The sequence below is a fragment of the Stenotrophomonas sp. HITSZ_GD genome (genome assembly GCF_029543105.1).
Classification (GTDB): Bacteria; Pseudomonadota; Gammaproteobacteria; order Xanthomonadales; family Xanthomonadaceae; genus Stenotrophomonas_A.
In genome coordinates this window covers 56710-110662 of record NZ_JARQXB010000007.1, presented here as the reverse complement: position 1 = coordinate 110662, position 53953 = coordinate 56710, and the positions used below count along the sequence as shown (strand labels likewise).

The 53953-nt window shown below is 69.7% G+C and carries 62 protein-coding genes (2 of these 62 running past the window's edge); 44 read left to right on the top strand and 18 right to left on the bottom strand.

What is annotated here, in order from left to right; genetic code table 11:
- From sufD to P6166_RS09180, 11 genes are all read left to right on the top strand, one after another.
- On the top strand, positions 1 to 224 hold the final stretch of the coding sequence (gene sufD / locus P6166_RS09230; RefSeq protein WP_277764169.1) for a Fe-S cluster assembly protein SufD. It extends 1039 nt beyond the left edge of the window; 224 of the gene's 1263 nt are visible here — the last part of the coding sequence; its start codon lies beyond the left edge, outside the window; it ends in the stop codon at positions 222 to 224.
- Positions 221 to 1468, top strand: coding sequence for a cysteine desulfurase (locus tag P6166_RS09225; RefSeq protein ID WP_277764168.1), 1248 nt, complete (start codon positions 221 to 223; stop codon positions 1466 to 1468). The genes sufD and P6166_RS09225 overlap by 4 nt, the downstream gene beginning before the upstream one ends.
- A gap of 69 nt (positions 1469 to 1537) precedes the next feature.
- Positions 1538 to 2074, top strand: coding sequence for a GNAT family N-acetyltransferase (locus P6166_RS09220; RefSeq protein ID WP_277764167.1), 537 nt, complete (start codon positions 1538 to 1540; stop codon positions 2072 to 2074).
- The gene (locus P6166_RS09215) at positions 2071 to 2403 is read left to right on the top strand and encodes a non-heme iron oxygenase ferredoxin subunit (RefSeq protein WP_277764166.1); all 333 of its coding nucleotides are present in this window, start codon (positions 2071 to 2073) and stop codon (positions 2401 to 2403) included. Before P6166_RS09220 ends, P6166_RS09215 begins: the two co-directional genes overlap by 4 nt.
- Positions 2404 to 2648: 245 nt before the next feature.
- Positions 2649 to 4940, top strand: a complete 2292-nt coding sequence (locus P6166_RS09210) for a catecholate siderophore receptor Fiu (protein WP_277764165.1) — start codon at positions 2649 to 2651, stop codon at positions 4938 to 4940.
- A gap of 70 nt (positions 4941 to 5010) precedes the next feature.
- A complete protein-coding gene (locus P6166_RS09205) occupies positions 5011 to 5703 on the top strand; it encodes a Fe2+-dependent dioxygenase (protein WP_277764164.1) in 693 nt (230 codons plus the stop codon).
- Between the two features lie 71 nt (positions 5704 to 5774).
- Complete coding sequence (locus P6166_RS09200) at positions 5775 to 6413, top strand: PepSY-associated TM helix domain-containing protein (protein WP_277764163.1); 639 nt, start codon at positions 5775 to 5777, stop codon at positions 6411 to 6413.
- A 20-nt stretch (positions 6414 to 6433) separates the two neighbouring features.
- Positions 6434 to 6946: a DUF2271 domain-containing protein gene (locus tag P6166_RS09195; RefSeq protein ID WP_277764162.1), complete on the top strand. Its 513-nt coding sequence runs from the start codon at positions 6434 to 6436 to the stop codon at positions 6944 to 6946.
- A gap of 31 nt (positions 6947 to 6977) precedes the next feature.
- The gene (locus P6166_RS09190; protein WP_277764161.1) at positions 6978 to 7796 is read left to right on the top strand and encodes a DUF4198 domain-containing protein; all 819 of its coding nucleotides are present in this window, start codon (positions 6978 to 6980) and stop codon (positions 7794 to 7796) included.
- 49 nt (positions 7797 to 7845) lie between these two features.
- Positions 7846 to 8829, top strand: a complete 984-nt coding sequence (locus tag P6166_RS09185; protein WP_277764160.1) for an FAD:protein FMN transferase — start codon at positions 7846 to 7848, stop codon at positions 8827 to 8829.
- Positions 8826 to 10421, top strand: coding sequence for a flavodoxin domain-containing protein (locus tag P6166_RS09180; RefSeq protein WP_277764159.1), 1596 nt, complete (start codon positions 8826 to 8828; stop codon positions 10419 to 10421). Before P6166_RS09185 ends, P6166_RS09180 begins: the two co-directional genes overlap by 4 nt.
- Here P6166_RS09180 and P6166_RS09175 read toward each other — a convergent pair.
- Positions 10418 to 11029, bottom strand: a complete 612-nt coding sequence (locus P6166_RS09175; RefSeq protein ID WP_277764158.1) for a HutD family protein — start codon at positions 11027 to 11029, stop codon at positions 10418 to 10420. The two genes, P6166_RS09180 and P6166_RS09175, sit on opposite strands and share 4 nt — an antisense overlap.
- Positions 11030 to 11212: 183 nt before the next feature.
- Entirely contained in the window at positions 11213 to 11563 is a 351-nt protein-coding gene (locus P6166_RS09170; protein ID WP_277764157.1) for a ComEA family DNA-binding protein, read from the bottom strand.
- A 196-nt stretch (positions 11564 to 11759) separates the two neighbouring features.
- Between P6166_RS09170 and P6166_RS09165 the strand changes: the two genes are divergently transcribed.
- The 4 genes from P6166_RS09165 (at position 11760) to murU (ending at position 15380) form a co-directional block, all read left to right on the top strand.
- Positions 11760 to 13253 carry a M20 family metallopeptidase gene (locus P6166_RS09165; protein ID WP_277764156.1) on the top strand — a complete coding sequence of 498 codons (1494 nt, stop codon included), beginning with the start codon at positions 11760 to 11762 and terminating at the stop codon, positions 13251 to 13253.
- A gap of 63 nt (positions 13254 to 13316) precedes the next feature.
- Positions 13317 to 13586 carry a GlsB/YeaQ/YmgE family stress response membrane protein gene (locus tag P6166_RS09160; RefSeq protein ID WP_277764155.1) on the top strand — a complete coding sequence of 90 codons (270 nt, stop codon included), beginning with the start codon at positions 13317 to 13319 and terminating at the stop codon, positions 13584 to 13586.
- A gap of 58 nt (positions 13587 to 13644) precedes the next feature.
- Entirely contained in the window at positions 13645 to 14670 is a 1026-nt protein-coding gene (locus tag P6166_RS09155) for a phosphotransferase (RefSeq protein WP_277764154.1), read from the top strand.
- A complete protein-coding gene (gene murU, locus P6166_RS09150) occupies positions 14667 to 15380 on the top strand; it encodes an N-acetylmuramate alpha-1-phosphate uridylyltransferase MurU (RefSeq protein ID WP_277764153.1) in 714 nt (237 codons plus the stop codon). The genes P6166_RS09155 and murU overlap by 4 nt, the downstream gene beginning before the upstream one ends.
- 70 nt (positions 15381 to 15450) lie before the next feature.
- On the opposite strand, the gene hda is transcribed toward murU, so the two are convergent.
- Genes hda through P6166_RS09135 form a run of 3 tightly spaced genes read right to left on the bottom strand, consistent with a single transcriptional unit; the run spans position 15451 to position 18418 of the window.
- Entirely contained in the window at positions 15451 to 16137 is a 687-nt protein-coding gene (gene hda / locus P6166_RS09145) for a DnaA regulatory inactivator Hda (protein ID WP_277764152.1), read from the bottom strand.
- Positions 16134 to 17303: an AI-2E family transporter gene (locus P6166_RS09140; protein WP_277764242.1), complete on the bottom strand. Its 1170-nt coding sequence runs from the start codon at positions 17301 to 17303 to the stop codon at positions 16134 to 16136. Before P6166_RS09140 ends, hda begins: the two co-directional genes overlap by 4 nt.
- Positions 17303 to 18418: a DUF2066 domain-containing protein gene (locus P6166_RS09135; protein ID WP_277764151.1), complete on the bottom strand. Its 1116-nt coding sequence runs from the start codon at positions 18416 to 18418 to the stop codon at positions 17303 to 17305. Before P6166_RS09135 ends, P6166_RS09140 begins: the two co-directional genes overlap by 1 nt.
- A 140-nt stretch (positions 18419 to 18558) precedes the next feature.
- Between P6166_RS09135 and purM the strand changes: the two genes are divergently transcribed.
- Genes purM through P6166_RS09110 form a run of 5 tightly spaced genes read left to right on the top strand, consistent with a single transcriptional unit; the run spans position 18559 to position 22231 of the window.
- Complete coding sequence (purM, locus tag P6166_RS09130) at positions 18559 to 19587, top strand: phosphoribosylformylglycinamidine cyclo-ligase (protein ID WP_345781869.1); 1029 nt, start codon at positions 18559 to 18561, stop codon at positions 19585 to 19587.
- A gap of 9 nt (positions 19588 to 19596) precedes the next feature.
- Positions 19597 to 20037, top strand: coding sequence for a hypothetical protein (locus P6166_RS09125; RefSeq protein ID WP_277764149.1), 441 nt, complete (start codon positions 19597 to 19599; stop codon positions 20035 to 20037).
- Positions 20034 to 20705 carry a phosphoribosylglycinamide formyltransferase gene (gene purN, locus P6166_RS09120; protein WP_277764148.1) on the top strand — a complete coding sequence of 224 codons (672 nt, stop codon included), beginning with the start codon at positions 20034 to 20036 and terminating at the stop codon, positions 20703 to 20705. Before P6166_RS09125 ends, purN begins: the two co-directional genes overlap by 4 nt.
- A gap of 45 nt (positions 20706 to 20750) precedes the next feature.
- The gene (locus tag P6166_RS09115) at positions 20751 to 21545 is read left to right on the top strand and encodes a DUF3108 domain-containing protein (RefSeq protein ID WP_277764147.1); all 795 of its coding nucleotides are present in this window, start codon (positions 20751 to 20753) and stop codon (positions 21543 to 21545) included.
- Between the two features lie 2 nt (positions 21546 to 21547).
- Positions 21548 to 22231: a DUF3108 domain-containing protein gene (locus tag P6166_RS09110; RefSeq protein WP_277764146.1), complete on the top strand. Its 684-nt coding sequence runs from the start codon at positions 21548 to 21550 to the stop codon at positions 22229 to 22231.
- Between the two features lie 129 nt (positions 22232 to 22360).
- On the opposite strand, the gene P6166_RS09105 is transcribed toward P6166_RS09110, so the two are convergent.
- From P6166_RS09105 to P6166_RS09095, 3 genes are all read right to left on the bottom strand, one after another.
- Positions 22361 to 22684, bottom strand: a complete 324-nt coding sequence (locus P6166_RS09105) for an EF-hand domain-containing protein (protein WP_277764145.1) — start codon at positions 22682 to 22684, stop codon at positions 22361 to 22363.
- On the bottom strand, positions 22681 to 23952 hold the full coding sequence (gene murA, locus P6166_RS09100; RefSeq protein ID WP_277764144.1) for a UDP-N-acetylglucosamine 1-carboxyvinyltransferase: 1272 nt from the start codon (positions 23950 to 23952) through the stop codon (positions 22681 to 22683). Before murA ends, P6166_RS09105 begins: the two co-directional genes overlap by 4 nt.
- A 64-nt stretch (positions 23953 to 24016) precedes the next feature.
- Positions 24017 to 24247 (bottom strand): BolA family protein, encoded by a 231-nt coding sequence (locus P6166_RS09095; RefSeq protein WP_057643700.1) that lies wholly within the window; start codon positions 24245 to 24247, stop codon positions 24017 to 24019.
- A 53-nt stretch (positions 24248 to 24300) separates the two neighbouring features.
- Between P6166_RS09095 and P6166_RS09090 the strand changes: the two genes are divergently transcribed.
- The 5 genes from P6166_RS09090 to lptB are packed head-to-tail and all read left to right on the top strand — an operon-like array spanning position 24301 to position 27702.
- Positions 24301 to 25302 (top strand): KpsF/GutQ family sugar-phosphate isomerase, encoded by a 1002-nt coding sequence (locus P6166_RS09090; protein WP_277764143.1) that lies wholly within the window; start codon positions 24301 to 24303, stop codon positions 25300 to 25302.
- A gap of 49 nt (positions 25303 to 25351) precedes the next feature.
- On the top strand, positions 25352 to 25900 hold the full coding sequence (locus P6166_RS09085) for an HAD-IIIA family hydrolase (RefSeq protein ID WP_277764142.1): 549 nt from the start codon (positions 25352 to 25354) through the stop codon (positions 25898 to 25900).
- Positions 25897 to 26466, top strand: a complete 570-nt coding sequence (gene lptC, locus P6166_RS09080) for an LPS export ABC transporter periplasmic protein LptC (protein ID WP_277764141.1) — start codon at positions 25897 to 25899, stop codon at positions 26464 to 26466. Before P6166_RS09085 ends, lptC begins: the two co-directional genes overlap by 4 nt.
- Entirely contained in the window at positions 26444 to 26983 is a 540-nt protein-coding gene (lptA, locus tag P6166_RS09075; protein WP_277764140.1) for a lipopolysaccharide transport periplasmic protein LptA, read from the top strand. Before lptC ends, lptA begins: the two co-directional genes overlap by 23 nt.
- A complete protein-coding gene (gene lptB, locus P6166_RS09070) occupies positions 26983 to 27702 on the top strand; it encodes an LPS export ABC transporter ATP-binding protein (RefSeq protein ID WP_277764139.1) in 720 nt (239 codons plus the stop codon). The genes lptA and lptB overlap by 1 nt, the downstream gene beginning before the upstream one ends.
- Before the next feature lie 18 nt (positions 27703 to 27720).
- On the opposite strand, the gene P6166_RS09065 is transcribed toward lptB, so the two are convergent.
- Entirely contained in the window at positions 27721 to 28374 is a 654-nt protein-coding gene (locus P6166_RS09065; RefSeq protein ID WP_277764138.1) for a hypothetical protein, read from the bottom strand.
- A gap of 357 nt (positions 28375 to 28731) precedes the next feature.
- Here P6166_RS09065 and P6166_RS09060 point away from each other — a divergent pair, with 357 nt between their 5' ends.
- From P6166_RS09060 to P6166_RS09005, 12 genes are all read left to right on the top strand, one after another.
- The gene (locus P6166_RS09060) at positions 28732 to 30150 is read left to right on the top strand and encodes an RNA polymerase factor sigma-54 (RefSeq protein ID WP_277764137.1); all 1419 of its coding nucleotides are present in this window, start codon (positions 28732 to 28734) and stop codon (positions 30148 to 30150) included.
- Positions 30151 to 30204: 54 nt separating this feature from the next.
- Positions 30205 to 30522 (top strand): ribosome-associated translation inhibitor RaiA, encoded by a 318-nt coding sequence (raiA, locus tag P6166_RS09055; protein WP_130318889.1) that lies wholly within the window; start codon positions 30205 to 30207, stop codon positions 30520 to 30522.
- A gap of 21 nt (positions 30523 to 30543) precedes the next feature.
- Positions 30544 to 30996 carry a PTS sugar transporter subunit IIA gene (locus tag P6166_RS09050; RefSeq protein WP_277764136.1) on the top strand — a complete coding sequence of 151 codons (453 nt, stop codon included), beginning with the start codon at positions 30544 to 30546 and terminating at the stop codon, positions 30994 to 30996.
- The gene (gene hprK, locus P6166_RS09045; protein ID WP_277764135.1) at positions 30993 to 31940 is read left to right on the top strand and encodes an HPr(Ser) kinase/phosphatase; all 948 of its coding nucleotides are present in this window, start codon (positions 30993 to 30995) and stop codon (positions 31938 to 31940) included. Before P6166_RS09050 ends, hprK begins: the two co-directional genes overlap by 4 nt.
- Positions 31937 to 32809 (top strand): RNase adapter RapZ, encoded by an 873-nt coding sequence (rapZ, locus tag P6166_RS09040; RefSeq protein ID WP_277764134.1) that lies wholly within the window; start codon positions 31937 to 31939, stop codon positions 32807 to 32809. Before hprK ends, rapZ begins: the two co-directional genes overlap by 4 nt.
- Positions 32810 to 32960: 151 nt before the next feature.
- Complete coding sequence (locus P6166_RS09035) at positions 32961 to 33353, top strand: PTS fructose IIA subunit family protein (protein ID WP_277764133.1); 393 nt, start codon at positions 32961 to 32963, stop codon at positions 33351 to 33353.
- Positions 33346 to 33615, top strand: coding sequence for an HPr family phosphocarrier protein (locus tag P6166_RS09030; RefSeq protein ID WP_277764132.1), 270 nt, complete (start codon positions 33346 to 33348; stop codon positions 33613 to 33615). Before P6166_RS09035 ends, P6166_RS09030 begins: the two co-directional genes overlap by 8 nt.
- Positions 33616 to 33686: 71 nt before the next feature.
- Positions 33687 to 35402 carry a phosphoenolpyruvate--protein phosphotransferase gene (gene ptsP / locus P6166_RS09025; protein ID WP_277764241.1) on the top strand — a complete coding sequence of 572 codons (1716 nt, stop codon included), beginning with the start codon at positions 33687 to 33689 and terminating at the stop codon, positions 35400 to 35402.
- Between the two features lie 109 nt (positions 35403 to 35511).
- Positions 35512 to 36873, top strand: coding sequence for a magnesium transporter (gene mgtE, locus P6166_RS09020; protein ID WP_277764131.1), 1362 nt, complete (start codon positions 35512 to 35514; stop codon positions 36871 to 36873).
- Complete coding sequence (locus P6166_RS09015) at positions 36870 to 37298, top strand: DUF1294 domain-containing protein (protein ID WP_277764130.1); 429 nt, start codon at positions 36870 to 36872, stop codon at positions 37296 to 37298. The genes mgtE and P6166_RS09015 overlap by 4 nt, the downstream gene beginning before the upstream one ends.
- A 146-nt stretch (positions 37299 to 37444) precedes the next feature.
- Complete coding sequence (locus P6166_RS09010) at positions 37445 to 38215, top strand: prolyl oligopeptidase family serine peptidase (protein ID WP_277764240.1); 771 nt, start codon at positions 37445 to 37447, stop codon at positions 38213 to 38215.
- Positions 38216 to 38286: 71 nt separating this feature from the next.
- The gene (locus tag P6166_RS09005; protein ID WP_277764129.1) at positions 38287 to 39006 is read left to right on the top strand and encodes a tetratricopeptide repeat protein; all 720 of its coding nucleotides are present in this window, start codon (positions 38287 to 38289) and stop codon (positions 39004 to 39006) included.
- 103 nt (positions 39007 to 39109) lie between these two features.
- Here the strand turns inward: P6166_RS09005 and P6166_RS09000 are convergent, their stop codons facing one another.
- Together P6166_RS09000 and P6166_RS08995 are read right to left on the bottom strand one after the other, a co-directional pair.
- Positions 39110 to 40474 (bottom strand): amino acid permease, encoded by a 1365-nt coding sequence (locus tag P6166_RS09000; RefSeq protein ID WP_277764128.1) that lies wholly within the window; start codon positions 40472 to 40474, stop codon positions 39110 to 39112.
- A gap of 91 nt (positions 40475 to 40565) precedes the next feature.
- Positions 40566 to 41480: a LytTR family DNA-binding domain-containing protein gene (locus tag P6166_RS08995; RefSeq protein WP_277764127.1), complete on the bottom strand. Its 915-nt coding sequence runs from the start codon at positions 41478 to 41480 to the stop codon at positions 40566 to 40568.
- A gap of 151 nt (positions 41481 to 41631) precedes the next feature.
- Between P6166_RS08995 and P6166_RS08990 the strand changes: the two genes are divergently transcribed.
- A complete protein-coding gene (locus tag P6166_RS08990) occupies positions 41632 to 42846 on the top strand; it encodes an acyltransferase family protein (RefSeq protein WP_277764126.1) in 1215 nt (404 codons plus the stop codon).
- A gap of 12 nt (positions 42847 to 42858) precedes the next feature.
- Here P6166_RS08990 and P6166_RS08985 read toward each other — a convergent pair whose 3' ends face one another.
- The 4 genes from P6166_RS08985 to P6166_RS08970 all read right to left on the bottom strand — a co-directional run bounded on the left by P6166_RS08985 (position 42859) and on the right by P6166_RS08970 (position 46917).
- Positions 42859 to 44829 carry a M1 family metallopeptidase gene (locus P6166_RS08985; RefSeq protein WP_277764125.1) on the bottom strand — a complete coding sequence of 657 codons (1971 nt, stop codon included), beginning with the start codon at positions 44827 to 44829 and terminating at the stop codon, positions 42859 to 42861.
- A 103-nt stretch (positions 44830 to 44932) separates the two neighbouring features.
- Entirely contained in the window at positions 44933 to 45877 is a 945-nt protein-coding gene (locus P6166_RS08980) for an aspartate carbamoyltransferase catalytic subunit (protein WP_277764124.1), read from the bottom strand.
- A 16-nt stretch (positions 45878 to 45893) separates the two neighbouring features.
- A complete protein-coding gene (ruvX, locus tag P6166_RS08975) occupies positions 45894 to 46361 on the bottom strand; it encodes a Holliday junction resolvase RuvX (RefSeq protein ID WP_277764123.1) in 468 nt (155 codons plus the stop codon).
- Positions 46354 to 46917: a YqgE/AlgH family protein gene (locus tag P6166_RS08970; RefSeq protein ID WP_277764122.1), complete on the bottom strand. Its 564-nt coding sequence runs from the start codon at positions 46915 to 46917 to the stop codon at positions 46354 to 46356. The genes ruvX and P6166_RS08970 overlap by 8 nt, the downstream gene beginning before the upstream one ends.
- Positions 46918 to 47016: 99 nt before the next feature.
- Between P6166_RS08970 and P6166_RS08965 the strand changes: the two genes are divergently transcribed.
- Both P6166_RS08965 and P6166_RS08960 read left to right on the top strand, forming a co-directional pair.
- The gene (locus P6166_RS08965) at positions 47017 to 47553 is read left to right on the top strand and encodes a DNA-3-methyladenine glycosylase I (RefSeq protein ID WP_277764121.1); all 537 of its coding nucleotides are present in this window, start codon (positions 47017 to 47019) and stop codon (positions 47551 to 47553) included.
- Between the two features lie 63 nt (positions 47554 to 47616).
- Complete coding sequence (locus tag P6166_RS08960) at positions 47617 to 48519, top strand: DUF72 domain-containing protein (RefSeq protein WP_277764120.1); 903 nt, start codon at positions 47617 to 47619, stop codon at positions 48517 to 48519.
- 9 nt (positions 48520 to 48528) lie between these two features.
- Here the strand turns inward: P6166_RS08960 and P6166_RS08955 are convergent, their stop codons facing one another.
- The 3 genes from P6166_RS08955 to P6166_RS08945 form a co-directional block, all read right to left on the bottom strand.
- A complete protein-coding gene (locus tag P6166_RS08955) occupies positions 48529 to 49245 on the bottom strand; it encodes a YitT family protein (protein WP_277764119.1) in 717 nt (238 codons plus the stop codon).
- 139 nt (positions 49246 to 49384) lie between these two features.
- The gene (locus P6166_RS08950) at positions 49385 to 50515 is read right to left on the bottom strand and encodes a PilT/PilU family type 4a pilus ATPase (RefSeq protein ID WP_277764118.1); all 1131 of its coding nucleotides are present in this window, start codon (positions 50513 to 50515) and stop codon (positions 49385 to 49387) included.
- 101 nt (positions 50516 to 50616) lie between these two features.
- The gene (locus tag P6166_RS08945; RefSeq protein WP_057644690.1) at positions 50617 to 51654 is read right to left on the bottom strand and encodes a type IV pilus twitching motility protein PilT; all 1038 of its coding nucleotides are present in this window, start codon (positions 51652 to 51654) and stop codon (positions 50617 to 50619) included.
- Positions 51655 to 51755: 101 nt separating this feature from the next.
- Here P6166_RS08945 and P6166_RS08940 point away from each other — a divergent pair, with 101 nt between their 5' ends.
- The 4 genes from P6166_RS08940 to proC form a co-directional block, all read left to right on the top strand.
- Complete coding sequence (locus P6166_RS08940) at positions 51756 to 52424, top strand: YggS family pyridoxal phosphate-dependent enzyme (protein ID WP_277764117.1); 669 nt, start codon at positions 51756 to 51758, stop codon at positions 52422 to 52424.
- Positions 52425 to 52506: 82 nt separating this feature from the next.
- The gene (locus tag P6166_RS08935; RefSeq protein WP_277764116.1) at positions 52507 to 52788 is read left to right on the top strand and encodes a type II toxin-antitoxin system RelE/ParE family toxin; all 282 of its coding nucleotides are present in this window, start codon (positions 52507 to 52509) and stop codon (positions 52786 to 52788) included.
- Between the two features lie 11 nt (positions 52789 to 52799).
- Entirely contained in the window at positions 52800 to 53108 is a 309-nt protein-coding gene (locus tag P6166_RS08930; protein ID WP_277764115.1) for a HigA family addiction module antitoxin, read from the top strand.
- A 32-nt stretch (positions 53109 to 53140) separates the two neighbouring features.
- On the top strand, positions 53141 to 53953 hold the 5' portion of the coding sequence (proC, locus tag P6166_RS08925; RefSeq protein ID WP_277764114.1) for a pyrroline-5-carboxylate reductase. The gene runs 21 nt beyond the window's last position; only the first 813 of its 834 coding nucleotides appear in the window; its start codon is at positions 53141 to 53143; its stop codon lies beyond the right edge, outside the window.

Below are 53953 nucleotides of genomic sequence, written 5' to 3'. Positions count from 1 at the left end.
TGATCGATGCCGACGAGGTCCAGGCCGCGCACGGCGCCACCGTGGGCCAGCTCGACGCCAACGCCCTGTTCTACCTGCGCTCCCGCGGGCTGCCGCAGGCACAGGCACAGGCGTTGCTGAGCGCCGCGTTCTGCCACGAGCCGCTATCCGGGCTGCCGGAAGGCCTGGCGGGTTTGCTCGCCGCGCGGCTGGATGCCGCACTGTCGTCGGCGGGGGTGGCATGAACGCGCCACTCGTCGCGCCGGTGACCGCCACGCCCGACTGGGCGCGCGTGCGCAGCGATTTCCCGCTGCTGATGCGCCAGGTCCATGGCAAGCCGCTGATCTATTTCGACAACGCGAACACCGGGCAAAAGCCGTTGCCGGTGATCGCCGCGACCGACGAGTTCTACCGCCGCCAGAACGCCAACGTCAGCCGCGCCGTCCACGCGCTCGGCACCGAGGCGACGGAGGCCTACGAAGGCGCGCGCGAAAAGCTGGCGCGCTTGCTCAACGTGCGCGGCGACGAACTGGTGCTGTGCAGCGGCACCACGTTCGCGATCAATTTGGTCGCCTATTCGTGGGCGCTGCCGCGCCTGAAGGCCGGCGACGTGATCCTGGTCTCGCGCATGGAGCACCACGCCAACATCGTGCCGTGGCAGCTGGTGGCCGAGCGCACCGGCGCCAGGATCCGCGTGGCCGAGATCCATCAGGACGGCACGCTGGACCTGGAAGCGCTGCGCGCGGCGATGACGCCCGAGGTCAAGCTGCTGGCGCTGGCGCACGTGTCCAACGTGCTCGGCACGGTGAACCCCGTGCGCGAGATCTGCCGCGAGGCGCGCAAGCGTGGCATCGTCACCGTCATTGACGGTTCGCAGGCGGTGCCGCATCGCCGCGTGGACGTGGCGGCCATCGGCTGCGACTTCTACGCGCTCACCGGCCACAAGATGTGCGGCCCCACCGGCACCGGCGCACTGTGGGCGCGTCGCGAGCACCTCCAGGCCATGCCGCCGTTCCTCGGCGGCGGCGAGATGATCAAGGAGGTCAGCTTCGAAGGTACGGTGTTCAACGAACCGCCGCACAAGTTCGAGGCCGGCACGCCGAACATCGCCGGCTTCGTCGGCCTGGGGGCGGCGGTGGATTACCTCGAATCGGTGGGGCTGGAGCACATCGAGGCGCGCGAAGCCGAGCTGCTGGCGCACTTCACCGAAGAACTGCAACGCATCGACGGCCTGCGCATCATCGGCACCGCGCCGGACAAAGCGGCCGTGGTGTCGTTCCTGCTCGAGGGCGCGCATGCCCACGACCTCGCCACCTTGCTCGACCTGGAGGGCGTGGCCGTGCGTTCGGGCCAGCACTGCGCCCACCCGCTGCTGCAGTTCTACGGCGTGGCGGCAACCTGCCGGGCTTCGCTGGCGTTCTACAACACGCACGAGGAGATCGAGCGTTTCATCGTCGCCTTGCGCAAGGTGCGGCAGCTGCTGGGCTGAGCGACGGCCGGGATGGGCGGCTGCCGGCGCGGCCTGCCCGCGCCGGCAGCGCGCGGCTACAATCGCGCCATGCACACCCTGACTTTCCGTACCGCCACCGTCGCCGATATCGACGCCCTCGTGGCGCTGGTGACCTCCGCCTATCGCGGCGACGCCAGCCGCGTCGGCTGGACCACCGAGGCCGACCTGCTGGACGGCACCCGCATCGACCCGGACATCCTGCGCCAGGACATCCTGCGTGATCGCAGCCTGGTACTGCTGGCCGAACGCGATGGCGAGCTGATCGCCTGCGCGCACATCTCCGACGAGGGCGACGCCGGCTATTTCGGCATGTTCTCGGTCAGCCCCACGCTGCAAGGCAGCGGTGTCGGCAAGCAGCTGATGCGGGAGGCCGAGCGCATCGTGCGGGAGCAATGGGGCCATGCGCTGATGCGCATGACGGTGATCGACGTGCGCGCCGAGCTGATCGCCTTCTACGAGCGTCGCGGCTATCGCCGCACCGGCGTGATCAAGCCCTTCCCGTACGGCGACGCGCGCTTCGGCATTCCCCTGCGCGACGACCTGCGCTTCGAGGTGCTGGAAAAGACGCTGGACGCCGCACCATGAGCGCGAACTGGACCTTCGTCTGCGCCACCGCCGAACTGCTGCCCGGCGAGTCGAAGAACGTCTGGGACGAGGTGACCGACACGCCGATCGTGGTGTTCAACCTCGACGGGGCGTACTACGCCTTGGAGGATCGTTGCAGCCATGAGGACTACGAACTCTCTCCGGGCACCTTCGACCCGGCCGAGGGCAGCATCGAGTGCCTGCTGCACGGCGCGCGCTTCGATATCCGCGATGGCCGGCCGCTGTGCCCGCCCGCGTACTCGCCGGTGGCCAAGTTCCCGGTGAAGGTCGAGGACGGCGGGGTCTGGACCCGAGACGACCGGGAGTAACGACAGGGGCCCGCCGGCCCCCTTTTCGTTTGCAGGGTTAATGGCTTCCAAGGGGGCACGCCCGTCGGCTGCCCAGGCCAATTTCGCCCGATCAGTGCGAATGCCATTGCAAACGATTCGCATTTGCCCAAGAATGGCGCGCCGCGTCGCCAGCCTTGCCAGCCACGGCACGCCTTTTCATTGCCCGACACCCTGCCCGCCCCGCGCGGCCGTTGTGTCGCCTCGTCGACAGGATTCGCAGACCCATGAGCATCAAGAGCCGCAAGCACGTTCTTCCCCGTTCCGCGGGCGCCACGACCCTCACCGCGGCCGCGCTGCTGCTGGCCGCGCCGCTGGCCCACGCCGATGCCGCGGACAATGCCAAGACGCTGGACAAGATCGACGTGCAGGCAGACCGCGCGAAGCGCTACCTCGTGGAAGCGCCTTCCTCGCCGAAGTTCACCCAGCCGCTGCAGGACACCCCGCAGACGGTCAACATCATCAGCAAGGACCTGTTCAACGAGCAGGGCGCCACCACGCTGACCGAGGCACTGCGCAACAGCCCCGGCGTGGGCACCTTCTACGTCGGCGAGAACGGCAACAGCAGCACGGGCGATACCGTCTACATGCGCGGCTTTGACAGCTCCTCGAGCATCTTCGTGGACGGCATCCGCGATCTCGGCTCGATCTCGCGCGACGTGTTCAACATCGAGCAGATCGAAGTCACCAAGGGGCCGGCCGGCACCGACAACGGCCGCAGCGCGCCGACCGGCGCGATCAACCTGGTGACCAAGCAGCCGTTCGGCGCCAATGCCACCACCGCCTCGCTCACGGGTGGCGTGGACGGGCAGCGTCGCCTCACCGCCGACTGGAACCACACGCTCGGCAACCCGGGCGCGGCATTCCGCCTCAACGTGATGGGCCAGGACAGCGATGCGGTCGGCCGCGACCACGTCGAGAACAAGCGCTGGGGCGTGGCACCCTCGCTCGCGTTCGGCCTGGATGGCGACACGCGCTACTACATCGACCTGGTGTACGTGAAGCAGGACAACATCCCCGACGGCAGCGTGCCCACCATCGGCCTGCCGGGGTATTCGTCGCCCGATCCGCTGCGCCCGTGGCTGGCGACCGCGCCCAAGGTCGACCCGGAGAATTTCTACGGCACCCGCCACGACCATGACGACGTGGAATCGAAGATGGCGACGTTCCGCTTCGAGCACGACTTCTCCGATGCGTTGAAGCTCACCAATACCGCGCGTTGGGGCCGCAATGAGCAGGATTACATGCTCACCGCGTTCATGGTGACCGCAGCCAACCTGCTGACGCCGAACCGGAATGATCCGTCCACCTGGACCCTCGCGCGCAGCACGCCGACCTTCAAGGACCAGCAGTACACGATCCTCACCGACCAGTTGAACCTGCGCTGGGACTTCACCACCGGCGCGGTCGTGCACAACCTGAGCACCGGCGTGGAAGCCACGCGCGAGGAGTTGGAGAGCTGGGGCGTGGCAACGCGCAGCGGCGCGTGGCCGGCGGCGCACCTCTACGCGCCGGACTGGAACGTCGACGGCCTGGTGTGGGGCCGCAACGGTGCACATTCCAAGGGCCGCACCACCACCTACTCGGCGTATGCGTTCGACACGCTCAAGTTCGGCGAAAGCTTCCTGGTGACCGGCGGCGTGCGCCTGGACCGCTACGACACCGACTTCGACAGCCTGGTGGCCTGCGGCGGTCGCGGCGGCCCGGCCTGCGGTACGCAGCCGACCGGCACCATCGTGCCGGGCGTGACTGCCAGCGCCAAGGACACGCTGTTCAACTGGAAGCTCGGCGCGGTGTACAAGGCCAGCGAAGACGTGAGCCTGTATGCCAACTACGCCGTCTCGCAGCAGCCGCCGGGCGGCAGCGCGCTGGAGCTGAGCACCGCGGCCAACAACCTCAACAACCCCAACCTGGACCCGCAGAAGGCCAAGACCGCCGAGATCGGCACCAAGTGGAGCTTCTTCGACGAAGGCCTGCTGCTGTCGATGGCGTTGTTCCGCACCGACGTGACCAACGAGATCGCGCCGGACCCGACCAACCCGAACATCTACTACCAGACCGGCGAGAAGCGGGTGGAGGGCGTGGAGCTGTCGGCGGTGGGCCGGATCAGCGAGCACTGGTCGGTGTCGGCTGGCTATACCAAGATGGATGCGCAAGTCGAGGAAGGCGCGAAGGTGTCGCAGGACGGCACCACCGACCTGAGTTACACCCCGGACAGCGCCTTCACCGCATGGACGACCTACACCCTGCCCTTCAACCTCACCATCGGCGGCGGCGTGCGCTACAGCGGCGAGATGAAGCGCGGCACCGACGGCGCGATCGGCACGCCGGCGTTCGTGAAGTCGTACACGGTGTGGGACGCGGTGGTGACCTATCCGTTCAACGATCACTTCGACCTGCGCTTGAATGCCTACAATCTGTTCGACAAGGAATACGTGGCCGGCATCAACAAGAGCGGTTACCGCTACAGCCCGGGGGCGCCGCGCACCTTCACGCTGACGGCCAACCTGCGCTTCTGATCGGGCGCGTCAGGGTGAAGTGATCCAGGACGCCCTCGTCGCGAGGGCGTCCGCAGGCGGGGAGAACACGATGCTGCTGCACATACCGGGAATCCTGAGCGCCGAGGAAGTGGCGCGCTTCCGTCGCGCGCTGGAGGCGGCGGAGTGGACCGACGGCCGCGAGACGGTCGGCGTGCAAGGCGCGCAGGTCAAGCGCAACCTGCAACTACCCGACGCTTCGCCAGTGAAGCAGCAGCTCGGGCAGGCGGTGCTCAACGCGCTGGCGCGCAGCCCGGTGTATTTCGCCGCCGCACTGCCCCTGCGTACGGTGCCGCCGCGCTTCAATCGCTATGAAGGCGGGGGTCACTACGGCTTCCATGTCGATGGTTCGGTGATGACCATCGGCGGCGGGGACGGCCAGCCGCCGCTCAGCGTGCGCAGTGACTTGTCGTGCACGCTGTTCCTGAGCGAGCCAGAGGAATACGAGGGCGGCGAGTTGATCGTCCACGATACGTACGGCGAGCACGAAGTGAAGCTGCCTGCCGGCGATCTGATCCTCTACCCCTCCAGCAGCCTGCACCGCGTGGCGCCGGTGACGCAGGGCGCGCGCCTGGCATCGTTCTTCTGGGTGCAGAGCCTGGTGCGCGATGGCCAGCAGCGGCAGATGCTGTTCGAGCTGGATGGCGCGATCCAGTCGCTCACGCAATCGGGCGCCGATCGCGACGCCCTGCTGCGGCTCACCAACGTCTATCACAACCTGCTGCGCGGCTGGTCGGAGACCTGAGCCAGAGCCCTCCAATTGCGATCCATTCTCAATTGAATAGAATGACGCCCTCCCTCCCCGGTGACGCTGGCTTGTCCGATTCCTCCTCCGATCTCGCCACGCAGCAGCAGCGCCGCGGTTTCTGGTTGCGTACGTTGCACCAGTGGCACTGGATCAGCTCGGCGATGTGCCTGGTCGGCATGCTGCTGTTCGCGGCCACCGGACTGACGCTCAACCACGCGGCGCTGATCGAGGCCAAGCCCCGCGTGAGCAACTACCAACTCACCTTGCCGGCGCCGATCCTGCAGCGCCTGCGTGGGCCGGAAGAAGGCCAGGCGCCGCTGCCGGCGCCGGTGGCGGGCTGGCTGTCGGGCGAACTGTCGCTGCGGCTGGCCGGGCGGCAGGCGGAGTGGTCCGCCGAAGAGGTGTACGTGTCGATGCCGGCGCCGGGCGAGGACGCCTGGTTGAGCATCGCGCGCGACACCGGCGCGGTGGAATACGAGCGCACCGAGCGCGGCTGGATCTCCTACTTCAACGACCTGCACAAGGGTCGCAACGCGGGCCCGGCGTGGGGCTGGTTCATCGACCTGTTCGCCCTGGCCTGCCTGGTATTCGCCATCACCGGCCTGTTCCTGCTGCACATGCACGCGCGGCAGCGGCGCATGACCTGGCCGCTGGTCGGCCTGGGCCTGCTGCTGCCGCTGCTCATCGCCCTGATCCTCATCCACTAGCCCCCCACGGAGCCACGTCCATGCGCACCCCGCTCACCCTCGCGATCACCAGCTTCGGCCTGGTCGCCACCCCGGCTTACGCCGCCACGCTCGAGGTCAACGTCGAGATTCCCAAGCTGGATGTCGCCGAGTACCACCGGCCGTACGTGGCGGTGTGGATCGAGGGCGCCGACGCGCAGGTCGCACGCAATCTGGCGGTCTGGTACCAGCTGCGCGGCACCGCCGAGGGCCACGGCACCAAGTGGCTGCCGGACCTGCGCCAGTGGTGGCGCAAGAGCGGGCGCAGCGTGCAGTTGCCGATCGACGGCGTGAGCGGCCCGACGCGTCCGGCCGGCACCCACGCGCTGTCCTTCGGCGAGGCGCAGCTGCAGGGCCTGCCGGCCGGGCAGTACACCGTGGTGGTGGAAGCCGCGCGCGAGGTCGGTGGCCGCGAGCTGCTGAAGGTGCCCTTCCAGTGGGGCGGCGGCGCGCAGCAAGGCAAGGCCCAGGGCAGCACCGAGCTGGGCGCGGTCAGTGTCGCGGTTCGTCCGTAATCCGTCTTCCGTCATTCGCAAAGGAGTTCCGATGAAGCGTTCCGTCCTGACCGCCGCCTTCGCCGCGGCCACGCTGCTCGCGCTGGCGCCCGCCGCCTTCGCCCACAAGGCCTGGCTGCTGCCCTCGCAGACCGTCATCGCCGGCGAAAGCCCGTGGATCAGCGTCGACGCGGCGGTGTCCAACGACCTGTTCTATCTCAACCACGTGCCGCTGCGCCTGGACGGCCTGGTGATCACCGCCCCGGACGGCAGCCAGGTGCAGCCGCAGAACGCGGCCACCGGCAAGTTCCGCAGCGTGTTCGACGTGGAGCTGGCGCAGCCGGGTACGTATCGCCTGAGCGTGATCAACCGCGGGCTGATGGCGAGCTGGAAGCAGGCCGATGGCAAGCCCAAGCGCTGGCGCGGCGACGAGGCCGCCTTCGCCGCGGAAGTGCCGCAGGATGCGCAGGACCTGCAGGTGTCCCAGCAGTACGGCCGGGTGGAAACCTTCGTCACCAACGGCGCGCCCAGCCAGACCGCGCTCAAGCCGAACGGCCAGGGCCTGGAGCTGGTGCCGGTGACCCACCCGAACGACCTGTTCGCCGGCGAGGCGGCGACGTTCCAGCTGCAGATCGACGGCAAGCCGGCGGCCGGGCTGGCGGTGGAAATCGTCCGCGGCGCCACGCGCTATCGCAATACGCAAGGCGAGATCAAGGTCACCACCGATGCGCAGGGCCGCTTCAGCGTCACCTGGCCGGAGGCGGGCATGTACTGGCTGGAGGCCGATACGCAGGACAACAAGACCACCGTGAAGCAGGCCAAGCAGCGCCGCCTGAGCTACGTGGCTACGCTCGAGGTGCTGCCGCAGTAAGGCGATTGCGCGGCGGCCCCGCGCCGCCGCGCTTGCCGCGCCTGTCTCCATGTCGTCCGCCACTCTTCTCGATCGCGAAGTCGCCGCCCTCGGCGGCGCCACCATGGGCACGCGCTGGCACGTGCGCCTGGCCGTGCGTCGCGGCCGCGACCTGCACGGCCTGCATGCGGGCATCCAGGGCGTGCTCGACGACGTCGTCGCGCAGATGAGCCAGTGGGAAGCCGGCTCGGCGATCAGCCGCTACAACGGCGCCGCCCGGGGAACCCGGCACCGCCTGCCCGCCGGCTTCGCGCACGTGATGTCGGTGGCGCTGGAAGTGGCGCAAGCCAGCGGCGGGGCGTTCGACCCCACGCTCGGTCCGCTGGTGGCGCTATGGGGCTTCGGCGCTTCGCGCGGCCCGCTGCGCGTTCCGTCGGACGCCGAGCGCGAGGCGACCGCACAGCGTATCGGCTGGTCGCGGCTGGTTTGGGATGCGAACAGCGCCGAGCTGCTGCAACCGGGCGGGTTGGCGCTGGACCTGTCAGCGATCGCCAAGGGCTACGGCGTGGATGCGGTGGCCGCCTACCTGCAGCATGCCGGCGTGGACGCGGCGCTGGTGGAAGTCGGCGGCGAGCTCTTCGGCTATGGCGACAAGCCCGATGCCCAGCCCTGGCGCGTGCTGGTCGAATCGGCGCCTGAAGAAGACGCCGCGTCCGCGCTCCCCCCGCGCGTGGTGGCGTTGCGGGGACGCGCCATCGCGACGTCCGGTGATCGCTGGCACCACTTCGACGCCGGCGACGAACGCTACTCGCACACCTTCGATCCCCGCCTGCGCCGCCCCGTGCCGCGCGCGCCGGCGGCGGTGAGCGTGGTCGCGGCCGATGCGACGCACGCCGATGCGTGGGCGACCGCGATGACGGTGCTGGGCCCGGAAGAAGGCCTGGCGCTCGCGGAACGCCTCCATCTGGCCGTGCGCTTTCTCTCCCGCGACGGCACGGGCTTGCGCGAACGGCTGAGTCCCGCCTTCGAGGCGCTGCTGGAGGCGACCCCGTGAACCCGCCGTGGGCGTGGCGCGCCTGGCTGGGCAACGCGGCGGTGCTGGCACTGCTCGCCGTGGCCGGGTACTGCCTGCAGCGCCTGCATGCGGGCGCTGCCTGGTGGCCGGGAACGGCGCTGCGCTGGCAGTGGCAGGCGGCGGCCGGCAGCGTGCTGGCCTACGCCGCGCTGTGCGGCGCGGTCGCCTGGCGCGCGCGACCATCTCGGCCGGCGCCCGGCGGCGGCGCGCCGCTGATCGTGGCGTGGGCCAGCCAGACCGGCTTTGCTGCCGAACTGGCCGAACGCAGCGCCCAGGCCCTGCGCGCCAGCAGCGTACCGGCGCAGGCGATGCCATTGCAGGCGCTGGATGCGGAAACACTGCGCACCGCCGAGCGCGTGCTGTTCGTGGTGAGCACGACCGGCGAGGGCGATCCGCCCGACCATGCCCTGGCCTTCCTGCGCCGGACCGCGCCGCGTATCCAGGCCCTGCCGAAACTGCGCTACGGCATGCTCGCCCTTGGCGACCGCAGCTACGACGACTTCTGTGCCTTCGGCCGCCAGCTCGACGAGTGGCTGTCCCGCCACGGCGCGCACACGTTGTTCGACCGCGTCGAGGTTGACAACGCCGACCCCGGCACCTTGCGTCATTGGCAGTACCTGCTCGGGCAACTCGGCGACGGCACCGCCCAGGCCGACTGGGAACGCCCGCAGTACCAGCCCTGGCGACTCGACGCGCGCGAGCGCACCAACCCCGGCTGCGACGCGGGCGCGGTCTTCCGCCTGTCGCTACAGCCGGCGCAGGGCGAGCGGCCCACGTGGCAGGCCGGCGACATCGCCGAGATCGGTCCGCGGCACGCCAGCGTGGCGGTCAGCCGCTTCCTGGCAGCCCACCACCTTGACGGCGACCGCCTCGTGCACGGCGAACCCCTGCGCGACTGGATCGCCCGCTCGCAGTGGCAGGACATCACCGACGGCCCGCTCGAGCGCTGGGTCGACGCATTGCAGCCGCTACCGCATCGCGAATATTCCATTGCCAGCATCCCCGCCGAACATCGCCTGGACCTGCTGGTGCGCCGGCAGCTCGGCCCGGATGGCCGGCCGGGCCTGGGCAGCGGCTGGCTCTGCGAGCATGCCGCGGTCGGCGGCACCATCGCCTTGCGCCTGCGTACCAACCCCGGCTTTCATCCGCCGGCCGACGCGCGCCCGCTGATCCTCATCGGCAACGGTACGGGCATCGCGGGCCTGCGCGCCCACCTGGCTGCGCGTATCGAGGCCGGGGCCACGCGCAACTGGCTGTTGTTCGGCGAGCGCCACGCGGCGCACGACAATCACTTCGCCCACGACCTCCAGCGTTGGCAGGAGACGGGCGGAATCGAGCGGCTGGACACGGTGTATTCGCGCGACGGCGGCCGCCATCGCTACGTGCAGGACGCGCTCGCCGATGCGGCGGAAGCCCTGCGTGCATGGATCGGCGCCGGCGCGTCGCTGTACGTCTGCGGTAGCCTGCGCGGCATGGCCCCGGCGGTGGATGCGGTGCTGGAGCAGGTGCTCGGCGCCGACGTTCGCGAAGCGCTTTTGCTGGCGGGCCGCTATCGCCGCGACGTGTACTAGGCGGCAGCGTCCGCCGCAGCCGGTTCGATGCGGATCGCGAGCAGCTCACCCGCGCCATGCAACGCGTAACGCGTGCGCGGGCCCGCCCCCAGCCACGCGGTGTCCCCGCTGGCCAGCGGTGGCAGCGCAATCGCCGATTCGAAGCGCGCCTGCCCGCCTAGCAGGTGGATCGCCCAGGCCACGCCCGGCTCGCTGAAGAACAGCATCGGCCCGACCAGTGGCCGATGCAGCAGCGTCGTGCGCAGCAGGTCGCGACGCCACATCAGGTTGAAATCGTGGGTGGGGCCATCGACCAGCTCGCCGCGCAGCGCGGCCTCGCCCGGGAACCGCAGCCGCTGATGCGGCGGCAGCAGCGTGACCGCCTCGCCGCTGTCGAAGCACAGGCGCACGCCGTTACCGTGCAGCAGCACGAGTTCGCGTTCGACGCCGGGGAACGCGGAAAAGTCCGAATCCTGTTCGATCTCGGCGATGGACAGGCGCAGCGCCCAATCCTCGCCCGGCGGCCCGTGCCGCAGGATCTCGCGCGTCCAGCCCTGCTGGTTGCGCCAGCGCTCGCGGCGATACTCGTGGGCGGGAATGACGCAGCTGGGCGTGTTCAGGAAATCCATGCGGGCATTCTGCCGCATGGCCCGCCACTGCGGGACGCCCCAAAAAGAATCGCCCGGCGGCACGTCCTGTGCGACACCGGGCGGTCACGTCCTTGTCGGCATCCAGCCTTCCCCTAGACTTCCTGCCTAGATGGCGCTCGGCCACGCATCCTGCGTCGAGCCGTATCCCTGCGATCCCTGTTCCTACTGTCTCGTGACCGGCTCCGCCGGTGCGCTTGTCGCCGTCTCCTGCGCCTTCACTGGCGCTTTCCCGGGCGCGCTTCCCGCGCCGACCTCGATGAGGTCCCGATTCCGTTCGACGGTACTCAGTCCGATCCCTTTGACCTGCGCCAGGTCCTCGGCGCTCTTGAAGGGCCCGTGGGCTTCACGGTGCTCGACGATGGCCTTGGCCTTGGAAGGCCCGACATTCACCAGCACCTGATCCAGCTCCTCGGCGCTGGCACTGTTGATGTCGACCTTTGCGCCTGCCATGGCGGGGATCGACAGCAGCAGCCCGAACGCCAGGGCCCTTACGGCTACGGCAAAAGACTTCATTGCGACACTCCTTGTGACTTGGTTGGATAAGCCGTCGTTCCTTCCGGCCCAGCCAGTGTCCCGCGCCACATGAACCCAGCCTATCGCTCGGCGCGAGTGTGCACAGCAGGTAAAGAGCGTGACTCCGTGTAGGAAAATCCCTACCCCCGGTCGCGGGCGTAGAATGGGCGCTTTCGCATTCACCGGAGTTTTCCCCATGGACAGCGCCAAGATCGGCCAATACCTCAGCGACAAATGGGACCAGGACATCGTGCCCCAGCTGGTCGAGTACATCCGTATCCCGAACAAGTCGCCGATGTTCGACGCCGACTGGGTCCAGCACGGGTACATGGACCAGGCCGTGACGCTGATGGAGACCTGGGCGCGCGCGCAGCATATCGAGGGGTTGAAGGTCGAAGTGGTGCGCCTGGAAGGCCGCACGCCGCTGATCTTCCTGGAAATCCCGGCCACCGGCGCGGAGACGGGCGAGGACACCGTGCTGCTCTACGGCCACCTGGACAAGCAGCCGGAAATGACCGGCTGGGACCCGGACCTGGGCCCGTGGACGCCGGTGCTGCGCGGGGACAAGCTCTACGGCCGCGGTGGCGCGGACGATGGCTACGCGATCTTCGGCTCGCTGGCCGCCGTGCAGGCGCTGCGCGAGCAGAACCTGCCGCACGCGCGCTGCGTGATCCTGATCGAAGCGTGCGAGGAATCGGGCAGCTACGACCTGCCGGCCTACGTCGACCACCTGGCCGACCGCATCGGCAAGCCGTCGCTGGTGGTGTGCCTGGACTCGGGCTGCGGCAACTACGACCAGCTGTGGTGCACCACCTCGCTGCGCGGCCTGACCGGCGGCAACCTCACCGTGAAGGTGCTGGAGGAAGGCGTGCATTCGGGCGACGCCTCCGGCGTGGTGCCCTCCAGCTTCCGCCTGCTGCGCCAGCTGCTCTCGCGCATCGAGGACGAGAAGACCGGCCGCATCCTGCTCGAAGGCCTGCATGTGGAAGTGCCCGAAGAGCGCTTGGGCCAGGCGCGCAACGCCGCGCAGGTCCTGGACACGGCGATCTTCGACAAGTTCCCGCTGGTCAAGGGCCTGCAGCCGATGAGCGAGGACCTCACCGAGCTGGTGCTCAACCGCACCTGGCGCCCGGCGCTGTCGGTCACCGGCGTGGGCGGCATGCCGCCGCTGGAGTCGGCCGGCAACGTGCTGCGCCCGCAGACCGCGGTGAAGCTCTCGCTGCGCCTGCCGCCCACCGCCGATGGCAAGAAGTGCGGCGAGCTGCTGAAGGAAGCGCTGCTGCGCGACCCGCCGAACGGCGCGCACGTCACGCTCGACCTGGAGAAGGCTTCCACCGGCTGGAACGCCCCGGCGATGGCGCCGTGGCTGACCCAGGCCATCGACGACGCCAGCCAGGCGTTCTTCGGCAAGCCGGCGATGTACATGGGCGAAGGCGGCTCGATCCCGTTCATGGGCATGCTGGGCGAGAAGTTCCCCGGCGCGCAGTTCATGATCACCGGCGTGCTGGGCCCGCATTCCAACGCGCATGGCCCCAACGAGTTCCTGCACATCCCGATGGGCAAGCGCGTGACCGCGTGCGTGGCCAAGGTGATCTCCGAACACCACGCCGCCTGCCTGCGCGGTGAGACCAGCGGCTCGCCGGTCGCCGCCGACAGCGGCACGCGCCACGGCGGCCACGGCTGCTGCTGAGGACGATGACGGACGCAGCCCGGCCTTGCTAGGCTGCGTCCTTCCCTTCGACGGATCGCGCACATGGGTGGCCTGTTCGGCAGCGACAGCTGGCTCTACATCATCCTGGTCGGCTTCGTGGTCGGCTTGCTCGCGCGCTTCGTCTCGCCCGGCCCGCAGCGGCTGGGCTGCCTGCTGACCATCGTGCTGGGCATCGCCGGCGCGGTGCTCGCGGGCTGGTTTGGCCAGCACATGGGCTGGTACCGCGCCGGCGAGCCGGCCGGGTTCCTCGGCGCGCTGCTCGGCGCCGTCGCCATCCTGGCGTTGCTGCGGCTCTTCAGCGGCCGCCGCTGACCCTGTCCCCTTCTACCCGCCGGCGCCCGCGCCGCGCCTGCCCGTGCCCGAGCCGACGATGTCCCACGTTCCCGAACACGACCCGCGCGCCACGCCGCGGCTGCAATGGACCCGCCAGGTGCTGGGCGATGCGTCCGCCACGCTGGCGCGCGCTTCCGTCGATGCCGGCATGCGCAGCTACTGGCGCAGCGAAGCCGCCGGCCAACCCAGCCGCATCGTGATGGATTCGCCCCCCGGCCTGGACGATCCGCGTCCGTGGCTGCGCATGCGCGAATTGCTGCTCGGCGGCGGCGTGCGCGTGCCGCAGGTGCTCGCCAGCGACCTCGACGCCGGCTTCCTGCTGCTGGAAGACCTGGGCGGGCCCACGCTGGCCCAGGTGCTGGAAGACGACAATGCCGACGCGCTGTTCGATGGCGCCATCGCGCAGCTGTTGCGCCTGCAGCGGATCGCGCCGCCGGAAGGCATGGGCGAGTTCGGCGAGGCGCTGCTGCAGCGCGATGCGGGGCTGTTCGAGGAATGGTTCCTCGTCCGCCATCTCGGCATCACCCTGGCATGCGACGAGTCCGACCTGCTGGAGCTGGCGCAGCGCCAGCTGATGGACAACGCGCTGGGCCAGCGCAAGGTGCTGGTGCATCGCGACTTCATGCCGCGCAACCTGATGCCGGTGGACGACGGCCCCGCGGTGCTGGATTTCCAGGACTGCGTGCGCGGCCCCATCGCCTACGACCCGGTGAGCCTGTTCAAGGACACCTCGGTGAGCTGGCCGCTGGCCCGCGTGGACGGCTGGCTGCAGCGCTACCACGCCCGCGCGCAGGACGCCGGCCTGCCGGTGCCCCCGCTGGAGCGCTTCCTGCGCGACGCCGACTGGATGGGCGTGCAGCGCCACCTCAAGAACCTGGGCATCTTCTGCCGCCTGCATTACCGCGACGGCAAGAGCTGGTACCTGGCAAACATCCCGCGCTTCATCGCCTACCTGGACGAAGTGCTGCCGCGCCACGCGCAGCTGCAGCCGCTGCAGGAACTGCTGGAAACCAAGATCAAGCCGGCGCTGGCCGAACAGGCGGCACGGGCGGTCGCCTCGTGAAGGCGCTGATCTTCGCCGCCGGGCTCGGCGAGCGCATGCGGCCACTGACCACGCACACGCCCAAGCCCCTGTTGGAGGCGGGCGGCAAGCCGCTGATCGCATGGCACCTGGAAAAGCTGGCGGCGATCGGCGTGCGCGAGGTGGTGGTGAACACCTCGTGGCTGGCGGCGCGTTTCCCGGAAGTGCTCGGCGATGGCGCGCGCTTCGGCGTGCGGATCGACTACGTCCACGAAGGCGACACCCCGCTGGAAACTGGCGGCGGCATGCTCAATGCGCTGCCGGTGCTGGGCGATGCACCGTTCCTGCTGGTCAACGGCGACGTGTGGAGCGACTACGACTTCGCGCGTCTGCCGCGCGAACCGCGCGGGCTGGCGCATTTAGTGATGGTCGATCCCCCCGTGCAGGCGCCAGGTGGCGATTTCGCGCTGGACGAGAACGGCGCGCTGCGCCGCGACGGCAGTCGGCGGCTGACGTACTCGGGCATCGGCGTCTATCGCCCGCAATTGCTGGCCGACTGGCGCGCGCACGCCGACGCGGACGCGGGGCTGGCGCCGAATGGCAAGCCGCGCTTCCGGCTGGCGCCGATCCTGCGCGCGCACATGGACGCCGGTCACGTGAGCGGCGAATACCATGCCGGCCAGTGGACGGATGTCGGCACGCCGCAGCGGCTGGCGGAGCTGGACGCGCAGCTGCTTCCCCCGTCCCTGTAGGAGCGGCTCAGCCGCGACCGTCGCAAGTCGGTGTCGTCACATACCGGCGATGCGACGTGGAGGCGTCCGGCTACAGCACGCTGCGCAGGAACGGCACCGTGATCCGTCGTTTGGCCGCCAGCGACTCGCGGTCCAGCCGGTCGAGCAGCGCCACCAGCCCGGCCAGGTCACGGCCGCTGTGCGTCAGCAGCCATTCGATCGCCGCATCGTCGATCACCAGCCCGCGCCGCTGCGCGCGCTCGCGCAGCACCGCCGCGCGGCCGGCATCGTCCAGCGCCGGCAGGCCGATGCGCACGCACTGCGACAAGCGCGAACGCAGGTCCGGCAGCGCCAGCGGCAGGCCATCGGGCATCGCCCGCGCGGTATACAGCAGCACCACGCCCGCCGCGCGCGCGCGGTTGTGGAAGTCGAACAGCGCCACCTCGTCCTCGCGCTGCCCGGCTATCGCGTCCAGCCCGTCCAGCGCGATGACCTCGTGCCCTTCCAATGCCTCCAGCGCCTCGCGCAGCCGTCCGGCGGCCGCCGCCAGCGGCAGGTAGGCCGCGCGTCGGCCCGCCTGCTCGGCCGCCGCGCACAGCGACAGCGCCAGGTGCGTCTTGCCGCTGCCGGCGGGGCCGGCCAGGAACATCCAGTCCGAACGCGCGCCCACGGCGATCGCGCGCAGCTGCGCGATCACGCCCTCCGGCGCACCCACGTAAGTTTCCAGTCGCTGGTCCGGCGGGTAGCGCAGGGCCAGCGGCAACTGCGGCACGCTCACGGCTGGTTCGGATCCTTCGGCACTTCGATCACCACCGCCTCGCTCGCGCGCGAGGCCAGCACGATCTCCGGCGCCCGCGTGCCGGCGTACAGCTCGCTTTCGGTGTAGCGCGCATGCGCGTAGCGCAGCAGCACGTTGGCCACCGCCGCCACCGGCAGCGCCAGCAGCATGCCCAGGAAGCCGAACAGCTGGCCGCCGGCCATCACCGCGAAGATCACCGCCACCGGGTGCAGGCCGATCTTGTCGCCGACGATGCGCGGCGTCAGCACGTAGCTCTCCATCAGCTGGCCGACGGTGAACACCACGCCCAGGCCGATCAGCAGCTTGAGGTCGAAGCCCTGCGCCTGCACCAGCGCGGCGATCACCGCCAGCACCACGCCGGTGGTCGCGCCCAGGTACGGGATGAAGCTGATGAGGCCGGCGATCAGGCCGATCAGCAGGCCCAGCTTCAGGCCGATCAGCGACAGGCCGGCGGCATAGATCACGCCCAGCGCGATCATCACCAGGAACTGGCCGCGGATGAAGGCGCCCAGCACGTCGTTGGATTCCAGCGCCAGGCCGGTGGCCGTGCCGATGTACTTGCGCGGGATCACCGCCGCCACGCGCTCGACCAGCTTGTCCCAGTCGCGCAGGAAGTAGAACGTCAGGATCGGCAGCAGCGCTAGGTTGACCACCCAGGTCACCATCGCAAAGCCCGAGCGCGAGAGGTAGCCGAAGAAGGTCTTGGCCACGCCGCCGGCCTGGTCCCAGTGGCTGCGGATCCACTCGATCAGCCGCTCCGGGTCCAGCCAGTTCATCAACTCCAGCCCGGTCTTCTGCTCGATCCACGGCACCGCGGTGCCGATGAACCAGTCGCGCATCTGCGGCAGCGCGTTGATCAGGGTGACGATCTGGCGCTCGATCATCGGCACCAGGATCATCATCGCCAGCACCACCAGCAGCACCATCAGTACGAACACCAGCGTCACGGCGACGTTGCGCGAACGCCCGGCGCGCTCGATGCGGTCCACCAGCGGGTCGCCCAGCCAGGCCAGCAGCAGTGCCAGCACGAAGGGCGTCAGCACCGGCGCCAGCAGCCAGATCACCCACAACACGCCCAACGCCACCGCGGCCCACTTGAGCCTGCGCAGGAACTGGGCGATCTCCGCTTCCGGGGTCAGGGGGATCATTTGAGGCGATACTCCATGCGCTCGCCTTCCAGCCGCACGGGGCCGTCGGTCGGCATGGCGACAGCCTCGATCGGGCTGTCCGGGCCCAGCATGCGGTTCAAGCCGGCCGGGCCGGTCAGCAGGTCCAGGTCCAGCTCCAGGCGGTCGCCGGAGGCCGTCACCGGGCGGATCGCCCGCACCACCGAGACGTTCTGCAGCGCGGCGGAGACGCGCAGGTAGTCATCGGCGCTGCGCAGGCCGGTGATCACCGCGCGGTAGGTGCCGGGCACGCCGCTGTCGACCTTCTTGGCGTAGCGCTTGACCAGCGCGTCGGCCGCGCCGTCGGCACCGCCGGCCATCGCGCGGCGCGCGTCGGCGTCGGTGGTGGTCCACGTGGAAAGCACCTTGCCGTCGTCCACGAACGCCCAATCGGCGCTCCAGCCGCCTCCTGTCGCGCGGTAGAGCTTGCCGATCAGCTGCATCGGCGGGCTGTAGCGGGAAGAGGCGCGCGCCACGGCGGCGGTGTCCTGGCGCCAGATCGCGCCGACCAGCGCCTGCTCGGCGGCATCGCCCCCCGGCAGGCCGAGGCGGTAGCCGCGCTCGATCGCCCGGTCGAGTACGCTGCGCGCGGCGTTGGACTGCTGCACGCCCACCAGGCGCGGGCCGCTGCCGTCGTCGATGGCCAGCCACAGCACCGGCTTGGGGCGCGGCTGCGGCCACACCGGCAGGCCCAGCGCGGCGACCAGGCCGTCCACGTCGTCCTGGCGGAAGCGCGCCACCAGCACCGTGCGGAACGTGGGCGCACCGCTGGGCGAGGTGCCCTGGTCCTGGCGGTAGTCGTAGTGATCGACGTAGTTGCCGGCATTGCGCAGCGCCTGGCCCACGCCGGGGCGGCCCATCACGCTGCGGTCGCCGGAGAGCTTGGCCAGCACGCTGCCCAGCGCGCGCGCCAGCGCGCCGGCGCGGTCGCCCTCGCTCTGGCTGTTCACGGGCACCTCGGCCTCGTAGGCCCCTTGCGCCTTGGCGACGTCGCCCTCGGTACGCAGGTCGGCCTGGGCGGCGGCCATGAAGGGGGCCAGGCAGCCGGCCAGGAGCAGAAAGAGGGCAAGACTGCGGCGCATCGCGGGTTCCATTGCTGGGCTCATCCGGGGGAATTGTTGCCCGAATGCCCCCCGCGCGCCAACGCCGCAACGTCGGCTGCTAAAATCCACGGCCTTGCCGCCGAAGCCCCCACCCCACCGTGACCAGCCAGAACTCCTCTACTCCCGCGCCACTGACCTACCGTGAGGCGGGTGTCGACATCGATGCCGGCAATGCCCTCGTCGAGCGCATCAAGCCGCTGGTCAAGCGCAGCTTCCGCCCGGAGGTGATGGGCGGCCTGGGCGGTTTCGGCGCGCTGTTCGACCTGTCCGGCAAGTACAAGGAGCCGGTGCTGGTCTCCGGCACCGACGGCGTGGGCACCAAGCTCAAGCTCGCCCAGCAGCTGGGCCGGCACGACACCATCGGCATCGACCTGGTCGCCATGTGCGTGAACGACGTGCTGGTGCAGGGCGCCGAGCCGCTGTTCTTCCTCGATTACTTCGCCACCGGCAAGCTGGACGTCGATACCGCCGCTTCCGTGGTCGGCGGCATCGCCCGCGGCTGCGAGCTCTCCGGTTGCGCGCTGATCGGCGGCGAAACCGCCGAGATGCCGGACATGTACCCGCCGGGCGAATACGACCTGGCCGGCTTCTGCGTGGCGGCGGTGGAGAAATCCAAGCTGCTGGACGGCGCCGGCGTGCGCGCCGGCGACACGCTGATCGGCATCGCCTCCAGCGGCCCGCATTCCAACGGCTATTCGCTGGTGCGCCGCATCTACGAGCGCGCCGGTTCGCCGGCCGACCACGTGCTGGAAGACGGCACCCGCCTGATCGACGCGCTGATGGCGCCCACCGCGCTGTACGTCAAGCCGGTGCTGTCGCTGCTGGCTTCGCACGGCGAGGCGATCCACGGCATGGCGCACGTCACCGGCGGCGGCCTGACCGAGAACATCATCCGCGTGATCCCCGAAGGCCTGGGCCTGGACATCCGCGCCGGCAGCTGGCCGCTGCCGCCGGTGTTCCAATGGCTGCAGCGCGAGGGCGCGGTGGCCGACAGCGAGATGTGGCGCACGTTCAACTGCGGCGTGGGCTTCGTGCTGGTCGCCGATCCGGCGCAGACCGCGGCGCTGGAACAGGCGATCGACGCCCTCGGCCTGGCGCATTGGCGCATTGGCGAAGTGGTGGAAGCCGCCGACGGCGGCGAGCGCGTGCACATCGGCTGAGCCGGGCTGATGGCCGCGATGCCGCCCCTCCCGCCGCCGGTCGCCGCCCCCACGGCGGACGACCTCTCGCAGCTGCGGCTGCTGGCCATCTTCCACTACGTGGTGGCCGGCCTGACCGCCCTGTTTGCGCTTTTCCCGGTGATTCACCTGACGCTGGGAATCATGCTGGTGAGCGGCGCGCTGCCACACGACGATCCCGGCGCCAGGCTCGGCGGCTGGTTCTTCATCGTCTTCGCCAGCGCCCTCATCCTGTGCGGGCTGGCCCTGGCCGGCGCGATCGCCCTGGCCGGACGCAACCTGCAACGCCATCGCGGGCATACCTACTGCATGGTCGTCGCGGCCCTGTCCTGCATGATGATGCCGTTCGGTACGGTGCTGGGCGTGTTCACCCTCATCGTGTTGCTTCGGCCCGGCGTGAAGGCCCTCTTCGAAAGCCCCTCCGCCCCATGACCGCACGACTCGCCGTGCTGGCCTCCGGCCGCGGCAGCAACCTGCAAGCCATCCTCGATGCGATTGCGGCCGGCACGCTAGATGCCGAGGTGGTGGGCGTGTTCTCCGACAAGCCCACTGCCGCTGCGTTGCAGAAGGTGCCGGCGGAGCGTCGCTGGGCCGCCAGCCCGCGCGATTACGCCGACCGCCAAGCGTTCGATGCCGCCCTGGGCGACGCCTTGGCGGCCAGCGGCGCGGACTGGATCGTCTGCGCCGGCTACATGCGCATCCTGGGCGAGGCGCTGGTGCGCCGCTTCGACGGGCGCATGGTGAACATCCACCCGTCCCTGCTGCCGCGGCACCGCGGCCTGCACACGCATGCCCGCGCGATCGAGGCCGGCGACGCCGAACACGGCGCCAGCGTGCATTTCGTCATTCCCGAGCTGGACGCCGGCGCCGTACTGGCGCAGGCGCGCGTGCCGGTGCTGCCCGGGGACGATGCCGCCACCCTGGCCGCGCGGGTGCTCGCACGTGAACACCCGCTGCTGATCGCCAGCCTGTGCCTGCTCGCCAGCGGCCGGGTGCGCGAGGCCGGCGGACAACTGATGCTGGACGGTCAGTGCCTGTTTACGCCATTGCGACTAGATTCCGCCGGACATCTACGGGAAGCGGCCGACACATCGCCGTGACCTGCCCTCCGTCATCCTGAAGGCTTCCTTCCTGCCCGCATGCGCATGACCCGCCCCCGCCTCGCCCTGTTGGCCCTGCTGAGCTGGCCCGTCTTCCCGGGCCTGGCGCAGGATGCGCCCGTTGCCGCGCCGGCCTCTCCGGCACCTGCCGCGGCCAGCGCCGCGCTGCCGCCGGGCGAATGGACCGCCCCGCCGCTGGAACCGTTCGTCGCCACCTACCAGGCCTTCTATAAGGGCAAGGAAGCGGGCGATGCAACGATGCAGGTCACCCACATCGGTGGCGACCAGTGGCGGGTGGACATGGCCGTGCGCGGCCGCAAGGGGTTTGCCAGCGTGCTTGGCCTGAACCTGGAACAGAGCACGGTGTTCGACGTGCGCGGCGGCACCTACGTGCCGCTGACCCAGAGCACGGTGAAGAAGGCGCTGTTCTTCGGCAAGAAGGTCACCGGCGTCTACGACTGGAACGCCCGCACCGCGCAGTGGGACGGCGACCTGAAGAAGGAGCGCCGCCAGCCGATCGCGCTCGAACCGGGCGACCAGAGCGCGCTGCTGCTCAACCTCGCGCTGATGCGCGACGCCCGCCCGGGCAGCACGCTCGGCTATCGCTACGTGGATGTGGGCCGCGTGCGCCGCTACGAATACCGCGCCGCCGACGCCACCGAGAACGTGCAGGTGGGCGATCTCAGCTACGACGCGCTGCGGGTGTTCCGCACCAACGGCGGCGACAACGAAACCATTCTCTGGATCGCCAACGGGGTGCCTACCCCGGTGCGCATCCTTCAGCGCGACAAGGGCGAGGACGAGATCGACCTGCGCCTGGTCGAATACCAAGGAGTGTGATGATGAACCGCCTCGCCCGTCCGTCCGCCCTGCTCGCCGCCGCGGCGCTGGCCGTTGCCAGCCTGCCGGCGTTCGCCCTGCAGCCGTTCACCGCCAATTACCAGGCCAGCTACATGGGCGTGCAGGCCAACGGCACCATGACCCTGGCCTCGGCCGGCGACAACCAGTGGCGCTATTCGCTGCAGATCCAGAACCCGATGGCCACGCTGAGCCAGAGCACCGTGTTCGAGGAGAAGGGCGGCCAGCTGCGCCCGCTCAGCAGCAACGACAGTTCCGCGCTGCTGGTGAAAAAGCGCAGCGTGCAGGCCAAGTACGACTGGAACAGCAACCAGGCCACCTGGAGCGGCGACGTCAAGGCCGATCGCCGTGGCCCGGTGAAGCTGCAGGCCGGCGACATGGACGCGCTGCTGATCAACCTGGCGATCGCCCGCGACCTGGGCGCCGGCAAGCCGCTGACCTACCGCATGGTGGACGAAGGCCGGATCAAGCAGATGACCTACCAGGTCGTCGGCAAGGAGACGCTGACCGTCAACGGCAAGGCGCAGCAGGCCACGAAGGTCTCGCGCACGGACGGCAACAAGGAATTGATCGCCTGGATCGTGCCCGACCTGCCGGTGCCTGCGCGCCTGCTGCAGCGGGAGAACGGTCAGGACGCGCTGGACCTGACGATCCGCTCGCTGAAGTAAGCCACCGCATCGCCCAAACGAAAAGGCCCGCCGGAAACGGCGGGCCTTTTTCATGCTTCATGGCCGACGCACTGCGGAAGCGGCTTCAGCCGCGACCCTGCGGTCCCTCCGTCGCGGCTGAAGCCGCGCCTACGGGGTATTCGCTGGCGCGCTTTTCTCCGCCTTGAACTCGGTTCGGCAATCCACGCGGATCTGCTCGCCGCTGCCACGCCAGTAGAACGTGCTGCACTTGCGATTGCCATCCGTGGTGGTCTTCACCGCCACGGCGTAGAACGACTGGGCGATTTCCGCGCGCGTGGCCGTGCCATCGCCGTTCCAGTCCATGTCCTTGAACTCCACGCCCTGGGTGATCGCCAGGCCGGCCCAGCCGGCCCAGGCCAGCCACGCCAGGATCAGCAGGATCACGCCCAGCAGCACCTTGCGCCGCGTGGTGAAGCGCCCCTTGAGGATCATGCGATGCGCCGGATGATCGCGCCCAGCGATCCCAGCTTCTCCTCGATGTTCTCGTAGCCACGGTCCAGGTGGTAGATGCGGTCGATCGTGGTCTCGCCGTCCGCCATCAGACCGGCCAGGATCAGCGAGGCCGACGCGCGCAGGTCGGTCGCCATCACCGGCGCGCCACTCAGGCGCTCGGCGCCGCGGATGATCGCGGTGTGGCCTTCGACCTGGATGTCCGCGCCCAGGCGCAGCAGCTCGTTGACGTGCATGAAGCGGTTTTCGAAGATCGTCTCGTTGATCACGCCCACGCCGTCCGCCACGCAATTGAGCGCCATGAACTGCGCCTGCATGTCGGTCGGGAACGCCGGGTACGGTGCCGTGGTGAGGCTCACCGCGCGCGGGCGCTTGCCCTTCATGTCCAGGGTGATCGAGTCCTCGGTGCAGTCCAGCTCCGCGCCGGCCTCCTTGAGCTTGTCCAGCACGGCATCCAGCGTGTTCGGGCGCGCGCGGCGCACGGTGACGCGGCCGCCGGTCATTGCCGCCGCGACGAGGAAGGTGCCGGTCTCGATGCGGTCCGGCAGCACCGCATGGCGGCCGCCGCCCAGGCGCTCGACGCCCTCGATGACGATGCGCGGCGTGCCGGCGCCCTCGATCTTCGCGCCCAGGGCGATCAGGCACTCGGCCAGGTCCACGACCTCCGGCTCCATCGCCGCGTTCTCCAGCACGGTGGTGCCTTCGGCGAGCACGGCGGCCATCAGCACGTTCTCGGTGCCGGTGACGCTGACCATGTCGAACACGTAGCGGCCGCCCTTCAAACGCGTGGCGCTGGCCTTGATGTAGCCGTTCTCCACGCTGATGTCTGCACCGAGCGCCTGCAGGCCCTTGATGTGCTGGTCCACCGGGCGCGAGCCGATCGCGCAGCCGCCCGGAAGCGACACTTCCGCCGCGCCGTAGCGCGCTAGCAGCGGCCCGAGCACCAGGATCGAGGCGCGCATGGTCTTGACCAGCTCGTAAGGCGCCACATGGCTGTTGACGGTGCGCGGGTCCACGGTGATCGAACTGCCGCGGGCGAGCGTGCCTTCGTCGATGCTGACGCCGGCGCCAAGCTCGCCCAGCAGCTTCACCGTGGTGATCACGTCGTGCAGGTGCGGCACGTTGGTGATCTCGACCGGTTCGTCGGCCAGCAACGTGGCGCACAGGATCGGCAGGACGGCGTTCTTGGCGCCGGAGATGTTCACTTCGCCGTGCAGCGCGTTGCCGCCGGTGACTACGATTTTGGCCATGGATGTCGGGATGTCGTGGGGAGTGCGCGGGCGGCACGCCAAGGGGGCGTGGGCCGCCGGCGGGTCAGGGAGATTCGTCGGGGGTGACGGTCTTGAGCTGCAGTGCGTGGATCGCACCACCCATCAGGTCGCCCAGCGTCGCGTACACCATGCGGTGGCGGGCCAGCGGCAGCTTGCCGGCGAACGCCGCGCACACCACCGTGGCCTCGAAATGCACGCCATCGTCGCCGCGCACGTCCGCGCGCGCGTCCGGCAGGCCGGATTCGATGAGTTTACGGATGGTTTCGGCGTCCAACGGGCTTTCCTAATAAAATGTCCGGCCATTCTACTCTCCGAGCGGGTCCCCGTATGGCCGCATCGCCCCTTCCGCCAGACGCCGTCAGTGACGACAGCCTCGTCGCCAGCGGGCGCCGGGTGGTGGAGATCGAGCAAGGTGCGCTGGCCGCCGTGGGCGCCCGCATCGGCGCCCCGTTCGCCGCCGCCTGCCGGCTGGTCCTCGCCTCGCGCGGGCGGGTGGTGGCCACCGGCATGGGCAAGTCCGGGCACATCGCGCGCAAGATCGCCGCGACCCTGGCCTCCACCGGCACCCCTGCCTTCTTCGTGCATCCCGGCGAGGCCGGCCATGGCGACCTGGGCATGATCACCGAGGCCGACGTGGTGCTGGCGCTGTCCTACTCGGGCGAGTCGGACGAGGTGCGCATGCTGCTGCCAGTGCTCAAGCGCCAGGGCAACGCCATCATCGCCATGACCGGCCGCCCGCAGTCCACCCTGGCCCAGGCCGCCGACATCCACCTGGACGTCAGCGTGCCCACCGAAGCCTGCCCGCTGGACCTGGCCCCGACCTCCAGCACCACCGCCTCGCTGGCGATGGGCGATGCGCTGGCCGTGGCGCTGCTGGACGCGCGCGGATTCACCGCCGACGACTTCGCCCGCTCGCACCCGGCCGGCAGCCTGGGCCGCCGCCTGCTGCTGCACATCACCGATGTGATGCACAGCGGCGCGGAGCTGCCCAAGGTGCGCGAGGACGCCACCCTCAGCGAGGCGCTGATGGAAATGAGCCGCAAGCGCCTGGGCATGACCGCGGTGGTCGATGCCGACGACCGCCTGCTCGGGCTGTTCACCGACGGCGACCTGCGCCGCGCGCTGGACAGCGATATCGACGTGCGTGCGGCGAACATCCGCGACGTGATGACCCGCCACCCGCGCACCATCGGCGCCGACCAGCTCGCCGCCGAGGCGGCGCGGCTGATGGAGGCCTACAAGATCAACGGCCTGATCGTGGTGGACGAGGCCCAGCGCGCGGTCGGCGCGCTCAACATTCACGACCTGTTGCGCGCCAAGGTGGTTTAACCGCCCAATCCACGGCACGATGCTCCCTTTCCTTTCCCGCGAAGACCTGATGCCCTACGCCCCGCTGCAACGCTTGCCCGCCGACCTCGTCGCCCGCGCCGCCGCGGTGCGCCTGGCGTGCTTCGACGTCGACGGCACGTTGACCGACGGCCGCCTGCACTACGACCACGCGGGCAACGAGAGCAAGGCGTTCTTCGTGCAGGACGGGCTGGGCCTGAAGCTGCTGCAGCGCGCCGGCATCGAGGTGGCGATGATCACCGCCCGTGCCAGCCTCTCGGCCGAACAGCGCGGCCGCGACCTGGGCATCGAGGTGCAGATCGGCGTCGGCGACAAGGCCGTGGCGGTGCGCGAGCTGTGCACGCGCCATGGCCTGGAACCTTCGCAGGTGGCGTTCATGGGCGACGACCTGCCCGACCTGCCCGCGCTGCTGATCGCCGGCCTGGCGGTGGCGCCGGCCAACGCGCACCCGTGGATCGCCGAGCGCGTGCACTGGATCACCACCGCGCGCGGCGGCGCCGGTGCCGCGCGGGAACTGTGCGATGTGCTGCTGGCCGCGCAGGGCAGCACCGAGCGCGTCATCGCGGGGTACGGCGCATGAACTGGCGCACGGTGCTCGGCGCGACGTTGCTGGTGGCGGCGATCCTCAGCGGCTGGTCGGCGTGGCGCCACCGCGCCCATCCGGCCGAGGGGGTGGCGCACGAATCCACCGCCGATTACATGCTGTACGACTTCGAGCTGATCAGCCTGGACAAGGACACCGGCAAGGAGTCGGTGACCTTGCGCGCGCCCGAGGCGCACCGCAACCGCGCCGACCAGACCCTGGACATCACCACGCCGGTATTCCTGCTGCCCGACCAGCAGGGCCTGCCGTGGACGCTGCGCGCGCAGACCGGCTGGGTGAGCCCGAAGGGCGACGAGCTGCGCCTGCGCGGCGATGTCGCCGGCGACAGCCCGACCGCGCCGGGCGTGGTGCCCACCACGTTCCGCACCACCGCGCTGGATGTGTTCCCGCAGCAGCACCTGGCCCGCACCGCGGACCGCGTGACCATGACCCGCCCGGGCCTGAACCAGACCGGTGTCGGTTTCGAGGCCAACCTGCAGACCCGCCAGTACAAGCTCCTTTCACAGGTCAAGACCCGCTATGAACCGAATGCTGCCAACTAAGCTGGCCGCGCTGGCCCTGCTGATGCTGCCGCTGGCCGCCCTGGCCAAGACCACCGATCGCAACCAGCCGATGAACCTGGAAGCGGCCAGCCAGGACTGCAACCTGATGGACGACGACGGCAAGTGCCGCTTCACCGGCAACGTCGTCATCACCCAGGGCACGCTCGAAGTGCATGCCGACACCGCCGACGTCTTCCGCAAGGCGGGCCAGATCGACCGCGTCGTGCTGACCGGCAAGCAGGCGACGTTGAAACAGATCATGGACGACGGCGCCCCGATGAACGCCAAGGCGGACAACATCGAGTACCGCGTCGCCGAGGACACCATCATCCTCACCGGCAACTACACCGTCGATTCGCCCAAGGGCAGCAACGCCGGCCAGCGCATGGTCTATAACACCAAGACCGGCAACATGCAGAGCGGCGGCGACGGCAGCCGCGTGCGCACGGTGCTGCAGCCCAAGACGGCCGCGCCGGCGCCCGCCCAGCCGGCCGCCGGCAAGACGGAGAAGAAGTAATGCTGTCGGCCACCGGACTGCGCAAGCGCTACAAGCAGCGCGAGGTCGTGCGCGACTTCGGCCTGACGCTGGAGGCCGGCGAAGTCGTCGGCCTGCTCGGCCCCAACGGCGCGGGCAAGACGACGTGCTTCTACATGATCGTCGGCTTGGTCGAGGCCGATGCCGGGCGCATCGAACTGGATGGCCGCGACATCACCGCCGACCCGATGTACACCCGCGCCAAGCTCGGCGTGGGCTACCTACCGCAGGAACCGTCGGTGTTCCGCAAGCTCACCGTGGCCGACAACATCCGCCTGGTGCTGGAGCTGCGTGAGGACCTGGACGCTGCCGGGCGGGAGAAGGAACTGAACTCGCTGCTGGACGAACTGCAGATCGGCCATGTATCCGAGCAGCTCGGCGCCAGCCTCTCCGGTGGCGAACGCCGCCGGTGCGAGATCGCCCGCGCGCTGGCCGCGCGCCCGCGCCTGATGCTGCTCGACGAACCGTTCGCCGGCGTGGACCCGATCTCCGTGGGCGAGATCCAGCGCATCGTCACGCACCTGAAGGAGCGCGGCATCGGCGTGCTGATCACCGACCACAACGTGCGCGAGACGCTGGGCATTTGCGACCGCGCCTACATCCTGGCCGAAGGCGGCGTGCTGGCGCAGGGCGCGCCGGACGAACTGCTGCAGAATGCCGACGTGCGCCGCGTGTACCTGGGTGAGACGTTCCGGCTTTGATCGCCTGCTGGCCGGCGCTCAGCCGCCGGCCAGCTCACCCTGCATCTCGCGTACCGACGGGTCGGTCGAGAAGATGAAGCGATAGCGGGGCGCGGGTTCGCCTTCCCAGGGCAGCAGCGCGAAGGTGCCGGCATCAACCGCGTCGGCCAGCGCGCCCTCGCCCTCCGGCCCTAGTTTTCCTTCGACTTCACCCAGGCAGTAGCCCAGCCCACATTCGAAGGTAGCAAGCGTAGCGCCAGCCTCCGCCAGATGACGCTGCGCCTTGCGGGCGTACAGCGCTTTCGAGCGCACTACATCCGGATCGGCTGCGTAACGCCGAGATATCGCGCGAGCGATGCGCTCGAATTCGCTGGACTCCAGCACGCTCCTGGCTGCTTCCATTACCAGCGCGTCATCCACCAGCACTTGGCTCTCGAGGTATCGCACCGTCTCGCCATCAGGCGCGCCACGATGTGGGCGAGCGGCAGCACGCTCGCGTCCGTCGCCCATGCTTGCGGCAGCTTCCGGGCCTGGCGCATCAGGGAACATGCTTCGTGCGTCGTCCCCCGACACCGCTACCTGCCTCTGCAAGGGGACTTCGGGTGCAGGCATCGCGCCACCACCGCAATTTATCAGCAAGATGAGAAACAGCGACAGCAAAGCGACGCCCACTACGGCGATGACGATCTTCATGGATTACCTCGATCGAACGAACACAACCCTGACTCGACCACCGCAGCAATCCCTCACCGGATGCAACACGACCAGATGCGCATGGCATGAGGTGATCTCCCAAGGTCGGGCCTCCAAACTGGCAGGGTCTCTCGGAACCCAGAAGGTGAAATGGGCATGCGCTGACGAAATCCACCAAGTCATTGGATTTTTCCTCGCGCTGGAAGCGACAACCGCTGGCGGGCGAATGCGGCTTTTCGCCAAACGACCCCAGGCCGGCCCTTTTGGCACCAGCCCCCATGCCGTATATCCTTCAGGGCCATGCCGTGCGGGCGCCCCGCCGGCCGCCGCCCCCGGCGCCCTACGTTCAGTGAGCACATGAAGGCACGGCTGCAGACATCGATGGGGCAACAGTTGGTCATGACGCCGCAGCTGCGTCAGGCCATCCGCCTGTTGCAGATGTCCACGACCGAGCTGGAAATCGAGATCGCCGAGGCGGTGGAGACCAATCCGCTGCTGGAATGGACCGAGGAGGCGCCGCTGTCCACCGAGCCCGGCGCTGCCGAGGCGCCGGCCGAACGCCAGGACGAGTACGGCCGCGAGGATGGCCCCGGCGAGGAGTGGACGCCCGACGAAGGCACCTGGGCCACGGGCAGCGGCGGCGGCGACGAGGACGACAGCGGCAGCGCCGCCGAGCGCGTGGCCGAACCGGAAACCCTGGCCGACCACCTGCTGTGGCAGCTGCACCTCTCCCACCTGTCCGAGCGCGACCGCCGCATCGGCGCGGCGCTGATCGACGCGCTCGACGAGGACGGCTACCTGCGCGAACCACTGTCGGCCATCGCCGAGACGCTGGCCCCGGGCATCGTCGCCCGCGAGGACGAAATCCAGACCGTGCTGCACCAGGTGCAGCGCTTCGATCCGGTGGGCATTGGTGCCACGTCGCTGGGCGAATGTCTGGGCCTGCAGCTCAACGCCCTGCCCGCCGATACGCCCGGCCGCGAGCTGGCGCGGCGCATCGTCGCAGGCCCGCTGGAGCGGTTACCGCGCATTGGCGCCACCGGCCTGGCGCAGGAGTTCAAGCTGCCGCTGGCGGAGGTCGAGGAGGCCATCGCGCTGGTGCGCACGCTGGACCCGCGGCCCGGCAAGCAGCTCGGCGCGCTGTCCTCCGATACCTACGTCGTGCCGGACTGCGTGATCTGGCGCCAGCGTGGCGTATGGCGGGTGGCGCTGGCCGGCCGCTCACAACCGCGCATCACCATCCACCGCGGCTACGAACAGCTGATCCGCAGCTGTGGCGAAGCCGACGCCGGCTACCTGCGCGGGCAATTGCAGGAAGCGCGCTGGCTGCTCAAGAGCCTGGAAGCGCGCGGGGAAACACTATTGAAGGTGGCCAACAGCCTGCTGCGCCACCAAGCCGGCTTCCTGGAATTCGGCGAGCAGGCACTGCGCCCGCTCACGCTGCGCGAGATCGCCGGCGAACTGGGCCTGCACGAATCCACCATCTCGCGCGCGATCGCCCGCAAGTACGTGCGCACGCCGCGCGGCACGATCCCGCTGCGGGCATTCTTCGCCTCCGGCATCGATACCGAGGGCGGCGGAGAAGCCTCCAGCACGGCCATTCAGGCCATGATCCGGCGCCTGATCGAGGCCGAGAACCCACGCAAGCCCTTGTCTGACGCCAAGCTGGCCGACCTGCTCAAAAGTTCGGGCGTGCCAGTGGCGCGCCGCACCGTGGCGAAGTATCGTGAGGCCATGAACATTTCCGCCTCCCACGAAAGAGTCCGCATTGGTTGAACCGCTCCGGCGGCGGGAAGTTCATTGACCCACCGAATCCAAAGGAGGTACCCGATGCGCATCGAGACGTACGGCCAGCAGATCGAAGTCACCCCTGCCCTGCGCGAATACGTGGAATCCAAGCTGCAACGCCTGCAGCGACACTTCGACCAGCACTGCGAAGTCCGCGCCCAGCTGGCCCTGCGCAAACCCGACCACCACGTCGAAGCCACCGTCAACCTCCCCGGCCGTACCCTGCACGCCGATGCCAGCGCGCCCACCATGTACGCCGCCATCGACCTGCTCGCCGACAAGCTCGACCGCCTTGTGATCAAGCACAAGGAAAAGAAACATGACCACCACGCCCGCGAGGTGCGCGACAATCTGGCGTGAGCTCATCGCCCAGACCACGTCATGTCCCTGACTGACCTGCTGGCGGCCGTCCGCACCGAGGTGCGGGGGGCCGCCGATCGCGACACCCTGCTGGAAATCGCCGCCGAACGCCTCGCCTGCCGCCAATGCGGCCAGGCCGAATTGCTGGCCAGCCTGCGCGAACGCGAGGCGCTGTGCAGCACCGCGCTCGGCCACGGCATCGCCATTCCGCACGGCCGCGCCCCGGGGCTGGAGCAGCCGCGGGGCATCCTGATCCGCCTGCACACGCCGGCCGATTTCAACGGCGAAGCGGTGGACCTGGCCTTCGCCATGGCCGTGCCCAGCCACTACACCCACGAGCACCTGGCGCTGCTGGCCGAACTGGCCGAGCGCTTCAGCGACGAGGCCTTCCGCCAGGCCCTGCGCCAGGCGCCGGACGCCGACGCCCTGCTCGCGCTGCTCATCCGCCCCCAACCGCAGGCCCACGCCGCATGAATACCAGCATCTCCGCGCGCGAGCTGTTCGACCAGCAACGCGAGAAGCTCAGCCTGCGCTGGGTCGCCGGGCAGAAGGGCGAACGCCGCGAACTGGTGGCCGGCGATACGGTCTCCCGCCGGCCCTCGCTGGCCGGCTACCTCAACGCCATCTACCCGAACAAGGTGCAGATCCTGGGCACCGAGGAACTGACCTGGCTCGATTCGCTCGACGCGCGCCAGCGCTGGGAAACCATCGAGAAGATCATCCAGTTCCAGCCGCTGGCGCTGGTCATCAGCAAGAACCAGCCGCTGCCGGAAGACCTGCGTTCGGCCGCGGACGAATCCAGCACGCCGCTGTGGGTGTCGCCCAAGCGCGGCCACGAGTTGCTCAACCACCTGTCCTACCACCTGGCGCGCACGCTGGCCCCGCGGGTCACCCTGCACGGGGTGTTCATGGAGATTTACTCGATCGGCGTGCTGATCACCGGCGAGGCCGGCTCGGGCAAGAGCGAGCTGGCGCTGGAATTGCTCAGCCGCGGCCACCGCCTGGTGGCCGATGACGCGCCGGAGTTCACCCAGATCGCCCCGGACGTGCTCGACGGCACCTGCCCGGAGCTGCTGCAGGACCTGCTGGAAGTGCGCGGCCTGGGCGTGCTGAACGTGCGCGACATGTTCGGCGACACCTCGGTGAAGAAGAACAAGTACCTGCGCCTGATCGTGCACCTCACCAAGCCGATGACCGAGCCCACCCCGCACGGCTACGAGCGCCTGACCGGCGATTCGGGCACCCGCCATGTGCTGGACCTGGACGTGCCGCTGATCACCCTGCCGGTGATGCCCGGCCGCAACCTGGCCGTGCTCACCGAGGCGGCCACCCGGCTGCACATCCTGCGCACCAAGGGCATCGACCCGGCGGCGATGTTCATCGCCCGCCACAGCAACCTGCTGGAGCGGCGGCCGTGAGCGCCAGCGGCGCGGTGCTGGTGATCGTCAGCGGCCTGTCCGGCTCGGGCAAGTCGGTGGCGCTGAAGACCTTCGAGGACCTGGACTACTACTGTTCGGACAACCTGCCCGTGGAGCTGCTGCCGGATTTCGTGCGCAGCCGCGTGCGCGACCAGGCCCTGGGCGACCAGCGCCTGGCCGTGGGCATCGACGTGCGCGGGCGCACCGACCTGGCCCAGCTCGCGCGCTGGCGCGCGGCCGCGCAGGAATACGGCATCGAGGTGACCCTGCTGTTCTTCGAGGCCACCGACGAGGCGCTGCTCAAGCGCTATGCCGACACCCGCCGCCGGCATCCGCTCAGCCACCTGGGGCTGTCGCTGCCGCAAGCCATCGCCCGCGAGCGCGAACTCACCGCCCCGCTGCGCGAGCAGGCCGACGCGGTGATCGACACCAGCGGCCTGAACGTGCACCAGCTGCGCCGGCGGGTGGTCACCGATTTCGGGCTCGGCCACAGCGACAAGCTCTCGCTGCTGTTCGAATCGTTCGCCTACAAGCGCGGCGTGCCGGCCGAGGCGGACTTCGTGTTCGACGCCCGCGTGCTGCCCAACCCGCACTGGGACCCGGAACTGCGGCCGCTCACCGGCCGCGATGCCGGCGTGCGCGAGTACCTGGAACAGCAACCGGATGTGGTGCGCTACACGGCGCAGATCATCGACCTGCTCGACACCTGGCTGCCGCGGCTGCGCAACGACACCCGCAGCTACGTGACCATCGCCTTCGGCTGCACCGGCGGCAAGCACCGCTCGGTGTACCTGGCCGAGCGCATGGCCCAGCACGCCCGCGACCAGGGCTGGCCGGAAGTGGCCACGTTCCATCGCGAACTGGACTGAACCGGCGCCCGGCCCGGACGCGGGTACGAGTGGCGCACGCTGGCAACGTTTCCAACCGCCGCGTCCAGTGCCTTCACGTGGATACACAATCCCGCCAAAAAGGGCGGCTTGACGCTATCGTCCGGTCATACCGACCTGTTAACGTTTCGCTATGGCCTGTGGCATTCTCCTCATCACCCATCCCGGCATCGGCTCTTCCCTGCTCCAGGTCGCAACCACGCTGTTGCGGCAGTTGCCCCTGAAGACCGAAGCGTTCGAAGTACCGTTCGATGCCGACCTGGACGTCCTGCTGCCGCAGGCTTCCGCGGCGCTGCGCCGGGTCGATGGCGGCGAGGGCGTGCTGGTGATGACCGACCTGTATGGCGCCAGCCCGAGCAACCTGGCCGGCCGCCTGGCCCGGCTCGGCACGCCGGTGCGCCGCGTGTCGGCGCTGAGCCTGCCGATGCTGCTGCGGGTGATGAATTATCCGGAACAGGGACTGCAAGACCTGCCCGCCACGGCGGCGGCAGGGACCCGCAATGGAGCGATAGTCGACGATGCTTGAACGTGAACTCACCGTATCCAACCGCCTCGGGCTGCATGCCAGGGCCACTGCCAAGCTCGTGCAGGTCCTGTCTTCGTTCCGCTGCAACGCCACGCTGGCGGCCAAGGGGCGCGAGGTCAATGCCAAGAGCATCATGGGCGTGATGCTGCTGGCGGCCGGCCAGGGCACGGCGGTGGTGGTGCGCGTGGACGGCGAGGACGAGGCCGAAGCGCTGCAGGCGCTGGTGGAGCTGTTCGAGCGTCGCTTCGACGAGGACAGCTGACGGTGCGGGGCACCGGCCGACGCACCGCCAAGACATCCGCCGCGCCGCCGCGCGCGGCTTCCGGCCTTCGCCTGCAGGGCCATGGCGCCTCGCGCGGCATCGCGCTGGGGCGCGCGCGGCTGCGCCTGCCGCACGTGCTGGAAGTGGCCGAGCAGCGCATTCCCGCCCACTCCGTCGAACAGGAACTCGAACGCTTGCACCGCGCGGTGGATGCCGCGCGCGATGAAATGCACGCCCTGCGCACCCGGCTGCAGGGCGCGATGGTGCGCGAGGTCGGCGAGTTCCTCGACCTGCACGCGCTGCTGCTCGACGACCCCGAGCTGCTGTTCGGCGTGGACGAGCTGATCCGCAACGGCCGCTACAGCGCCGACTACGCGTTGCGCCTGCAGCGCGACCGGCTGGCGGCGGTGTTCGACGGCATGGAGGATGCCTACCTCAAGAGCCGCATGGACGACCTGGACCATGTGATCGGCCGCATCCATGCCTTCCTGCAGAAGCGCAGCCTGGACGTGACCGGCGTGGCCGGCGAGATCCTGGTGTGCGACAACGTCGCGCCCTCCGAGCTGGCGCAACTGCAATCGCAAGGCGTGGTCGGCATCGTGAGCGTGGCCGGCAGCACGCTCTCGCACAGCGCCATCCTCGCCCGCAGCCTGCACCTGCCGCTGGTGGTGGGCACCGCCGAGGCGCTGCACCGGATCAACGATGGCGATGCGCTGATCGTGGACGGCAGCAGCGGGCAGATCATCGTCGAGCCCAGTGCGGCCGACCTGCGTGGCTACCACGAGCGCCTGCGTGTGCTGGCGCGCGAACAGCGCGAGTTGGGCCGGCTGCGCGGCAAGCCCAGCCGCACCCGCGATGGCCACGACATCACGCTGCTGGCCAACGCCGAATCCGCCGACGACGTCGCCCAGGCGCACGCGCTCGGCGCCGGTGGCCTGGGCCTGTACCGCACCGAGTTCCTGTTCCTGCAGCGCAACGAGCTGCCCTCGGAAGAGGAGCAGTTCCAGGTCTACCGCGACACCGTGCTGGGCATGAGCGGCCGGCCGGTGACGATCCGCACGCTCGACCTGGGCGCGGACAAGGCCGACCGCACCGGCCTGGTACTCGGCGACGAGGACAACCCGGCGCTGGGCCTGCGCGGCGTGCGCCTGTCACTGGCGCGGCCGGAAGTGGCCGACGCGCAGCTGCGGGCGATCCTACGCGCTTCCGGCTACGGCCCGGTGCGCATCCTCGTGCCGATGATCAGCTGCCGCGAGGAGATCGTGCTGCTGCGCCGCCAGATCAAGCGGCTGGCCACGCGCCTGCGCGCCGAAGGGCATGCGCTGGCCGAGGACGTGCCGCTGGGCGCGATGATCGAGGTGCCGGCGGCGGCCATCGGGCTGGAAGCCTTTATCGACGACGTGGATTTCCTCTCCATCGGCACCAACGACCTGGTGCAATACCTGCTGGCGGCCGACCGCAACCACGATGCGCTGGCCGAGCTGTACTCGCCCCTGCATCCGGCGGTGGTGCGGCTGCTGCGGCACGTGATCGCCACCGCGCACGCCCACGACACGCCGGTGGCGGTGTGCGGGGAGATCGCCGGGGATCCGCGCTTCGTGCCGATGCTGCTCGCGCTGGGGCTGACCGAGCTGAGCCTGCATCCGGCCACGTTGCTGGAGGTGCGCCGGGCGATCCGCGGCAGCCACCTCGGCGCGCTCACCACCGCCTCGGCGCGATTGCTGCGCGCGCGCGACCGCAAGGGCATCGAGAAGTGGCTGGCCAGCGCGGCCGACGCCGACGCCTGAGCCGCGCCCTGCACGCCGGGCTGTGATCGCTGGCGCACACGGGCGATAATGCCGCCTTCCCGCGCAGCGCGACGTGCTGCGATTCCCCGCCCGCCGCCAGGAGCTGTGCATGGCCGAAGCCATTCGCCACGACAAGACCGCGCGTGCGCTGCGCCTGCTGTCCGATGCACTGGACAGCGGCCGCCTGGGGCCGGTGCGCCGCCTGGTCAACACGCTGGCGCCGGCGGAGATCGGCAACCTGCTCGAATCGCTACCGCCGGGCAAGCGCGAAGTGGTGTGGGGGCTGGTCGATGCCGAGGACGACGGCGAGGTGCTGCTGCACGTCGGCGAGGAGGTGCGTGAAAGCCTGCTGGCGGACATGGACACCGACGAGATCGTCGCGGCGGTCGAAGACCTGGACATCGACGACCTCGCCAACCTGGTCGAGGACCTGCCCGATACCGTCATCGACGAAGTGCTCAAGTCGATGGACCGCGAGAACCGCGAGCGGCTGGAGCAGGTGCTGTCCTACCCGGAGGACACCGCCGGCCGCCTGATGAACCCCGACGTGGTCACCGTGCGCGCCGACGTCAACGTCGATGTCGTGCTGCGCTACCTGCGCCTGCGCGGCGAGCTGCCCGACCACACCGACCACCTGTTCGTGGTCAGCCGCCGCCACCAGTACCTGGGCCGCGTGCCGCTGGCCGCGCTGGTGACCCACGAGGACAGCACGCCGGTCAACCGGCTGATCGACGACGAACAGCCGGCCATCGACGTGGGCGAGAGCGCGCAGGAAGTGGCGCGCCAGTTCTCCGACCACGACTGGATCTCCGCCCCGGTGGTGGACGACAACAACATCCTGCTCGGCCGCATCACCATCGACGACGTGGTGGACATCATCCGCGAGCGCGCCGAGCACCAGGCCATGAGCGCGGCCGGCCTGGACGAGGACGAGGACATGTTCAGCCCGGCGCGGCGCGCGTTCCGCCGCCGGCTGATCTGGCTGTCGGTGAACCTGGGCACGGCATTCATCGCCTCCAGCGTGGTGAGCGAGTTCGAAGGCACCATCGCCCAGCTGGTCGCGCTGGCAGCGCTGATGCCCATCGTCGCCGGTATGGGCGGCAACGCCGGCACCCAGGTGCTGGCGCTGATGGTGCGCGGCCTGGCGCTGGGGCAGATCGGCGCCTCCAACGTGATGACGCTGCTGAAGAAGGAGCTGATGGTCGCGCTGATCAACGGCGTGTGCCTGGGCCTGGGACTGGGCCTGATCGTGCTGGCGTGGTTCAAGCAGCCGATGCTCTCGGTGGTGATCGGCTCGGCGCTGACCATCAACCTGTGCACCGCCGCGCTGGGCGGCGTGCTGGTGCCGGTGACGCTCAAGCGGCTGGGCTTCGATCCCGCACTGGCCGGCGGCGTGATCCTGACCACCCTGACCGACGTGATGGGCTTCCTGAGCTTCCTGGGCCTGGCCACGCTCATCCTGCTGCATTGAGCCGCAAGCCCTCCCCGCGCGCGAAAACGCGCAAGGCCGCGCCTACGCGCGGCCCCTCGCGCCTGCGCCGGGCCGGCGACCTGGCCGCGCTCGCCCTGGTTGGCGCGCATGCCGGCCTGTTGTGGCTGATGACCGCCGACGGCGTGCTGCCCGCCTGGCTGGCCGGCCTGTTCGCCGCGCTCTCGGCGCTGACCTTCGCCGCTTATGCCCGTGACAAGCGCGCCGCCCGCCACGAAGCGGGCCGCACCCCCGAGCTCACCCTGCATCTGCTCGAACTGGCCGGCGGCTGGCCCGGCGCGCTGCTCGCCCAGCGCGCGCTGCGCCACAAGAACCGCAAGCCGTCGTACCAGTTCGCGTTCTGGGCCTGCGTGCTGCTGCACGAGGCCACGCTCGGCCACCTGTTGCGCCAGGCCGGCGGCGGCTGACACGCGCCGGCCGCCAAGCCGAACGGCGCCAGAACGCGCCGGCCGCGCCCACGGCACCTGCACGGCCGGCGCGGCGATACTCCCCGCTCGCATTACCGGAACCTTGCATGCGCCGCCGCCAATTCCTCCTCGCCCTCGGAGTGTCGATGCTTGCCGCCTGCGCCTCCACCCCGCCCGCGCCGCCGCGCGGCCATTTCGTCCACCGCGAACTGGAGCTGGAGGGCCGCACCTACCGCTACCAGGTGTTCGTGCCGCTGGCCCGCCAGCAGCAGGCAGGCCCGTTACCGATCGTGCTGTTCCTGCACGGTTCGGGCGAACGCGGCGACGACGGCCACAGCCAGACCGAATCGGGCCTGGGCCCCTACCTGCGCGAACATGCCACGCAGTTCCCCGCGCTGGTGGTGCTGCCGCAGGTGCCCGAGGACGAGCAGTGGATGGGCGTGAACGCGCGCATGGCGCTGGCCACGCTCGATGCGGCCAGTGCCGAGTTCCAGGCCGACCCGGCGCGCACCTACCTCACCGGCATGTCGATGGGCGGCTACGGCACGTGGGAGATCGCGTTGATGGCGCCGCAACGCTTCGCCGCCCTGGTGCCGATCTGCGGCGCGCTGCATTCGGCGCGCGCCGACGAGGACCAGCTGTACGTGAGCGAGGTGGCCGGCGTGCGCGACCGTTATACTGCGGTGGTCCATCGCCTGCGCCAGGTCCCGGTGTGGATGTTCCATGGCGCGCTGGACGACCTCGTGCCACCAGGCGACGACCGCCGCCTGTACAAGGCCGCGCGGCTGGCCAACGCCAACATGCGCTACAGCGAATACCCGGAGGGCAACCACAACGCCTGGGACGCGACCTATGCCGATGCGCGGATGTGGGACTGGATGTTCGCCCAGCGGTTGAAGGACGTGCCGGCGGGTTGATGCCCGGCACTTGACGGTCTACCGCGCGCTGGAAGACGCTCGGCCGCACTCCATCATGGAAGGGGAATCAGATGGCCCGTGTGATCCCTGCCGTGGGCCTGCTGCTGGCCTCGCTCGCGTGGCTGCCGTCGCACGCCCAGGTCATGCGCCGCACCTGGGTGGAACGGCAGCCGACCGAAACCGGCATCGGCCAGCAGTATCGCGCCACGGTCACGCAGGCCGCGCAGCAGGCCAAGGCGGGCGACATGCGTGCCGCACTGGCCACCCTGCAACCCGTGGCCGCCTACTGCGACGCCCAGCTCCAGCGGGTGGACGTGCGGTTCATCAGCGTGGCGTCGGCCGAGCAGTACAACCTTTACATGCGCGAGAACCATGCCGACGACACGCCGGTGGAGTGGCTGGACATCGCCTGCGCGGAGGCCTATCACTACCAGGGTTATGCGCGGTACGACCAGAAGCAGTACGCGCAGGCGTTGCCCTACCTGGAAAAAGCCATCGCGCTGGCGCCCTATTTCCCCGACGCATTGAACGAGCGCGCCGCGGCGCTGAACCAGCTCGGCCGGCTGGACGAGGCGGTCGCCACGTACCGGCAGGTCATCGCGCTGGGGGAAAAGGTGCCCGAATCGGCCTACATGGCGCCGCTGGCACGGCGGGGCATCGGATGGGCGCTGGTGGAAAAGCAGGACTGGGCCGGAGCGCGGCAGGCCTACGAACAGTCGCTGGTGATCGATCCCGGCAACGAACTGGCGTTGTCCGAGCTCGAATACATCAGGCAGCACGCGCCGCTGTAGGCGCGGCTTCAGCCGCGACGGCTGGATTCCCGCGGTCGCGGCTGAAGCCGCTCCTACAAGGATTTCCCGGCAGCGAGGAAAACCGCCGTGCGCCCCGCGCGTCTCAGCGCGCGCGCCGCACCCGCCGCGCGACCTCGCTGATCACGGCAATCGCCGCTGTCAGCAACGCCATCGAAACGAACTGCGCACGCGTGTCCGGCGTGGCGATCAGCAGCACGAAGATCAACGCGAGGATCGCCAGCGCCAGCACCGTGAGCCAGGGATAGCCGCGCATGCGGAACGGCAGCGGCGTGCCGGCGCGGTCGGCGCGCGCGCGCAGCACCAGCTGCGCCAGCAGCGAAATCGTCCACACCAGCAGGCAGGTGGCGCCGACGATGTTGAGCAGCATCGGCAGCACGCGGTTGGGATACAGCAGTTCCAGCACGGCGGCCACGAAACCGAACGCCACGCTGGCCAGCACCGCGGCCACCGGCACCTTGCGCGCGCTGGTGCGCGCCAGCCAGCGCGGCGCCTCCCGGCGCTGGGCCAGCGAATAGATCATCCGCGAGGCGCCGTAGAGGTTGGCGTTGAGCGCCGACAGCAGCGCCACCACCGCGATCAACGTGATCGCCGTGGCCGCCCCGGGGATCGCCGCGGCCTGCAGCACGGCGGCGAACGGCGACTTCAGCGCCTCGCTCGTCCACGGCACCACGGCGATGATCACGCTCAGCGAGCCGATGTAGAACACCAGGATGCGCCAGGCCACGGTGCGGATGGCGCGGGCGATGCTGCGCTCCGGGTCGGCGGTTTCGGCCGCGGCCACCGCCACGATCTCGGTGCCGCCGAAGGCAAACACCACCACCAGCAGCGCCGCGCCGATGCCGGCCAACCCGCGCGGGGCGAAGCCGCCGTGGGCGGTGAAGTTGGACAGGCCCGGCGAGGGCGCATGCGGCAGCCAGCCGGCCAGCAGCGCGAAGCCGATGGCGATGAAGGCCAGGATGGCCACCACCTTGAGGATGGCGAACCAGAATTCGAACTCGCCGAAGTTGCGCACGCCCAGCAGGTTGATCGCGGTGAAGCCCGCCATGAAGGCCACCGCCAGCGCGGGCACCGGCACCGCCGGCCACACTGTGGACAGCAGCCCGGCCGCGCCCACCGCTTCGGCGGCGATCACGATCACCAGCTGCACCCACCACAACCAGCCCACGGTGGCGCCGGCGGTTTCGCCCATCGCATCGGCCGCGTACACCGAGAACGCGCCGCTGGTGGGCTTGGCCGCGGCCATCTCGCCCAGGGCGTTCATCACGATGATCACCAGCGCGCCGGCGACGAGGTAGGAAACCAGCACCGCCGGGCCGGCGGCCTGTACGCCCACCCCGGAGCCAAGGAACAGGCCGGCGCCGATCGCGCTGCCCAGTCCCATCATGATCAGCTGGCGCGGCTTGAGGGCGTGGCTGAGGCGTTCGGCGGGCGCGGCGGGCTGGGTCATGGGTGCGGAGGTTGGCGGTGAACGCGACAAGATACGCGCTGGCCGCGCGCCGCGCCTAGCCGCAGTGCAGGAAAAACGGCGGCCAGGGCGCTCAGGGCTTGGGCGCGGCCACCGGCCGGCCCTCGGCCGCGGCCCCGCGCAGCGCTGGCAGGTAGCGCCGGCTGCACGGCAGCACGCTGCCGTCGTCCATGTGCACGCTGGCATCGCCGCTGTCCTGCGGCTCAATCGACACCACCCGGCCCAGGTTGACCAGGTAGCTGCGGTGCACCCGCACGAATACCGCCGGGTCCAGCCGCGCCTCGATGCCGGCCAGGGTGCTGCGCAGCGGGTAGTCGTGCCCGCGCACGTGCAGGTTGACGTAGTTGCCGGCGGCCTGCAGCCACTCGATGTCGGCGGCGGCGACGAGGAAATCGCGGCCGAGCTTGCGCACCAGGAAGCGTTCGGGGCGGTCCACCGGTTCCAGCGGCGGGCCTTCGTCGGGCAGGTCGAACAGCCGTGCCTCGCCCTGCAGCCGGCGGCCGAACCAGGCCGCCGCGTGGGTGGTGATGACCAGCAGCGCGAAGGTACGCACGTCCTTGAGGTATTCGTAGCCCCAGCGCACCCACGGGTCGCCGAAATCATAGTGTTCGCCGAGCAGCGCATAGACCGCCTTGCGCACCGCCACCATGCCGGCCACGTGCAGCACCGACCACGCCACGCTGCCGAGCAGGTACAGCGGCAGGCGGCGGCGCCAGTTGTCGGCATGCAGCGGCCAGCGCGCGCAGGCCGCCAGCACCAGCGGCAATAGCGCCAGCGCCACGGCCACGCTGCTCAGCTCCCAGGTCAGCAGCTGCCAGGCCGCGACCGGCAGGCCGTCGCGCTGGGCGTCCATCAGGCCGGTGGCGGCATTGCCCAGCCCGGCGCTGAGGAACACCACGACCCAGAACACCACCACCCAGCGCCGGCTGCGGTGCTGGGCGTCGTCGGTGGCCGGGGCGGGACGGGCGGATGCGGGTAGCGTCGTCATCCGCGCATTCTAGGTGGCGCGGCGGCGATTGCGTTCCGCGCCGTCCCCCCGGGACCGCGATTGGTCCCAAACCCCGCGCGGATCGTCACTTCGAGCGCCCGCCGGCAGACGCGGCGCGGACGATGGCGCCTCCTTCCGCTGGGACCGCGCCATGAACCGCCGCCACGATCTCGACGCCCTGCGCGTCATCGCCTTCGGCCTGCTGATCCTCTACCACGCCGGCATGCTGTACGTGGCCGACTGGGACTTCCATCTCAAGAGCACCTACCTTTCCGAAGGACTGCAGGGCGGGATGATCGCGCTCAGCCGCTGGCGCATGCCGCTGCTGTTCCTGATCTCGGGCATCGCCCTGGGCCTGCTGCGGCCGGCGCAGCTCGGCCGCGCCGCCCTGCTGCGCAGCTGGCGCCTGTTGCTGCCGCTGCTGTTCGGCATGTTCGTGGTGGTGCCGATCCAGCCCTATTGCGAGGCGCTGGCGCAGGGCCACATCGAGCCGGGCTTCGCGCAATTCCTGCTGCGCTACTGGCAGGTGAGGCCGTGGCCGCCGGGCACGTTCACCGGCGCCGAGTTCGGCATCACCTGGAACCACCTGTGGTACCTGGCTTACCTGTGGCCGTACACCATGCTGCTGCTGGGCGTGCTGGCGCTGCTGCGCCGGCCGGCGCTACAGGCGGCGGTGGCGCGGTGGCGCTCACTGCGGGTGCCGGCGGCCGCCTGGCTGTTGCTGCCCATCGCCTGGGAAGCGTTCAACCTGCTGTGGGTGATGCCGCGCTGGGCGCCGACGCATGCGCTGTTCGGCGACTGGTTCGTGCATGCCGAATCCCTGCCGCTGTTCCTGCTCGGCTACGCGGTAGCGCGCAACGAGACGTTCTGGGCGCGGGTGCGCCGCTGGCGCTGGGGCGCCTTGGGCGTGGCCGTGCTGTGCCTGGGTATCGAGCTGGGGCTGCGCAGCGCGGGCCGGCACCACGTCGAGGTGCATGGCATCTGGGCGCAAGTGCCGTGGTACGCGGTCGAGCGCATCGCCCGCGCCGGCTATACCTGGACCGCCTTGCTGGCGATCTTCGGCTGGGGGCAGGTGTGGCTCAACCGACCGTTCCGCTGGCTGCCCTACTGCACCGAGGCGGTGTATCCCTGGTACATGCTGCACCAGAGCGTGATGATCGCCCTGGCGTTCTGGCTGATTCCGCTGCACCTGGGCCCGGTGGTCGAACCGTTGCTGGTGATCGCCGGCACCGCCGCCGGCTGCCTGCTGCTGCACGAGGGCGTGATCCGCCGCGTGGGCTGGCTGCGGCCCTGCTTTGGCCTGAAGGCGCAGCGCCGGGCCGTGGCCCCGGCGCTAGCGCCCGCCGCGGCCACGGCCACGGCCTGAGCGCAACGCGGCTCAGCCGGCGATGTCGAGGCGGTTGTCGCTGCGATCGGCATCGGGCAGCTTCGCGTCCGGGTCCAGGCGGACGTGCAGCACCTTCTGGTGGGTGGGCAGCTTCACTTGCGGCGCCTTCTGCTGCAGCCACGCCTCGACCGGCACGCGCTGGTCGAGATGGCTGCCATCGGCCAGGTCCACGCGCAGGGTGGCCGGCATTACCAGCTTCTGCCGGCTGCCCAGTGTCACCAGTAGGCCCTTGGCGGGGTCGTTGTCGACGTAGTGCGCCTCGCGCACGCCCATGTCCAGCTGCCAGTTGTGGAAGTACCAGCCGCGCCACCACCACGACAGGTCCTCGCCGGATTCGCTTTCCATGAGGCGGAAGAAGTCCGACGGGTCCGGATGCTTGAACGCCCAGGTGGCGATGTACTGGCGGAACGCCGGATCGAAGCGCGCCGGGCCGAGAATCTGCTCGCGCAGCAGCACCAGGCCCAGCGCGCCCTTGAAGTAGGTCAGCGGGTGGCGGTACTTCTCGCTGGTGGCGTCGGCGGTATCCATCAGCGTCGGGGCGTCCGCATCGGCCAGCAGCGGCAGTATCTCCTCGACCGGGTTGCCGCCCTTCGGCGCGTATTCCGAATCGCGCTTGGGCGCGTACTCGCCATGATGGAACGCGTCGGAGGCGTAGATGTCGATGAAGGTGTTGAAGCCTTCGTCCATGAACGCGTGCCGGCGCTCGTTGGAGCCGACGATCATCGGGAACCAGGTGTGGCCGATCTCGTGGGCGGTGATCCAGAACAGCGGCTTGCCGGCGTCGTCCATGCCGTCGAAGACGATGCCCGGGTATTCCATGCCCGCACCATGCCCGCCGAGGTTGACCGCCACCGGCCACGGGTACGGATACCACTGCGAGAAATGCTCGATGGCGCCCTTCACGTATTCGGTGGAGCGGTTCCACTTGTCCGCGCCCACGCCTTCGACCGGGTACACCGACATCGCCAACGCATGGCGGCCTTCGGGCAGGTCGATGCGCGCGGCGTCCCATACGAACGCCGGCGAGGCGGCGAAGGCCACGTCGCGGGTATGCGCCATGTGGAAGCGCCAGGTGCGCGTGCCCTCGCGCGTGGGCCGGCTGGCGGGGTCGGTGACTTCCTGCGGCGTGCGGATCAGCACGGTCTGCTCGCTGTCGGCGGCCTGGCGCAGGCGCGCGCGCTGCGTGGCGGTGAGCACTTCCTGCGGGTTGACCAGTTCGCCGGAACCGGCGACGAGGTAATCCCACGGCACGGTCACCGCGTAGTCGAAGGTGCCGTATTCGAGATAGAACTCCGAGCCCAGGTAGGGCTGGGTGTCCCAGCCGCGCAGGTCGTCGTAGACCGCCATGCGCGGATACCACTGGGCGATCTCGTAGATCTCGCCGTTCGCACTCGGGGTCACCGCCGTGCGGCCACCCCAGGTGCCGGGGATGTCGTAGTCGTAGCGGATGTGCAGCTTCAACGCCTGGCCCTGCCCGGCCAGCGGCTGCGGCAGATCCACGCGCAGGCGGGTGTCGTCGACGAGGTAATGCGCCGGCACGCGCTTGCCGGCGCGCTCGACCTCGACCGCCGCGATGCGCAGGCCTTCGGTGGTTTCGGCGCGGCGCGTCGGGCGCGCCATGCTGGCGCGCGAATCGGCGCGGTAGAGGTTCTGGTCCAGTTGGAGCCAGAGCACGTCGAGCGTATCGGGGCTTCGGTTGGTGTAGGTGATGGTGGCATCGCCGGAGAGGCGGTGCGTGGCCGGGTCGATCCGCGCCTGCAGGTCGTAGTCGGCCTGGTTCTGCCAGAACAGCGGGCCCGGGACGCCGCCGCCGCTGCGGTAGGCGTTGGGCGCCTGCGGCAGCTGCAGCGGGGCGAACAACTCGCGAGGATCGAAGCCGTTGTCGGCAGCGGCCGCGTGAGCGGGGGAAGCAAGGGCCAGGACGGCCGCCACGGCCAGCGGGCCGCGCATCGACAGGCGCATCGGGAATCCGGGGGACGACGAGGGAACCGCCATCCTAGGCAGCGACAGCCCGGTGGCTGCACTGCCATTGGTCATTGGCCGGCGGCGCGCGCCGGGCGCCCGCTTACCCCAGCAGCGTCTCCAGCACCGCCATGCGCACCGCCACGCCGTTGGCCACCTGGCGCAGCACCCACGATTGCGGCCCGTCCACCACTTCGTCGGTGATCTCCACGCCGCGGTTGATCGGGCCGGGGTGCAGCACGGCCGCCTCGGGGGCGGCGCGGCGCAGGCGCTCGGCGGTCAGGCCGTAGCGTGCGTGGTAATCCTCCAGCGAGGGCACGAGTCCTTCTTCCATGCGTTCGCGCTGCAGGCGCAGCATCATCACCGCGTCCACGCCTTCGAGCATCGCATCGAGGTCCTCGCCCACCTGGCAGCCATCGAGGATGCCGTCCTCCGGCAACAGGGCCGCAGGTCCGCACACGCGGATCTCGCCCGCACCGAGCGTACGCAGTGCATGCAGGTCCGAGCGCGCCACGCGCGAATGCTTCACGTCGCCCACGATCACCAGCTTCAGCTTGGAGAAATCGCTGCCCTTGGCCTGGCGCAGGGTGAGCATGTCCAGCAGGCCCTGGGTGGGATGCGCGCTGCGTCCGTCGCCGGCGTTGATCAGCGCGGTGCCCTCGCCCGCCTCGCCGGCCAGGCGCTCCACCGCGCCATCTTCCGGGTGGCGCACGACGAAGCCGCGCACGCTCATCGCTTCGAGGTTCTTCAACGTGTCGCGATCGGTCTCGCCCTTGCGGGTGGAAGACGTGGAGGCATCGAAGTTCAGCACGTCCGCGCCCAGCCGCTGCGCGGCCAGCTGGAAGGAGCTGCGCGTGCGCGTGGAGGGCTCGAAGAACAGCGTGCACACCGCGCTGCCGGCCAGCACGTTGCGCTTGCCGACGCGGCCCACCGCCGCATCACGGATCTGCCCGGCGCGGTCCAGCAGCTGCAGCAGCGTGGCACGCGGCAGGCCTTCGAGGGTAAGCAGGTGACGCAGACGGCCGTTGGAATCCAGTTGCATGGTCATGGCGGAAGGAGGGAGGTCAGGAAAGCGGGATGACCTGGTCGGGCGCGGCGAACCAGCGCTCGACGATGACGGCCGCGGCCACGGCATCCAGCGCCTCGGCATCGCGGCGGCGCTTGCGGCCCTCGGCGCGGTCGCGCGCGAAACGCTGCGCGGCCTCCACCGAACTGGAACGTTCGTCGACCAGCACCACCGGCAGCCGGTAGCGCTCGCGCAACTGGCGGGCGAAGGCGTGGGCCCGCTTGCGCGCGGGCTGGTCCTCGCCTTCGAGGGTGAGCGGATCGCCCACCACCAGCCCGGCCGGCCGCCAGTCGCGATGCACGCGGTCCAGCGCGGCCCAGTCCGGGCCTGCGCCATGTACGTCGATCACCGCCACCGCACGGGCGCCGGCACCGAGCGCGCTGCCGACCGCCACACCGATGCGCCGCGAGCCGACATCGAAGCCGAGCACGGTGGCGTCGAAGGGGATCGCGGGCGCCTCAGGCATGTCCGCTGTAGTCGGTGAGGCGGAACAGGTCCACGCCGATGCGGCCGGCCGAGGCCTGCCAGCGCTGTTCCAACGGCAGCTCGAACAGCAGTTCTTCGTCGGCGGGCGCGGTGAGCCAGCTGTTTTCGCCGATCTCCAGTTCCAGCTGCCCGGCGCCCCAGCCGGCGCAGCCGAGCGCGACCAGCGCGTGCGCCGGGCCTTCGCCGCGGGCCATGGCTTCGAGCACATCGCGCGAGGTGGTCAGGTACAGGCCGGCGCCGAGCGCGATGCTGGAATCCCAGGGCTGGCCGTCGTGGACGACGAACCCGCGCTCCGGGTGCACCGGCCCGCCACTGAGCACGAGCTGCTCGCGCAACGCCGCATCTTCGGTCTCGATGCCCATCTGGCCGAGCACTTCGCCCAGCGTGTATTCGGAGGGGCGGTTGATCATCACGCCCATCGCGCCGTTGTCGTCGTACTGGCAGATCAACGCGACGCTGCGCGAAAAGTTCGGGTCCGACAGCGCCGGCAGCGCAATCAGGAGTTGGCGGGTCAGGTGGGTGGCCGGCGCGGACATGGCCACCATTCTACCGCCCCGGCGGCGCGCGCAGGCGCGAGGCGCGGAATCTGCACATAATCGTCACGGGGCGACGCCTCGCCACCAGGAAACGGACACATGAGCGGCTACTGCAGCATCGCCCCCGGCCACCCGGTCCACGGGCACTACCACGACCACGAATACGGCTTTCCCCAGCGCGAGGAAACCGAACTGTTCGAACGCCTGCTGCTGGAGATCAACCAGGCCGGGCTGAGCTGGGAAACCATCCTGAAGAAGCGCGAAGGCTTCCGCCGCGCCTACGCCGGCTTCGACGTCGACACCGTGGCGGCCTATGGCGAGGCGGATATCGCGCGCCTGATGGAAGACCCGGGCATCATCCGCAACCGGCTCAAGGTGCTGGCGGCGATCCACAACGCGCAGGTGATCCAGGGCCTGCGCGCCAGCCACGGCGGGTTCGCCGCGTGGCTCGATGCTCACCACCCGCGCAGCAAGGCCGAATGGGTGAAGCTGTTCAAGAAGACCTTTCGCTTCACCGGCGGCGAGATCACCGGCGAATTCCTGATGAGCCTGGGCTACCTGCCCGGCGCGCACCACGCCGGCTGCCCGGTATATGCGCGTATCGACGCGCTTGGCCCGCCCTGGCGGCAGGCCTGACATTCCACGGCGCCTGCACATCGCGGGCACGTCGCCTTACACGCCCTGGGCCAACGTGGCCGCATGGGCATCCGCATCGGTATTTCCGGCTGGCGCTATCCCCGGTGGCGCGGCCGTTTCTATCCGCCGGGGCTGCCGCAACGCGAGGAACTGGCCTATGCCGCGCGGTGCTTTCCGAGCATCGAACTCAACGGCTCGTTCTATTCGCTACAGCGGCCACAGAGCTGGCAGGCCTGGCATGACGACACGCCCGCGCGCTTCGTCTTCGCGGTGAAAGGGCCGCGCTTCATCACCCATACCAAGCGGCTGCGCGATTGCGCCAAGCCGCTGGCGAACTTTTTCGCCTCCGGCCTGCTGGCCCTGGGCCCCAAGCTGGGGCCGATCCTGTGGCAGCTGCCGCCCACGCTGAAGTTCGATGCGGCGCTGCTGGAGGAATTCTTCGCGCTCCTGCCGCGCGACGCCGAACAGGCCAGCGCACTGGCGCAGCGGCGCGACCGCACGCTGATGCGCGGCCGCAGCGTGCTGGCCGCGGAAGGACGCGGCCGTATCCGCCACGCGCTGGAGGTGCGCCACGAGAGCTTCGAAGACCCGGCCTTCATCGCGCTGCTGCGCCGCCACCGCATCGCGCTGGTGGTCGCCGACGCGGCCAGCCGCTATCCGCTGATGGAAGACGTCACCGCGGATTTCGTCTACGTGCGGCTGCACGGCGATGCCGAGCTGTATGCCAGTGGCTACAGCGACGCGGCGCTGGACCGCTGGGCGCGCAAGATCGACCGATGGGCGAAGGGCGGCGAACCTGGCGATGCCGCCCGCCACGCACCTAGGGCACCGGCGCGGACCCGGCGCGACGTGTACTGCTATTTCGACAACGACGCCAAGGTGCACGCGCCGTTCGACGCCGCGGGCTTGATGGCACGGCTCGGGCATCGCCCGCTGCGCCCTACCGCGCTGCCGGCCAAACCCTAGGCGCGGCGGTCAGACGCCCATGTACCGATGCGGCCGGTGGTTGAACATCAGCACCAGGCTCAGCACCAGCGCGCCGAGCGCGGAGTAGATGACCTTGTCCGGCTGCAACAGGAAGAAGGCCACCACCATCAGCATCGCGTCGAAGCCCAGCTGCACGCGCCCGGCGCTGATGCCACGCGTCTGCTGCAGATAGACGGCCAGGATGCCCACGCCCCCGAGGCTGCCGCGATGGCGGATGAAGAACAGGATGCCCAGCCCCGAGAGCGCGCCGCCGGCCAGCGCCGAGAACAGCGGGCTCACGTGCGCGTACTCGGCCCAGCGCGGCAACAGGTCGGTCAGCGCGCCGCACGCGCCCACGGCCAGGAAGGTCTTGGCGGTGAATTCCCAGCCCATGCGCCGCACCGAGAGCCAGTAGAAGGGCAGGTTCACGATCACGAACACCAGGCCGAAGTTCCAGCCCAGCGCGTAATGCAGCAGGAAGGACACGCCGGCCATGCCGCCGATGAACAGTCCGCCCTTGGCGAAGATCGCCAGGCCCATCGAGGCGATGAGCGTGGCCAGCACCATGCCCTGCACGTCCTCGGCCACGGAATGGTGGAAGGCGCGGTCGTCGGCCGGGGTGCCGGTGGCGTCGGCGGGCGGGGTCAGCGGGCCGGCGGTCACGAGCGGACTGTCGGAATGCACGGCTTCGCCGCCGGCCGGCAGGTCGGAAACGGAAGGATTCATCGGGGAGCATCGGTGACGCGGGGGCGCGTATTAGACAACAAGCCCGCGACACTTGCATGAAGACCCCCGCGCCCTGAAACGACCGCGCCCGCTGCGGTGGCAGCGGGCGCGGGGGCAAAGTACGAGTACCGGGCGCGGCTCAACGCACTTCCGCGATCTCCACCCCATCCAGGCCCTGGGCCAGCGTCTTGGCATCGCCGCCCTGGGAGAGCTTGATGCGCAGGCGCACCTCGTTCTGCGAGTCGGCGTAGCGCAGGGCGTCCTCGTAGGAGATCTCGCCGGCCTGGTACAGCTCGAACAGGCTCTGGTCGAAGGTCTTCATGCCCAGGTTGGTGGACTCCTTCATCACTTCCTTGATCTTGTGGATCTCGCCCTCGCGGATGTAGTCCTGCACCAGCGGCGTGCCCAGCAGGATCTCCATCGCCACGCGGCGGCCCTTGCCATCCGGCGTGGGCACCAGCTGCTGGGCGACCACGCCCTTCAGGTTCAGCGACAGGTCCATCAGCAGCTGGCTGCGGCGGTCTTCCGGGAAGAAGTTGATGATGCGGTCCATCGCCTGGTTGGCGTTGTTCGCGTGCAGGGTGCACAGCACCAGGTGGCCGGTTTCGGCGAAGGCGATGGCGTGGTCCATGCCCTCGCGGGTACGCACCTCGCCGATCATGATCACGTCCGGCGCCTGGCGCAGGGTGTTCTTCAGCGCATTCTCCCAGCTGTCGGTGTCGATGCCGACCTCGCGCTGGGTGATGATGCAGCCCTCGTGCTTGTGCACGAATTCGATCGGGTCCTCGATGGTGATGATGTGGCCGGTCGAATTCTGGTTGCGGTAGCCGATCATCGCCGCCAGCGAGGTCGACTTACCCGTGCCGGTGGCACCGACGAAGATGATGATGCCGCGCTTGGTCATCGCCAGCGTCTTGATCACCGGCGGCAGGCTCAATTCTTCCACGGTCGGGATGCGCGTCTCGATGCGACGCAGCACCATGCCCACCTGGTTGCGCTGATAGAAGCAGCTCACGCGGAAGCGGCCCACGCCGGCCACGCCGATGGCGAAGTTGCACTCGTGGGTCTTTTCGAACTCCTCGCGCTGCGAGGGGGTCATCACGTTCAGCACCAGGTCGCGGCTCTGCTGCGCGGTCAGCGGCGTCTGCGTGATCGGGGTGATCTTGCCATGCACCTTGATGGACGGCGGCATGCCCGAGGTGATGAACAGGTCCGACGCCTTCTGGTGCGCCATCAGCTTGAGGAACGAGGTGAAGTCGATGGTGCTCATGGCGGCTCTCCGGGAATCGGGATCGGGGCGGCGTGGTCGGACCGGGGCGCCCCGGCGGCGGAACGGCCGCCGCGACGCTCACGCATCGCGGCGGGCGCGCATCATTCGAAGATGCGCTTGTCCTTGGCGTACTCGCGGGCCTGGTTGCGGGTGATCAGGCTGCGCTTGACCAGGTCCTGCAGGTGCTGGTCCAGCGTCTGCATGCCGGACTGCTGGCCGGTCTGGATGGCCGAGTACATCTGCGCCACCTTGTCCTCGCGGATCAGGTTGCGGATGGCCGGGGTGCCGACCATGATTTCCCACGCCGCGGTACGGCCACCGCCGACCTTCTTCAGCAGCGCCTGCGAGATCACCGCGCGCAGCGATTCGGACAGCATCGAGCGCACCATCGGCTTCTCGCCGGCGGGGAACACGTCGATGATGCGGTCGATGGTCTTGGCCGCCGAGCTGGTGTGCAGCGTGCCGAACACCAGGTGGCCGGTTTCGGCCGCCGTCAGCGCCAGGCGGATGGTTTCCAGGTCGCGCAACTCGCCGACCAGGATGATGTCCGGGTCTTCGCGCAGCGCCGAGCGCAGCGCTTCGTTGAAGCCGTGCGTGTCGCGGTGCACCTCGCGCTGGTTGATCAGGCACTTCTGCGAGGTGTGGACGAATTCGATCGGATCCTCGACGGTGAGGATGTGGCCGTATTCGTTCTTGTTGATGAAGTCGATCATGCCGGCGAGCGTGGTCGACTTGCCCGAGCCGGTCGGGCCGGTCACCAGGATCAGGCCCTGCGGCTGCTCGATCAGCTGGCGGAAGATCGGCGGGCAGCCGAGGTCCTCCAGCGTGAGCACCTCGGAAGGAATGGTACGGAACACCGCACCGGCGCCGCGGTTCTGGTTGAACGCATTGACGCGGAAGCGCGCCAGCGACGGGATCTCGAACGAGAAGTCGACCTCGAGGAATTCCTCGTAGTCGCGGCGCTGCTTGTCCGACATGATGTCGTACACCAGCGCATGGACCTGCTTGTGGTCCAGTGCCGGAATGTTGATGCGGCGAACATCGCCGTCGACACGGATCATCGGCGGAAGCCCTGCGGAAAGGTGCAGGTCCGACGCCTTGTTCTTGACCGAGAAGGCCAATAGTTCAGCGATATCCATACGCTGCGTTTCCCCTGGCTGCGACTGGAAAGGTTTATCCCCGGCCGGCAGTATAGCGCCCTTGCTTGTGGCTGGAAGAAGACGTCGTGCCGGTTTCCCCGTTGCAAACGATCCTGGCGGAAATGGACAACGCCGCGCGCGCGGCCGGGCGGCCACCGGCGCGCCTGCTGGCTGTTTCCAAGACCCAGCCGGCCGAATCGGTGGCCGCGCTGGCGGCCGAGGGACAGGTCGCCTTCGGCGAGAACTACGTGCAGGAAGCGGCTGGCAAGATGGCCGCGCTGGGCGAGCGGGGCCTGGAATGGCACCTCATTGGCCACCTGCAGTCCAACAAGGCCGAGCAGGCGGCGCAGCTGTTCGACTGGGTGCAGACGGTGGACCGGCCGAAATTGGTCGGCGCCCTCGCCCGCCACCGCCCTGCCGGGCGCGGGCCGCTGAACGTCCTCATCCAGGTGAACATCGACGACGAAGCCAGCAAGCATGGCTGCGCGCCGGACGCGGTGCCGGCGCTGGCGGACGCCATCTCCGCCCAACCCGCGCTGCGCCTGCGCGGGCTGATGGCCATCCCGGCGCCGTTCCCCGAGCGCGAACGCCGGCAGGATGCGTTCGCCCGCATGCGCACCTTGTTCGAATCACTGGCAGCCGCCCATCCCGGGGTGGATACGCTGTCGATGGGCATGAGCAGCGACTTCGCCGATGCCATCGCCAGCGGCGCCACGATGGTGCGCGTGGGCACCGCGCTGTTTGGCGCGCGGGGCACCCGCCCCACCTGACGATGCGGCAAAGCCCGATCCACATCGGGTCGCCGAAGCATCATGCTAATGCTTGACGATAGTAACGCCCGGCATTAGCATCATGTCCATCCAATCTTTCGCTTGCAAACGGACGCAGGCGTTCTTCCACGGCAAGCGGGTCGCGGCCTTCGGCTTCATCCAGGCCACCGCCATGCGCAAGCTCGCCATGTTGAACGCCGCGACCCGCCTGGAGGACCTCCGGGCACCGCCGGCGAACCGGTTGGAGGCCCTGCGCGGACATCGCGAGGGCCAGTACAGCATCCGCGTGAACGACCAGTTCCGCGTGTGCTTCGTGTGGACCTGGAAGGGGCCTGCCCAGGTCGAGATCGTGGACTATCACTAGGAGCCCGCACCATGCGTACCGTTGCCTATCCCACCCCCGGCGAGATCCTTCGCCACGAATTCCTCGAGCCGCTGGGCATCAGCCAGTACCGCCTGTCCAAGGATATCGAGGTGCCGCAGGACCGCATCAGCAAGATCGTCAACGGCGAGCGCACCATCACCGCCGACACGGCGCTGCGGCTGGCGCGCTACCTGGGCACGTCCGAGGATTTCTGGATGAAGCTGCAGATGGACCATGACAAGGCGGTGGCGCGCGACGCCCTCGCCGAGACGTTGGCACGGATCCAGCCCCACGTCGGTGCCCTGAGCGCATCGCGCTAACATCGCGATCCGCTTCCACGCAGGCCCCCGACATGTCCGATACCGCCGCTCCGCGTTTCGAACCGATCGCCTTCATCGGCGGCGGCAACATGGCCCGCAGCCTGATCGCCGGGCTGATCCGCCAGGGCGTGCCGGCCAACACGATCCATGTGGCCGAACCGGTGGATGCCCTGCGCGAACAGCTCGCCCTGGACTTCGGGGTGAAGGGCCACGTCACCGCCGCCGAGGCCGCCGAGGATTGCGCCACCTGGGTACTGGCGGTGAAGCCGCAGGTGATGGCCGAGGTGTGCGTGCCGCTCGCCCCGCTGGCGAAGATCCTGCAGCCGCTGGTGGTGTCGATCGCCGCCGGCATCAGCCGCGACCGCCTGCGCCAGTGGCTCGGCGAGGGCGCCGCGGTGGTGCGCGCCATGCCGAACACCCCGGCCCTGCTCGGTGCCGGGGTGACCGGCCTGTACGCCGGCAACGACGTGGATGCCGAGGGCCGCGCACGCGCGCAGGCGCTGCTGTCCAGCGCCGGGCAGACGGTGTGGGTCGAGGACGAATCGCTGATGGATGCCGTCACCGCGGTGTCGGGCAGCGGCCCGGCCTACGTGTTCCTGCTGGCCGAGGCGATGCAGGCCGCCGCCGTGGCCCAGGGCCTGCCGGAATCGGCGGCCACCACGCTGGTCGCGCAGACCCTGCTGGGCGCCTCGCGCATGCTCACCGAATCGGAAGAAAGCGCCAGCGAACTGCGCCGCCGCGTCACCTCGCCCAACGGCACCACCCAGGCGGCCATCGAGGCCTTCCAGGCAGGGGATTTCGAAGCGCTGGTGGGACGCGCCATCGAGGCGGCCACGCGCCGCGGC

What these genes read in the sequence shown, in the direction of transcription:
- P6166_RS09225 (WP_277764168.1), top strand. Translation starts at nt 221, where the DNA reads ATGAACGCGCCACTCGTCGCGCCGGTGACCGCCACGCCCGACTGGGCG.
- P6166_RS09220 (WP_277764167.1), top strand. Translation starts at nt 1,538, where the DNA reads ATGCACACCCTGACTTTCCGTACCGCCACCGTCGCCGATATCGACGCC.
- P6166_RS09215 (WP_277764166.1), top strand. Translation starts at nt 2,071, where the DNA reads ATGAGCGCGAACTGGACCTTCGTCTGCGCCACCGCCGAACTGCTGCCC.
- P6166_RS09210 (WP_277764165.1), top strand. Translation starts at nt 2,649, where the DNA reads ATGAGCATCAAGAGCCGCAAGCACGTTCTTCCCCGTTCCGCGGGCGCC.
- P6166_RS09205 (WP_277764164.1), top strand. Translation starts at nt 5,011, where the DNA reads ATGCTGCTGCACATACCGGGAATCCTGAGCGCCGAGGAAGTGGCGCGC.
- P6166_RS09195 (WP_277764162.1), top strand. Translation starts at nt 6,434, where the DNA reads ATGCGCACCCCGCTCACCCTCGCGATCACCAGCTTCGGCCTGGTCGCC.
- P6166_RS09190 (WP_277764161.1), top strand. Translation starts at nt 6,978, where the DNA reads ATGAAGCGTTCCGTCCTGACCGCCGCCTTCGCCGCGGCCACGCTGCTC.
- P6166_RS09185 (WP_277764160.1), top strand. Translation starts at nt 7,846, where the DNA reads ATGTCGTCCGCCACTCTTCTCGATCGCGAAGTCGCCGCCCTCGGCGGC.
- P6166_RS09175 (WP_277764158.1), bottom strand. Translation starts at nt 11,029, where the DNA reads ATGGATTTCCTGAACACGCCCAGCTGCGTCATTCCCGCCCACGAGTAT.
- P6166_RS09170 (WP_277764157.1), bottom strand. Translation starts at nt 11,563, where the DNA reads ATGAAGTCTTTTGCCGTAGCCGTAAGGGCCCTGGCGTTCGGGCTGCTG.
- P6166_RS09165 (WP_277764156.1), top strand. Translation starts at nt 11,760, where the DNA reads ATGGACAGCGCCAAGATCGGCCAATACCTCAGCGACAAATGGGACCAG.
- P6166_RS09160 (WP_277764155.1), top strand. Translation starts at nt 13,317, where the DNA reads ATGGGTGGCCTGTTCGGCAGCGACAGCTGGCTCTACATCATCCTGGTC.
- P6166_RS09155 (WP_277764154.1), top strand. Translation starts at nt 13,645, where the DNA reads ATGTCCCACGTTCCCGAACACGACCCGCGCGCCACGCCGCGGCTGCAA.
- P6166_RS09135 (WP_277764151.1), bottom strand. Translation starts at nt 18,418, where the DNA reads ATGGAACCCGCGATGCGCCGCAGTCTTGCCCTCTTTCTGCTCCTGGCC.
- P6166_RS09125 (WP_277764149.1), top strand. Translation starts at nt 19,597, where the DNA reads ATGGCCGCGATGCCGCCCCTCCCGCCGCCGGTCGCCGCCCCCACGGCG.
- purN (WP_277764148.1), top strand. Translation starts at nt 20,034, where the DNA reads ATGACCGCACGACTCGCCGTGCTGGCCTCCGGCCGCGGCAGCAACCTG.
- P6166_RS09115 (WP_277764147.1), top strand. Translation starts at nt 20,751, where the DNA reads ATGACCCGCCCCCGCCTCGCCCTGTTGGCCCTGCTGAGCTGGCCCGTC.
- P6166_RS09110 (WP_277764146.1), top strand. Translation starts at nt 21,548, where the DNA reads ATGAACCGCCTCGCCCGTCCGTCCGCCCTGCTCGCCGCCGCGGCGCTG.
- P6166_RS09105 (WP_277764145.1), bottom strand. Translation starts at nt 22,684, where the DNA reads ATGATCCTCAAGGGGCGCTTCACCACGCGGCGCAAGGTGCTGCTGGGC.
- murA (WP_277764144.1), bottom strand. Translation starts at nt 23,952, where the DNA reads ATGGCCAAAATCGTAGTCACCGGCGGCAACGCGCTGCACGGCGAAGTG.
- P6166_RS09090 (WP_277764143.1), top strand. Translation starts at nt 24,301, where the DNA reads ATGGCCGCATCGCCCCTTCCGCCAGACGCCGTCAGTGACGACAGCCTC.
- P6166_RS09085 (WP_277764142.1), top strand. Translation starts at nt 25,352, where the DNA reads ATGCCCTACGCCCCGCTGCAACGCTTGCCCGCCGACCTCGTCGCCCGC.
- lptC (WP_277764141.1), top strand. Translation starts at nt 25,897, where the DNA reads ATGAACTGGCGCACGGTGCTCGGCGCGACGTTGCTGGTGGCGGCGATC.
- lptA (WP_277764140.1), top strand. Translation starts at nt 26,444, where the DNA reads ATGAACCGAATGCTGCCAACTAAGCTGGCCGCGCTGGCCCTGCTGATG.
- lptB (WP_277764139.1), top strand. Translation starts at nt 26,983, where the DNA reads ATGCTGTCGGCCACCGGACTGCGCAAGCGCTACAAGCAGCGCGAGGTC.
- P6166_RS09065 (WP_277764138.1), bottom strand. Translation starts at nt 28,374, where the DNA reads ATGAAGATCGTCATCGCCGTAGTGGGCGTCGCTTTGCTGTCGCTGTTT.
- P6166_RS09060 (WP_277764137.1), top strand. Translation starts at nt 28,732, where the DNA reads ATGAAGGCACGGCTGCAGACATCGATGGGGCAACAGTTGGTCATGACG.
- raiA (WP_130318889.1), top strand. Translation starts at nt 30,205, where the DNA reads ATGCGCATCGAGACGTACGGCCAGCAGATCGAAGTCACCCCTGCCCTG.
- P6166_RS09050 (WP_277764136.1), top strand. Translation starts at nt 30,544, where the DNA reads ATGTCCCTGACTGACCTGCTGGCGGCCGTCCGCACCGAGGTGCGGGGG.
- hprK (WP_277764135.1), top strand. Translation starts at nt 30,993, where the DNA reads ATGAATACCAGCATCTCCGCGCGCGAGCTGTTCGACCAGCAACGCGAG.
- P6166_RS09035 (WP_277764133.1), top strand. Translation starts at nt 32,961, where the DNA reads ATGGCCTGTGGCATTCTCCTCATCACCCATCCCGGCATCGGCTCTTCC.
- P6166_RS09030 (WP_277764132.1), top strand. Translation starts at nt 33,346, where the DNA reads ATGCTTGAACGTGAACTCACCGTATCCAACCGCCTCGGGCTGCATGCC.
- mgtE (WP_277764131.1), top strand. Translation starts at nt 35,512, where the DNA reads ATGGCCGAAGCCATTCGCCACGACAAGACCGCGCGTGCGCTGCGCCTG.
- P6166_RS09010 (WP_277764240.1), top strand. Translation starts at nt 37,445, where the DNA reads ATGCTTGCCGCCTGCGCCTCCACCCCGCCCGCGCCGCCGCGCGGCCAT.
- P6166_RS09005 (WP_277764129.1), top strand. Translation starts at nt 38,287, where the DNA reads ATGGCCCGTGTGATCCCTGCCGTGGGCCTGCTGCTGGCCTCGCTCGCG.
- P6166_RS09000 (WP_277764128.1), bottom strand. Translation starts at nt 40,474, where the DNA reads ATGACCCAGCCCGCCGCGCCCGCCGAACGCCTCAGCCACGCCCTCAAG.
- P6166_RS08995 (WP_277764127.1), bottom strand. Translation starts at nt 41,480, where the DNA reads ATGACGACGCTACCCGCATCCGCCCGTCCCGCCCCGGCCACCGACGAC.
- P6166_RS08990 (WP_277764126.1), top strand. Translation starts at nt 41,632, where the DNA reads ATGAACCGCCGCCACGATCTCGACGCCCTGCGCGTCATCGCCTTCGGC.
- P6166_RS08985 (WP_277764125.1), bottom strand. Translation starts at nt 44,829, where the DNA reads ATGCGCCTGTCGATGCGCGGCCCGCTGGCCGTGGCGGCCGTCCTGGCC.
- P6166_RS08980 (WP_277764124.1), bottom strand. Translation starts at nt 45,877, where the DNA reads ATGACCATGCAACTGGATTCCAACGGCCGTCTGCGTCACCTGCTTACC.
- ruvX (WP_277764123.1), bottom strand. Translation starts at nt 46,361, where the DNA reads ATGCCTGAGGCGCCCGCGATCCCCTTCGACGCCACCGTGCTCGGCTTC.
- P6166_RS08970 (WP_277764122.1), bottom strand. Translation starts at nt 46,917, where the DNA reads ATGTCCGCGCCGGCCACCCACCTGACCCGCCAACTCCTGATTGCGCTG.
- P6166_RS08965 (WP_277764121.1), top strand. Translation starts at nt 47,017, where the DNA reads ATGAGCGGCTACTGCAGCATCGCCCCCGGCCACCCGGTCCACGGGCAC.
- P6166_RS08960 (WP_277764120.1), top strand. Translation starts at nt 47,617, where the DNA reads ATGGGCATCCGCATCGGTATTTCCGGCTGGCGCTATCCCCGGTGGCGC.
- P6166_RS08955 (WP_277764119.1), bottom strand. Translation starts at nt 49,245, where the DNA reads ATGAATCCTTCCGTTTCCGACCTGCCGGCCGGCGGCGAAGCCGTGCAT.
- P6166_RS08950 (WP_277764118.1), bottom strand. Translation starts at nt 50,515, where the DNA reads ATGAGCACCATCGACTTCACCTCGTTCCTCAAGCTGATGGCGCACCAG.
- P6166_RS08945 (WP_057644690.1), bottom strand. Translation starts at nt 51,654, where the DNA reads ATGGATATCGCTGAACTATTGGCCTTCTCGGTCAAGAACAAGGCGTCG.
- P6166_RS08935 (WP_277764116.1), top strand. Translation starts at nt 52,507, where the DNA reads ATGTCCATCCAATCTTTCGCTTGCAAACGGACGCAGGCGTTCTTCCAC.
- P6166_RS08930 (WP_277764115.1), top strand. Translation starts at nt 52,800, where the DNA reads ATGCGTACCGTTGCCTATCCCACCCCCGGCGAGATCCTTCGCCACGAA.